Source organism: Paenibacillus sp. FSL R7-269, assembly GCF_000517865.1.
Taxonomy (GTDB): domain Bacteria; phylum Bacillota; class Bacilli; order Paenibacillales; family Paenibacillaceae; genus Paenibacillus_AQ.
Map to the genome: position 1 here is coordinate 1 of NZ_ASPS01000013.1, position 55,142 is coordinate 55,142.

A 55,142-nucleotide genomic window follows, 5' to 3' on the forward strand; every position below is an offset into this window, starting at 1 on the left:
GTACCCATCCCGAACACGACCGTTAAGCCCTCCAGCGCCGATGGTACTTGGACCGAAGGGTCCTGGGAGAGTAGGACGTTGCCAAGCGAATGAGCCATTGTTGAGCAATCGACAGTGGTTTTTTTGCGTGCAGGCAGGGCTGTGGAAAAGCTGTGGATAGATTTCAGTAAGTACAGAAAAGTTGCGCACATGTGGATACCTTTACAGGAACAGAATGATGCCCGGATTATGGGGACATCACGCATAATATTGTGGATGAGTCAAGCGAAAACATAAGTAATACACCGATTTTGTGGATAAAAAGTGAATATTGTGGATAGATAAAATGTAATCGTGGATAACTCTTTTAAGCCGGAAAGTAACTCTTTCCGGTTTTTTGCTTTGCTGTGCAAAAGCTGTGGATAACTATTATTTTTGCAGCTGATGGCTTGCCTTTATTAGCATCTGGCGGCTTGGCTTGTTATACTCTCTATTAAGCAAATATCTGGAGCTAATTTATGGAATGTAACGGGGGGAACAGAATGGAAATCAGGCAATTACGTGCCGGAGAATTTGAGGACAGCCTGAGCTTGTCCGAATATGCTTTTAAGTATAAGGTTTCTGCAGAAGATAGAGTACACGCCAAGGAGAATTTCAAACCGGAACAAACCTGGGCGATTTTTGAAGGGAACAGCATCGGTGCGAAGCTGACGCTTCTTCCGTTACAGGTATATATACAAGGCAAGCCCGTTTCTATGGGGGGCATCGCCGGTGTAGCTACTTGGCCGGAGAAGCGCCGGCAGGGGTATGTTGCCCATCTGCTGACCCATGCGCTCCAGACAATGAACGAAGCCGGTCAGACATTGTCCTTTTTGCATCCGTTCCTGATTCCCTTTTACCGTAAATTCGGCTGGGAGATCTATTGTGAATATAAGAAGTACACTCTTCCGGTAGGGAAGTTCCCGCATAAGACAGAGATTAAGGGCAGCGTGAAGCGCGATACCTCTGATCTTGCAGTATTCCGGCAGTTGTACGACCAATTCGCCATGAGGTATAACGGTACTCTCCAGCGCAGTGAGACCTGGTGGAAGGAAAGTGTGCTTGATGACGATACACATTCCTGTGTGTTTTATTCTGAGCAGGGTGACCCGGAAGGTTATGTGCTGTATAAGATAGTGCAGCAGGAGCTGGTCATAGATGAGTTCATCTATGGGAACGAGCTTGCCCGCCAGGGCTTGTGGACCTTCCTTGCCAATCATGATTCCATGATTACGGCTGCACAGCTGAAGCTGGTGCCTGCTGACGATATTCTGCCCTTTCTCCTTCCTGATCCGCGGATTGCGCAGGAGAATTATCCATACTTCATGGCGCGTATCGTCAATGCCAAGGCTTTTGTGGAGAACATGAGCTTCAATGTGCCGGAGGGTGAACGGGAGCGGGTGCTTTATATTGAAGATAAGCATGCGTCCTGGAACAACGGGTTGTGGCAGTGGACGGTGTCGGAGCAGGGGGAGGCGACGCTTACCCAAATTCAGGGCGAGCGGTCAGAGGCTGACCTGGAATGCAGTATCGGCACGCTTACTGTGCTGCTGATGGGGTATAAACGTCCGCTTCAGGCGGCAAAGTACGGACAATTATCCGGGACTGCTGAGGCGACAGCTTGGCTTGAAGCGCTGATTCCGCAGGCCGAGACGGCATTATTCGATTTTTTCTGACAGAGAAAAGCTCTTCCCCTTCCCTTGGAAGCGGAGGAGCTTTCCTATACATAACGCCTCAATTCATGGAACTAAGCAGGCAACCGGAATACAATACAGCCAAAAAGTAAAAAATAAGAGTAACCCCTTGGAATTCAGTGAGAATATGTTATAATATGAAAAAGTCAAAGAAAGTCAAAGTCAACGCAGGCCGGATATATCGTTCTCAGGAATGTAACATTTAGAGAAAAGCGCAGTGCAGAGGCTTTTGCAGCCGATTCTTATTGCATTGCCAGGGTTAAATTCTTAAGAGCATGTCTCTGACGGCAGGCGTTGGCGCAGCACAGATTTAACCAATGCTTACACACTGGAGGATGAGTGATGCGTAATATCTCCGATATTATTGAACAATATCTGAAGAATATTTTGCATGAAAGTCCCGAAGGTACGGTGGAAATTCAGCGCAATGATCTGGCGGACCAGTTCTCCTGTGTCCCGTCACAGATCAATTACGTCATCAGCACACGGTTCACATTGGAAAAGGGATATGTGGTGGAGAGCAAACGCGGAGGCGGCGGATATATCCGGATTCAGCGCTATGAGCTGCCACAGAATGTGGCCCTATACGCACATCTGAACTCCACGATAGGGAATGATATGGATCAGAATTCTGCCGAAGGGCTGATTTATCAGCTGGAGGAGGCCCGATTCCTCTCCAAACGTGAAGCGTGTCTAATGCGGTCTGCGGTTTCCCGGGAATGCCTGACGGTTAATCTGCCGTACCGGGATGAGATTCGTGCCAAGCTTATGAAGGCTATGCTAATCTCTTTATTGGGCAAATAATTTGTCAAATGGTAAGGAGGGACACCGCTCATGCTATGCCAGGAATGCGGCGTCAAACCGGCTACACTCCACTTCACGAAGATCGTGAACGGGGAGAAGACGGAATTTCATATTTGCGAAAGCTGTGCGCGGGAGAAGGGTGAACTGATTCCCGGAACTGCGGGAGGCTTCTCTATCCACAGCTTGCTTTCCGGTCTCCTGGACCTGGAGGGCTCGGGCAAGGGAAAATCAGCAGCAGCACAAAGTGTGCAAGGTCTGCATTGCGAAAACTGCGGTATGACCTATTCACAGTTCAGCAAGCTGGGACGGTTCGGCTGCAGCTCCTGCTATAAGTATTTCGACAGTACGCTTGACCCGCTCTTCAGACGGGTGCATGGCAGTACAGCACATGTCGGCAAGCTTCCCAAGCGGGCTGGAGCACAGATTATGTGCAAGCGCCAGATAGATGAGCTGAAGCAGGAATTACAGCAGAGTATTGTGCAGGAGGAGTTCGAAACCGCAGCTGAGCTGAGGGACAGAATCCGCAAGCTTGAAAAAGAAATTCCACAAGAGTAAAGTCTTTGATATATAGGGGGGATCAGGCATGTCAAGTCTCCGGTATACCGAACAAGCACTTAGTGAATGGATGCGCTGCGGCGGCAGTCATTCAGAGATTGTCATCAGCAGCCGTATGCGTATCGCCCGTAATCTGGAGCATCTTCCGTTCCCGCTACTTGCTTCGGCAGAGCAGTCGGAGGAGGTGCTGGAGCAGCTTGCCCCTGTATTTCAGGGCGATGCCTCTGCAGATTTCGGTAGCTTTGAACTGCTGAGACTGGATGAGCTGGGTGAGCTGGACAAAAAAGTGCTGGTGGAAAAGCACCTTATCAGTCCTAATCTGGCGGATGACTCCAAAGGCGGGGCAGTTATTCTTAATGAGGATGAGTCGGTCAGCATTATGATTAATGAGGAGGATCATCTCCGCATTCAATGCCTGTTCCCTGGGCTGCAGGTCAGAGAAGCATGGGTGAGGGCGACCGCCATCGATGATATTTTTGAGGCTGCTGTCAATTACGCCTTCGATGACCGCAGAGGATATTTAACAAGCTGTCCCACCAATGTGGGAACTGGGCTAAGAGCTTCGGTTATGGTCCATCTGCCGGCCTTGGTGATGACTCATCAGATCAACCGCATTTTATCTGCAGTCAATCAGGTGGGGCTTACCGTTAGAGGAATTTATGGTGAAGGCAGCGAAGCAGTAGGGAATATCTTTCAGATCTCGAACCAGATTACGCTGGGACAGACCGAAAGTGAGATTATTGAGAATCTTCACAGCGTAGTCACCCAGATTATAGAGCATGAGCGGAATGCGCGTGATCGCCTGCTGGCGGATTCCGCATTGCGGATTACTGACCGTATCAAGCGCTCCTACGGAATACTGGCCTATGCTGCTGTGATGGAACTGAAAGAATCGGCACAGCGGCTCTCCGATCTGCGGCTTGGTGTAGATCTGGGGATTCTGGAAGGGCCTTCGATTTCAGTGCTCAATGAGCTGAATGTCAAGACTCAGCCGGGCTTTCTGCAAAAGCTGTTCGGTGACGAGCTGTCGCCTACTGAACGCGATATGTACCGGGCAAAGCTGCTCCGGGAGACACTGGGATCACAACATTAATTATAGATATTTATTATCCGTGGAGGTGCAGGAGATATGATGTTTGGAAGATTTACGGAACGCGCACAAAAGGTGCTGGCGCTGGCGCAGGAAGAAGCCGTACGTTTGGGACACAACAACATTGGGACAGAGCATATTTTACTCGGACTGATTCGTGAAGGAGACGGCATTGCCGCTAAGGCATTGATCGGACTTGGTCTGGGTCTGGAGAAGATACAGGATGAAGTAGAAACGCTGATTGGCAGAGGTCAGGAACAACCGACCAACATCGCTTATACTCCTCGTGCCAAGAAGGTAATCGAGCTGTCTATGGACGAAGCCCGCAAGCTGGGTCATACGTATGTGGGAACAGAGCATATCCTGCTCGGTCTGATCCGCGAGGGAGAGGGCGTAGCAGCCCGTGTGCTGAACAATCTCGGCATTAGCCTGAACAAGGCCCGCCAGCAGGTATTGCAGCTCCTGGGGAGCAATGAAGCAACCTCCAGTCACAGCGGAGCTCCGGCTAACGTCAGCACGCCAACATTGGACGGCCTGGCCCGCGATCTGACAGCTTATGCCAAGGACGGTAACCTCGATCCTGTGATCGGCCGCAGCAAGGAAATTGAGCGTGTCATTCAAGTGCTGAGCCGCCGCACCAAGAATAATCCGGTATTGATCGGTGAGCCTGGGGTCGGTAAAACGGCGATTGCCGAAGGTCTGGCTCAAAAGATTATCAACAATGAAATTCCGGAGACGCTGCGCGACAAGCGTGTCATGACCCTCGATATGGGTTCTGTAGTGGCCGGTACGAAATATCGCGGTGAGTTCGAAGACCGCCTCAAAAAAATTATGGATGAGATTCGCCAAGCAGGCAATATCGTGCTCTTCATCGATGAATTGCATACGCTGATCGGAGCGGGTGGTGCAGAAGGCGCAATTGATGCTTCCAACATCCTGAAACCTGCCCTGGCCCGTGGTGAGCTGCAATGCATCGGTGCCACTACGCTTGATGAATATCGCAAATATATCGAGAAAGACGCTGCCCTGGAACGCCGCTTCCAGCCGATTACGGTGGATCAGCCTTCGCCTGCAGAAGCTGTTCAGATCCTCTTCGGCCTGCGTGACCGCTATGAAGCACATCACCGGGTGAAGATTACGGATGAAGCCATTGTGGAAGCTGTCAAGCTGTCGGACCGCTATATTCCAGACCGGTTCCTGCCGGACAAGGCCATTGACCTGATTGATGAAGCGGGCTCCAAGGTAAGACTGAATTCTTACACCATTCCGCCGAATCTGAAGGAACTCGAAATGCGTCTGGATGATATCCGCAAGGAGAAGGATTCCGCAGTTCAGAGCCAGGAGTTCGAGAAGGCTGCTGCACTGCGCGATACCGAGCAGAAGATTCGTGAAGAGCTGGATACTACGAAGAATCAGTGGAAAGAAAAGCAGGGCCGCACCGATTCCCAGGTTACACCTGAGGATATCGCACAGGTGGTTGCCAGCTGGACCGGCATTCCGGTCAGTAAGCTGAAGGAAGAAGAAACGGACCGTCTGCTGAATATGGAAGCTCTGCTGCATGAACGTGTAATCGGCCAGGATGAGGCCGTTAAGGCAGTCAGCCGGGCTCTACGCCGGGCGCGTGCGGGCCTGAAGGACCCGAAACGTCCGATGGGCTCCTTCATCTTCCTCGGACCTACCGGGGTTGGTAAGACAGAGCTGGCGCGTGCGCTTGCCGAAGCGATGTTCGGTGATGAGAATGCGGTCATCCGCATCGACATGTCGGAGTACATGGAGAAGCATTCCACCTCCCGTCTGGTCGGAGCGCCTCCAGGGTATGTTGGGTATGAAGAAGGCGGACAATTGACAGAGAAGGTGCGCCGCAAGCCTTATTCGGTTGTCCTGCTGGATGAGATCGAGAAGGCCCACCCTGAAGTGTTTAACATTCTGCTGCAGGTGCTGGAAGACGGCCGTCTGACCGATTCCAAAGGTCGCGTGGTCGATTTCCGCAATACCCTGATTATCCTGACCTCCAATGTCGGGGCACAGGCAATCAAGAAGAATTCGACGCTTGGATTCACGGCTGTTCAAGATGCAGGCGCCGATTATACCAATATGAAGGGCAAGGTTATGGAAGAGCTGAAGAAGAGCTTCCGGCCTGAGTTCCTGAACCGGATCGATGAGATCATCGTCTTCCACTCTCTGGAGGAGAAGCATATCGCAGAGATCGTTACATTGATGTCCGACGAATTGCGCAAGCGTCTGCGTGAGCATGATGTAGACTTCCTGCTTACCGACGGAGCCAAAGCGTTCCTGGCCAAAGAGGGTTATGATCCGGCCTTCGGTGCCCGTCCGCTCCGCCGGGCGATTCAGAAGCATATCGAAGACCGCCTCTCCGAAGAGCTGCTCAAAGGAAACATCAAGAAGGGCGATTCCCTGAACATTGATGAGGTGAACGGCGAACTGGTCGTAACCACCATTGAGGCGCCGGCCGAGGTCTCCCTGGAGAAAACAGTCGAAACTGAATAATTGTTCCAGAAAATGAAACAAAGCTCCCGCTCCTCCGTATAGAGGGGCGGGAGCTTTATTTGTTTCCGACCCTCAGGCATGCCTAAAAGAAGACGCAAATTAAAACTAGATCTTAAGTGTCCTTCCGTTCAGTGTGCAGAAATGGTAAACTTTGAATAAGAGTAAAATATCCGCAATTTTAGCAAGTTCGGACGGTAAGGAGTGCACATGGCTAAACCTAAAACAAAATTTTTCTGTACCGAATGCGGCTACGAATCACCAAAGTGGTTCGGGAAGTGCCCGGGGTGCCAGGAATGGAACTCGATGGTAGAGGAAACGGAAAGCGTCGTCAAAACACAAGGCATGAATGCACCTATTTTTCAGAGTAAAGAAAAGGCGCAATCGATCATAAATATAGAAAGTGACAAGGAGCCGCGTATTCTGACGGGCATCGGGGAGCTTAACCGCGTGCTTGGCGGCGGAATTGTACCCGGCTCGCTGGTGCTGGTTGGAGGCGACCCCGGAATCGGGAAATCGACACTGCTGCTGCAGACCTCGCATGCCTTGACTACACAAGGGCTGCGCGTGCTGTATATTTCGGGGGAAGAATCTGTGCGGCAGACCAAGCTGCGGGCCGACCGACTCGGAGCGCTCTCTGCGGAATTGTACGTTCTATGTGAGACGAACATGGAGAGCATTGAGGAAGCCATTGAGCAGATTCAGCCTCAATTTCTGGTCATTGACTCGATCCAGACTGTATTTATGCCGGAAGTAACCAGTGCGCCGGGCAGTGTAGCACAGGTGCGGGAATGTACGACAAGATTCATGCGGATTGCGAAGATCCGGGGAATCGCCACGGTGCTTGTAGGGCATGTAACCAAGGAAGGCGCTATTGCCGGCCCTCGTATGTTAGAGCATATGGTGGACTGTGTCCTTTATTTTGAAGGGGAACGCCATCATACGTACCGTCTGCTGCGTGCGGTGAAGAACCGCTTCGGCTCCACGAATGAGATCGGGATCTTTGAAATGGGTGAAATCGGGCTGACCGAGGTGGAGAACCCGTCGGAGCTGTTCCTGTCCGAGCGCCCGCTTGGAGTGGCCGGTTCTGCGGTGGTAGCCAGCATGGAGGGCACAAGACCTGTTCTTGTTGAACTGCAGGCGCTGGTAGCTTCGACACATTTCCCTTCGCCCCGCAGAATGTGCACAGGGATGGATCATCAACGGATGGCGCTGATCATTGCTGTACTGGAGAAGCGGATGGGCATGTTCCTGCAGAATCAGGACGCTTACCTCAACGTTGCGGGAGGGGTGAAGCTGGATGAGCCGGCGGTGGATTTGGCTGTCGCCATCAGCATTGCCTCCAGCTTCCGTGATTTTCCGACCAAGCCGTATGATGTGTTCTTCGGGGAGGTAGGGCTTACCGGTGAAGTGAGAGGGGTATCACGCGCAGAGATGCGGGTGAAAGAGGCGGCCAAGCTTGGCTTCCGGCGGGTCATTATGCCCGAGAAGAGTCTGAAGGGCTGGAAGCATCCGCAGGATATCCAGATTATAGGCGTCAGCACAGTAGCACAGGCACTAGCGGTTGCGTTAGATTAGGGGGCACAGGGACATGAAAGAATATAATCCATTAGATAATATGAATGATCTGCTTAGAATGGCTGCACCTGGAACACCCTTCCGGGAAGGACTGGAGAATGTGCTTCGCGCGAAGACCGGGGCACTGATTGTTGTCGGATATAGTCCGGAAGTCATGGAGGTTGTCGATGGCGGCTTCTCCATTAACTGCGATTTTTCACCAAACTATTTATACGAGCTGGCCAAAATGGACGGGGCGATTATTCTGAGCGAGGATCTGAAGCGGATTCTGTACGCCAATACGCAGCTGATCCCTGATTCCTCCATCTCTTCGATTGAGACAGGAATCCGGCACCGGACGGCTGAACGTGTAGCGAAGCAGACCGGCAAACTGGTCGTTTCCATTTCCCAGCGCCGGAATATTATTACGCTGTATCAGGGCTCCATCCGTTACGCGCTCAAGGAAATCGGTGCCATTCTGGCCAAGGCCAACCAGGCGATTCAGACTCTGGAGAAGTACAAAGCCGTTCTGACACAAGGGCTGACCAACCTGTCCGCTTCCGAATACGAGGGGATTGTGACGGTGGCCGAGGTTGTCGGTGTGATTCAGCGCGTAGAGATGGTGCTGAGAATCAAAATGGAAATTAAGCGATACATCAACGAGCTTGGCAATGAAGGCCGGCTGATCAGCATGCAGATGGAAGAATTGGTTGGAAATACTGAGGAAGAAGCATGGCTGCTGTACAGAGACTATGCCAGGGAAGAGCAGGAGGAGAAGATCCGTGAGATCATTGCCGGGCTGAAGCGCAGCAGCGATGATGAACTGATGGATGACAACCATATTGCCCGCCTGCTGGGCTATTCCTCAACAGCCATTTCCTCCGAAGAAGCTGTGACTCCGCGCGGTTACCGCCTGCTGAACAAGATCCCAAGGCTGCCGAATGTAATCATTCACAATTTGGTGGAACGCTTCGAAATGCTGCCTAACCTGATGACGGCAAGCATAGCTGAGCTTGATGAAGTAGATGGCATTGGCGAGGTCCGCGCACGCAATATTCAGGACGGGCTGAAGCGGCTCCAGAAACAAGTTCTTATTGACAGACAAATGTAAATACCATACAATCACGTAATGTTACAGTCCCATGCAGTGCAAGTAGGAAAATTGAGGTGAAGAAATGATACAAAAATCAATTCCAAGTCTTTTTACGATTGGTAATCTGATGCTTGGAATGTTTGGTATCATGATGGCGTTTGACGGCAAGCTGAGCATGGCCGCTATCATGGTGATTATCGCGATGCTGCTCGATGGGCTGGATGGCCGTATGGCCCGTGCGCTGAAATGTGAGAGTGAATTCGGCAAGGAGCTGGATTCTTTATCCGATGTAGTTTCGTTCGGAGTCGCACCGGCGCTGATTATGTATTTAACAAGTCTGCAGGAGCTGAATCCTGCAGTGGGATGGACAGTCACAGCGATTTTCCCTGTATTCGGAGCCTTACGTCTGGCCCGGTTCAATGTCCGCCCGGGGATTCCGGGATATTTCGTAGGATTGCCTATTCCTGCTGCGGGCGGGGTTCTGGCCACGCTTGCACTTTTCCATAAGGATGTATCTGCACCATTCATGATTGTGGCTACCCTGCTGCTGTCCTATCTGATGGTCAGCACAGTGAAGTATCCCAACTTCAAGAAGATCGGTTTTCCCAAAAAAGCGGTTATAGGCGCACCTGTAGTTATCGTGATCGCTGTAGCTGTTGCGGTGGTCTTCCCTGAACAGATTGCCAAGCTGATCTTTGGACTGCTGGCGCTGTATGCCTTGTATGGCTTCAGACAGAGCTTAGGACTATTTAAGGTTCGGCGGCAACGCCGCCGCAGAAGACGCGCGGAAGATAAGGTATATCATTCCAAGAACGGTTAGCCCTCCTTTTGAAGGACGGTACCGTTTCAGCGAGAAATATAAGGATAAGTTATTGCGTGAAACATATAAATTCTTATATTTGTACAAAAGGCATTGCCTTTCCTGATATCAGGAGAGTGCAATGCCTTTTTGCTGCTTGCGGGAAGGGAAGTATAAGGAATACGGTTCCCCCGGAGCTGGGGGAATGGATGAAGGAGAGCGCGGACGGTCTGCTCAGGACAAGTTGAACAACCCGAGTGTTGCGCATTTCTGCGATTCCTTGGCGACAACCTCGTCCATATTGATAGCAAGCAAATTGCAGAGTGCAGACATGTAGAACAACTCGCGGCCCAGCTCGGAGCCAATGACCTCCCGGCAGTTCTCACACAGCTCTCCTGCCAGATGAGTCCCTGCAAGCTCTTTGGCTTGCTCAAGGCCTAGAGTGGGCTCGAAGACCTGCTTGGTGGCGTGCAGCTGAATGCAGCCGCATTCGGTAATGGCTTTGACGACAGCCCGGTTGACGGAAGCACTGCTCTGTCCGTTCTTGGACATTACATCCAGAAGACTACGGTGACGGAGCAGCAGTTCGGAGACTTGATCCTGAAAGGCCTGTAAACTTGGTGCGCTCATTTTCCATTCACCCCTGGGTTCGAATTGAGTTCATTATATGCCAGGGTCTCCCTCATTTTCAACCAGAAATAGAGGTTTACGGCAAGAGAGCTGACCGGGAATTTCGGGCTTACAGAAAAAATAACGGCCCCCTGGATTATTGTCCTAAAAATTGGAACATACTGGTGAGGTATAGAGGATTGATGGATGAATAAAAGGAGGTGCGAGGTTATGTGGAAAAAGATGATTTTGATGCTTGCCGGGTTATGTGGAGCCTGGTCCGGTTATTCGCTATATCACGCGGCAGAAAGAGGGTTCCCGGTAGGCCTTGGGAAACTGGAGGATAGCTTGCCTATGGAAGGAAGCGTTTTGTGTGCGGTGCTGGGTGCCATTATTTTTCTGATTGCGGGGACTTTATGCGCGGATTGGGCAAGTTCAAAACTGCGGGAGGCGGTTGCGTATTGCTCGCGTATCCCGATGAATGAGCTTGCTGCAAGCGCAGCGGGGCTTACGGGAGGTCTGCTGCTGTCTCTGCTGCTGTATCCCGTTATGGCCTGGCTGGGCAAAGCAGGGGAGCTGCTGCAGGTAGCTGCTACGCTTGCCCTGGGTTATATGGGTCTGCGGATCGGACTGGAGAAGAAGGAGGAGCTCGCTTCGCTCTGGAATACCGGACGCTGGGCGCGCTCTGCGGAACCGGAGGAACGCGGAAATCAGGAGCATAAGATCCTCGATACCAGCGTGATTATTGACGGACGGATTGCTGACATCTGCAAAACGGGCTTCATCGAAGGTACCATTGTTATACCTGAGTTCGTACTGGAGGAGCTGCAGCATATTGCCGATTCATCCGATCTGCTGAAGCGTAACCGTGGACGCCGGGGGCTGGATATTCTGAATAAGATTCAGAAAGAGCTGGACGTCAAGGTGCTGATCTATGAAGGGGATTTCGAGGAGATCTCGGAAGTGGACAGCAAGCTGGTCAAGCTGGCGAAAGTGCTGCACGGCAAGGTCGTCACCAACGACTTCAACCTTAACAAGGTGTGCGAGCTGCAGGGAGTGTCAGTGCTGAATATTAATGACTTGGCGAATGCAGTGAAGCCGGTGGTTCTGCCGGGCGAAGAGATCATTGTACAGGTGATTAAGGACGGCAAAGAACATGGACAAGGCGTAGCCTATCTGGACGATGGCACGATGATTGTGGTGGAGGGCGGCCGGGATTATATCGGCACTACGATGGAGGTTCTGGTGACGAGCGTGCTGCAGACATCGGCAGGACGGATGATTTTTGCCAAACCGAAGCTTCTGGAAAAAGCACAATAAGTTCAGTCAAGGCTTCCGGCAGCACCTTTCGGGCTTGGAAATGCCAGCCAAACACGTTATGATGGGAGTATACGTGAAAGAAAGACAGGAGCCGAAAGCATGTCAAACAGTGTTGGCGTCGTTATCGTAGCGGCAGGCAGAGGAACCCGGATGAGGACGGCAGAGAGCAAGCAATATTTGCTGCTGCAGGGCAAGCCGATTATCGTGCATACCCTGGAGGTGTTCCAGCGGCATAAGCTGATCTCTGAGATTGTGCTTGTCACCGGGGAAGAGGATGTGCAGCGCTGTAAGCAATGGGTACAAGCCTTCAAGCTGGATAAGGTGGCTGCGGTCATTCCCGGGGGAACGGAGCGCCAGCATTCGGTTCGCCGCGGACTGGAGGAACTTAAGACTCATTGGGTCATGGTTCATGACGGGGTACGGCCATTCGTACAGGACAGCGAGATAGAGGCTTGCTACGAGCGGGCTCAGTCCGATGGAGCGTCGGTGCTTGCAGTACCGGTTAAGGATACGATTAAGCAGGTGGACAGTGAAGGCAAGGTGCTGTCAACGCCGGATCGGCGAAGTCTGTGGGTGATTCAGACCCCGCAGACTTTTCGTTTGTCCGATCTGCTGTCCGCCTATGAGGAGGCAGAGCGGGACGGTTTTCTCGGGACTGATGATTCCAGTCTGGCTGAACGCAGCGGCATTACCGTGTCAGTTGTAGAAGGAAGCTACATGAATATTAAGATCACGACGCCGGAAGACTTGGATTTCGCTGAATTCACAGTAAGAAGCAGGGGAGAGGAACACAGATGATTGCTGTAGGACAAGGATTTGACGTACACCAGCTGGTCGAGGGAAGACCGTGTATTATCGGCGGAGTGACGATTCCTTATGAGAAGGGGCTGCTGGGGCATTCGGATGCGGATGTGCTGCTGCATGCTGTAAGCGACGCTATACTGGGAGCGCTGGGACTGGGGGATATCGGCAGACATTTTCCGGATACGGACCCGGCGTTTAAGGATGCAGACAGCCTGAAGCTGCTGGAGCAGGTATGGGCACTTGCGCGTGAGCGCGGATACCGGCTGGGGAATATCGATTCAACCATCATTGCACAAAAACCGAAGATGGCGCCATATATTCCGCAGATGACGGAGATTATTGCCCGCACGTTGAACGCTGACGTATCGAAGGTGAATGTAAAAGCAACAACGACTGAGCAACTGGGCTTCGCGGGGCGCGGAGAGGGAATTGCCGCCCAATCTATTGTCTGTCTGCTGCAAGATGTGATATCATCGTGAGATGGCTTTAGCGTAAGTAAAGACCTAATTTTAACCAATATGAAGCGGAGGGAAACCCATGGCGGATCAAGTTCGGGTGCGTTACGCACCGAGCCCTACGGGACATTTACATATCGGAAATGCCAGAACAGCCTTGTTTAACTATCTGTTCGCCCGCAATCTGGGCGGCAAATTCATTATCCGGATTGAAGATACGGATCTCAAGCGCAACATTGCAGAAGGTGAAGAGAGCCAGCTGAAGTATTTGAAGTGGCTGGGAATTGACTGGGATGAAAGTGTGGATGTAGGGGGCGAATACGGGCCTTACCGCCAGACTGAGCGTCTGGATCTGTACCGTGTTTACTGGCAGGATATGCTGGACCGCGGCCTGGCTTACCGCTGCTATTGCACGGAGGAAGAGCTGGAGGCCGAACGCGAGGAGCAGACGGCACGCGGCGAAACCCCGCGTTATTCCGGCAAACACCGTAATCTGACCGAGGAGCAGCGCCTGGCCTTTGAGGCGGAGGGACGCGTGGCCAGCATCCGGTTCCTTGTTCCGGAAGACCGTACTTATACCTTCAATGATATCGTAAAAGGCAGCATTTCGTTCAATAGCAAAGAAATGGGCGACTTCGTCATCGTGAAGAAGGACGGTATTCCGACCTATAACTTCGCCGTAGCGGTAGACGACCATCTGATGGCTATCTCTCATGTGCTGCGCGGAGAGGATCATATCTCCAATACCCCGCGCCAGCTCATGATTTATGAGGCACTGGGCTGGGAAGCTCCGCTCTTTGGCCATATGACGCTGATTGTCGGCGATGATCATAAGAAGCTGAGCAAACGAAATGAATCGATCATTCAGTTTATTGAACAGTACGACCAGCTGGGCTACCTGCCGGAAGCCCTGTTCAACTTCATCACCCTGCTGGGCTGGTCGCCTGAGGGGGAAGAGGAAATCTTCACCAAGGAAGAGCTGATTTCGATCTTTACGGCGGACCGCCTGTCGAAGAGTCCGGCAGTGTTCGATACGAACAAGCTGGCGCATCTGAACAATCACTATATCAAGCATGCCGATCCTAAGCGGATTGCTGCACTTGCCATTCCTCATTTGCAGAAGGCAGGCCGTCTGCCTGAGGTACTCAGTCAGGAGCAGCAGAGCTGGGCGGAAAGCCTGGTTGCGCTGTACCAGGAACAAATGACCGCCGCGTCCGATATTGTCGCTCTCTCCGAGCTGTTCTTCCGCAGCCACCTGGAGCTGGAGACTGAAGCGGCTGGGGTGCTTGCCGAAGCCCAGGTTCCTGAAGTGCTGTCCGCATTTCTGGCTAAAGTGGAGGCTGCTGAAGATTTCAGCGCCCCGCATATGGCTGTTCTGATCAAGGAAGTGCAGAAGGAGACCGGGCACAAAGGCAAAGCGCTGTTTATGCCGATTCGTGTCGCTCTTACTGGACAGATGCATGGCCGGGACTTGAATGCAACGATTGCGCTGCTCGGCCGCAGCCGGGTGATCGAACGTCTGAAATCACAAATCAAAGGCGCTTAGGGCAGGACATACAAGGGGAGAAGACCCTTGTCAGTTTTGCGGCTTTTCGCTAAGATAGAAGAATATAAGAATAGCTGGGATCAGGAAAAGTAGGCGTATACAGACAATTACCAGAGAGAATAACCGCTTAAGGGCGAACGTCCTTGCAGGCTGGGAGTTATTCATTTGTCTGCCGCTGAAGATGCACCTGTGAGCTGCATGGTTGAACGTCCTTGTGCGGGGCTGTAGACTGTGCCGGGTTGTCGCCGTTACAGACACCAAGAGGAACACCGGATACGGGGCTGCAAGTTTACAGCTCTGACATATACCAATGTTCAAGCAGAGTGGGACCGCGGTTAAACGTCTCTGCAGCTATGATGCTGCAGGGGCGTTTTTTGTTGAAATATAAGAATGTGTAGGTTTCACGCTATCCATTATCCTTCTATTTCTCGCTGAAACGGTACCGTCCATCCAAAGGACGGCAAAGCCGTTTCTGCTTGAAATATAGCATCTCAAAGAAGAGGGGAACCGCGATGTTTAAGCATATCAAGTCGGATATTCGGGCAGTATTCGACAATGATCCCGCCGCCCGCAGCAGGTTCGAGGTAGTCTTCACCTACGCCGGGCTTCACGCGATCTGGGCACACCGGACGGCCCACTCTTTTTACAAACGCCGCTGGTTTACCTTGGCACGCATGGTTTCGCAGATCAGCCGGTTCATGACCGGAGTAGAGATTCATCCGGGAGCGGTCATCGGCAGCCGGTTGTTTATTGACCACGGAATGGGTATTGTCATTGGTGAGACCTGCGAGATTGGCGATGATGTCATTATCTATCAGGGCGTTACACTTGGGGGAACCGGCAAAGAGAAGGGCAAACGTCACCCTACCGTCGGCAACAATGTAGTTATCGGCTCTGGTGCCAAAGTACTGGGTTCCTTCCGAATCGGCGATAATTCTAATATCGGCTCTAACGCAGTCGTGCTGCGTGAAGTGCCTAACAACAGTACGGTAGTCGGCAATCCCGGGCGTGTGGTCAAGCGTAACGGGGAACGTGTATCCGACCGGCTGGATCATACCAAGATGCCAGACCCGCTGATTGATTCCCTCAAGTTCCTGCAGAAGGAGATCGAGGAGCTAAGAGAACAGATGGGTGCTGAAGATAAGCAGAAGAAGGAACAGCGGCGGCTCGAAAGCCAGCAATATATCGGCGATTACGAAATTTAAGAGCACCGGCATTTCACGAATCCGGGGACAATAGAAAGGGTTGGGACAAGAATGGCTTTGCATATTTACAACACAATGACGCGCACAAAGGAAGAATTTGTACCGCAGGAGACGGATAAGGTGAAGATGTATGTCTGCGGACCCACGGTCTACGGCTATATGCATATCGGGAATGCAAGACCGGTCATTGTTTTTGACATGGTGCGCAACTACCTGGAGGCGCTTGGGAATGAGGTCCGCTATCTGACAAATTTCACCGATGTGGATGATAAAATGATCCGCAAGGCGGAGGAGCTGAACATCACCGTAGCCGAGGTAGCCGAAATGTTCATCGCCGCCTACCAGGAGGATCTGGCCGGGCTTGGCGTGAAGCCGGCGACGATGAATCCGCGCGTTACGGAGAGCATGGACACGATTATCGAGTTCATTAAGGAGCTTGAAGACAAAGGCTACGCGTATGAGAACGGTGGCGATGTATATTATCGTACCGGCAAATTTGCCAATTATGGCAAGCTGTCCCGCCAGAATCTGGAAGAGCTGCGCTTCGGTATCCGTGTCGAGGTGGATTCGCGCAAGGAGAACCAGGAGGATTTCGTACTCTGGAAGGCAGCCAAGCCGGGCGAAGTGCACTGGTCCAGTCCATGGGGAGAAGGCCGTCCCGGCTGGCATATTGAGTGTTCGGCGATGGTGCGCGAATATTTAGGTACGACGATTGACATTCACGGCGGCGGTGAGGATTTGAAATTCCCGCATCATGAATGCGAATGTGCCCAGACCGAAGCGCTGACGGGGGAGCCGCTGTCGAATTACTGGATGCATAATGCTTTTCTGAATATCGGCGACGAGAAAATGTCAAAGTCGCTGGGAAATGGACTCCTTGTGAAGGATATCCGTGCCCGCTTTAAGCAGGGGGCTATACGTTACTTCATGCTTTCCAGCCATTACCGCAATCCGCTGAACTTCACCGAGGAAGCACTGCTGTCTGCTGAGAAAAGCGTAGAGCGGATCGCTCTGGCCGAAGGCAATGTGAAGCATCGCCTTGAATTGGCGGCGCAGGGGGCAGAAGGTGAGGCAAGTCCGCAGGTTACGGAGCGTCTGGCCGCTACCCTTAGCAACTTCCATGCCCGGATGCAGGATGATTTCAATACACCGGATGCCATTACTGCGGTATTTGACTGGGTGAGCCTGGCGAACCTTACGCTTGCTGATCATGAGGCGAATCCGGCTGACTTCGCCGCATTACTGAAGGCTTTTGCCGAGATGAACGCTGTACTACGCCTCACGGTAGAGGCTGAGGAAGAAGTGGCGAGCGAAGAGGTAGAACGCCTGATTGCGGAGCGTGCGGAAGCGCGCAAGAACAAGAACTGGAGCCGGTCGGATGAAATCCGCGATGAGCTGAATGCGCTGGGGATTCTGCTGGAAGATACTCCACAGGGAATGCGGTGGCGGCGTAAATGAACGGGCTGTTTGATCTGAACCGTGCCTGGTTCCCGTATGAACCCTCCAAGCCGGCCCACCTGCTGCCGCCTATTGTCCTTGCGTATGCAGGGGATGCTATTTACGAAGTTGCAGTCCGGCAGTATCTGATCTCGCTGCCCAATCTGCGGCCCCAGCATCTGCACCGGTCAGCGACCGGGCTGGTCTCCGCCAGAGCGCAGAGCACCATTCTTGCTTATCTGGATCCGGTGCTCACCGAGGAAGAGAAGGATGTGGTCAGACGGGGACGCAACGCCAAATCCGGGAGCATTCCCAAAAATGCGGATGTACTGGAATACCGCCACGCCACTGCTTTTGAATGCATGATCGGCTATTTATATTACACAGGACAACAGGCGAGAATCCAGGAGCTTGTTCACAGCAGTATCGAATATATGATGCACCGCCCCAAGTGAGTATACAGAACAGGAGATAAGAATATGGAAGAATTGAGAACTGAAGAGGAAATACTGGCAGGCAAGCATTCGGTGCTTGAAGCCCTTAGAGCGGGACGGACAATCAATAAAATATGGATCGCCGAAACTGCGCAAAAGCACCTGACCGCACCTATCGTTGCGGAAGCGCGCAAAGCAGGTATTGTCATTCAGCATGTGGACAAGCGCAAGCTGGATCAGCTCGCACCGGGCGTCCAGCATCAGGGAGTGGTGGCGCAGGCGGCGCCTTTTGCCTACACGGAGGTTGCTGATATTCTGGCAATTGCTGAAGCCAAGGGAGAACCGCCGTTTCTGCTCCTGCTGGACGAAATCGAAGATCCGCATAACCTCGGGTCTATCCTGCGTACGGCTGACTGCACAGGTGTGCACGGAGTCATTGTGCCGAAGCGCCGCTCCGCGCAGATTACTGCCACTGTATCCAAGACCTCGGCTGGTGCAGTCGAATATGTGCCCGTGGCCCGCGTAACGAATCTTGGACAGACCATTGACCGGCTGAAGGAGCTGGGAGTCTGGGTAGTCGGTACGGATGTGGATACCGATCAGAATTTGTTCGGATCGGATATTTTCACCGGACCGGTAGCCGTGGTGATCGGCAATGAGAATAAAGGGATGGGCCGCCTGATCCGTGAGAAATGCGATGTGCTGCTTAAGCTGCCGATGGCGGGGAAAATCAACTCTCTGAATGCTTCGGTGGCAGCGGGTGTAATCATGTACGAGGTAATCCGCCGCCGCCAAGAACAGGGATAACTATGGCAGACTGGCGCGATATCCTGCTCGTGGACGGATACAACATGATCGGCGGCTGGCCAGAGCTTGCGGCATTGTCGCAGACCGGTATGCAGGGGGCACGCGACCGGCTGCTCGATATGCTGGCCGATTATCAGGCATTCTCCGGGCTGCGCGTCATTGCTGTATTCGATGCTTACCGTGTGCCGGGACTGGGCAGATCGTTTGAACAAGGGAAGATCCAGGTCTTCTTCACCAAGGAGAAGGAAACAGCAGATGAATGCATCGAACGGCTGGTGGGGGAATTCACGCACCGCCGCAGACAAATCTCGGTAGCCACTAGCGATTTTGTGGAGCAGCATGTCGTTTTTGCCCAGGGGGCACTCCGGATTTCGGCTAGGGAACTGAGGCTTGAGATTGAGGAGAACCAGAAGCAGGTGAAGAAGGCCATCGAGCCGGGAAGCGTAAGCGGGACCCGTCACTCGCTGGAAGACAAGCTGCCACCAGAGACGCGTAAGCGGCTGGAGGACTGGCGCAGACAGTAGGACAGGAATAGCAGTTGCCCTTACAAGAAAATGACATAATATGTTATTGAAGATTGTTTTTGGACAAATCCGGTTGACGGTGTAAGGTAACATAATATATACTGTTCCTATATTTCGAGAAGTAACGATGTGTCTTGCGTTGCAGCCGGGGGGATTCTTGGTGAGTGTCGACCTCAAGGAATTAATGCTGTCCGAGTATGATTTCATAAGTGATGAAGAAATTGTCGAGATCTTCCGTGGTGGCGACAGTGGCGCATTGGAGCATTTAATTAACAAGTATCGTAATTTTGTGCGTGCCAAGGCTCGTTCCTATTTTTTGATCGGGGCAGATCGTGAAGATATTGTACAGGAAGGCATGATTGGCTTATACAAGGCCATCCGTGACTTCAAGGGTGACAAGCTGTCATCGTTCAAGGCCTTTGCCGAGCTGTGCATTACCCGTCAGATTATAACCGCCATTAAGACCGCTACCCGCCAGAAGCATATTCCGCTTAATTCATATGTCTCGTTAGACAAGCCCATCTATGATGAGGACTCCGACCGGACATTGATGGATGTGATATGCGGAAGTCAGGTGCTGGACCCGGAAGAGTTGATTATCAACCAGGAGGAGTTCATCGGACTGGAAGATAAGATGGCTGAGATTCTGAGTGATTTGGAACGCAAGGTTCTGATGCTCTATCTGGACGGACGGTCCTATCAGGAGATTGCCGAGGATTTGAAGCGGCATGTGAAGTCCATTGACAATGCTTTGCAGCGAGTGAAACGTAAATTGGAAAGATATCTGGAAGTGCGTGACAATTAATGATATAATGACTAGGAAGGCTCGGGACTCGAGTCTTTTTTTAGTGTCCGCTAGATTTGGATACAGCGAATTTACGACGGGTGAAGCGTTGGAGGATGGCAGGTTTATACACAAGCGAATTGCAGCATAATGATTATGGAAGACAGCTAGCGGTACAGGAAGAAGCAGGATCAAAGATGACTTATGGCATAAGGCTACAGCACCCGGAATTACCCAGTGCGATGGGGGAAACTTTCGTTGACACAGACATTGATATTATGCTAAAGTGTTTTAGGTAGGCCTAAATTCGCGGCTTTTTTTTGAATCAATATCTACGTCTTCTAATTTGATGATTAGAAGTACGTCTTCGGGAGGTGCACATCATGCGGGTAATTATCACTTTGGCTTGTACAAGTTGCAAACAAAGAAACTATGCAACAACCAAAAACAAGCGAAATCACCCCGACCGCTTGGAGATGAAGAAATTTTGCAAGTTCTGTAACGAGCAAACTCCTCATCGCGAAACCAGATAGTCTTTTGGAGGTGTAGTCGGCGTGAAACGTAGTTTCAAGTCTTTGTTTTCCTTTTTCACTGAGAGCTGGAGTGAACTCAAAAAGGTTCGCTGGCCTAGCCGTAAAGAACTGAAAAACTATACATTGATCGTTCTCGGTACAATTGTAGTTATTTCTCTTTACTTCTGGGTTCTGGACATCGGTATTTCCGCTGTGATTGAAGCGATTATTTAGAGAGGTCCCAGGTGGCTTGATATGGAAAAAAGATGGTACGTTGTTCATACCTATTCCGGGTATGAGAATAAGGTCAAGGCCAATTTGGAAAAACGCGTTGAGTCCATGGGCATGGAAGACAAAATATTCCGCGTTCTTGTTCCTATGGAAGAAGAGCTGGTGAACAAGGATGGCAAGAAAAAAACTGTCATGCGCAAAGTTTACCCTGGTTACGTTTTGGTCGAAATGGTTCAGACTGATGATTCATGGTATGTTGTCCGCAATACGCCGGGCGTTACCGGATTTGTCGGTTCAACTGGTTCGGGCTCTAAGCCTACCGCTCTGCTACCCGAAGAGGTTGAACAGATTCTGAAGCATATGGGCATGGTTGAACCTAAAGCGAAGATTGATTTCGAAATTAAGGAATCCGTACGTATTATGGTTGGTCCATTTGCGAATTTTGTGGGCTCCGTGGAAGAGATTTTGGCAGACAAAAGCAAGATCAAGGTGCATGTCAACATGTTTGGACGGGAAACCCCGCTGGAGTTGGATTTCACTCAAGTGGAGAAGATATAACAAGCACAAGGGTTTCTTGTGGGAGAATGCTGTTTAGCATTCGAATACCACTATTTACGCAAGGAGGTGTCACTCATGGCTAAAAAAGTTATTAAAATGGTGAAACTGCAGATTCCTGCAGGGAAAGCGAATCCAGCGCCTCCAGTAGGTCCGGCGTTAGGTCAAGCGGGTGTCAACATCATGGCATTCTGTAAGGAATTCAACGCTCGTACTGCCGACCAGGCTGGTCTGATTATCCCGGTTGAAATTACAGTATTTGAAGACCGTTCGTTTACCTTCATCACCAAAACTCCTCCGGCTGCTGTTCTGCTTCGCATCGCTGCAAAAGTAGAAAAAGGCTCCGGCGAACCAAACAAGAAAAAAGTAGCGAAGCTGGGCCGCGCAGCGGTTCGTGAAATCGCTGAAACCAAAATGCCCGATCTGAACGCTGCATCTGTTGAAGCTGCAATGCGTATGGTTGAAGGTACTGCCCGCAGTATGGGAATCACAATCGAAGACTAATATGTATTCGATGAACCGGTCGTTCATGACCGCAATATGTGGGAGGAATTTCCGCTAACACCACAAAGGAGGAACATTTCATGGCTAAACATGGTAAGAAGTACCAAGAATCCGCTAAGCTGATTAACAGCGAAGCGACTTACGAGCCTTCAGAAGCTGTAGAGCTTGTGAAAAAGGCGGCAACTGCCAAATTTGACGAAACCGTTGAAGCAGCAGTTCGTCTGGGTGTAGACCCGCGTAAACAAGACCAGGCAGTTCGTGGTGTTGTTGTCCTGCCTCACGGCACAGGTAAAACACAACGCGTGCTTGTATTTGCAAAAGGTGAAAAAGCTAAGGAAGCGGAAGCTGCTGGCGCTGATTTTGTTGGTGATGCTGATATGATCAACAAGATTCAACAGGGCTGGTTCGAATTCGACGTCTGCGTAGCTACACCTGACATGATGAGTGAAGTCGGTAAACTGGGTCGTCTGCTTGGTGGTAAAGGTCTAATGCCTAACCCTAAAGCAGGTACAGTTACTTTCGACGTTACCAAGGCTGTTCAAGAAATTAAAGCCGGTAAGATCGAATACCGTCTTGACAAAGCGGGCCAAATTCACGCGCCAATCGGCAAAGTGTCTTTCAACGCTGAACAATTGAACGAGAACCTTAAAGCTCTTATGGACGCTTTGAACCGTGCGAAACCGGCTGCTGCCAAAGGTGTATACCTTAAAGGCATCGCTATTTCGTCCACAATGGGACCTAGCGCTCGTGTGAACGCAGCTGCTTTCAGATAATTAAAGGTTGACTCCTAGAGTAATCTTTGATAGTCTATAACAGTTGTGAACATTAAGGTGATCAATCTTAAATGTGAATATGCTTACCGTAGACAGTAGGTGCCGTAGGGCTTAATTTCCTACCGAGGTGTTGTGATAGAAACAAAAAGTGCCAGGCTCGCCTGACTAACTTCCGTTTTATCAAGCCTTCGTGAATCTGCGGAGGCTTTTCTAATGCCTGCGTAGGAACGGCGCGGTTTCTCCGGAAGGATCGCCGTCACATAAATTTTCAGGAGGTGTATACAATTGGCAAATGCAAAAGTAATCCAAGCAAAACAGGATGCGGTTGATGTTGTTGCTAGCAAACTGCAGAACAGTGTCTCCACTGTTGTTGCAGACTACCGCGGATTGAACGTATCGCAAGTGACTGAACTGCGTAAGCAGCTTCGTGAAGCTGGCGTTGAGTTTCAAGTCCTGAAGAACACATTGCTTCGCCGTGCAACTGCGGCAGCTGAGCTGACTGATCTGGACGCTGTCCTGACTGGTCCTACAGCGATCGCATTCTGCGAGACTGATGCGGTAATAGCAGCTAAGATTCTAAATGACTTCGCTAAGAAGAACGACGCTTTGAAACTGAAAGGCGGCGTTGTAGAAGGTAAAGTTATCGATGCGGACCAACTGAAAGCACTGGCTGAACTGCCATCCCGCGATGGTTTGCTCTCCATGCTGCTTAGCGTGCTTCAAGCTCCAATGCGCAACTTCGCGCTTGCAGTTAAAGCTGTTGCTGAGAAAGAAGAACAAAGCGCGTAAGCCTTTGCTTCTAGCTTCATAATCAAGACCACAAACCAATTCAAATATAATGGAGGTTCAATCATGAGCAAAGAAACAATCTTAGAAGAAATTAAAGGCATGAGCGTACTGGAACTGAACGACCTGGTAAAAGCAATCGAAGAAGAATTTGGCGTAACTGCAGCAGCTCCAGTAGCTGCTGGCGGCGCTGTAGCTGCTGTTGAAGCAGAACAGTCCGAATTCGACGTAATTTTGACAAGCGCTGGCGCTTCCAAAATCAACGTTATCAAAATCGTTCGCGAAATCACAGGTCTTGGCTTGAAAGAAGCTAAAGAAGTTGTAGACAACGCTCCAAAAGCAATCAAAGAAAAAGTAAGCAAAGAAGAAGCCGAAGCTACCAAAGCGAAATTGGAAGAAGCAGGCGCAGTTGTAGAAGTAAAATAAGTTGATTCAATAGGTACTGCCCCGGAGCAGAAGTGATTCTCTCCGGTTCCTGCAACCCCCTTGAACTTGTTCAAGGGGGTTGCTCTATAAGGGAGCCTTGCAGGGATATGTAGTTCAACGTGAAAGGGAGGATGGTATGTCGCAGCATTATTACTCGCAGCAGCCTGAAGCGCGTCATGACAGACGCAGCATCGATACGGAGCTGAGAGGCAAAGGCCTCCGCTTTACCAGCGACGCCGGTGTTTTTTCTAAAGGAGATATTGATCATGGCAGTCGTGTTCTGATTGAGGCGATGGAGATTCCGGAAGGTGCGAAGGTACTGGACGTGGGCTGTGGTTACGGGCCTATAGGGATTAGTGCGGCGCATCTCGCTTCCAAGGGACATGTGACGATGATTGATATCAACAGCCGTGCGGTAGAGCTCGCCCGCGAGAATGCGCAGCATAATGGAATCCGCAATGTTACGGTGATGGAAAGTGATGTGCTATCGGCAGTGCAGGGGCAGACTTTCGATGTGATTCTAACCAACCCGCCGATTCGCGCCGGCAAGGCCGTAGTGCATGCGATTTTTGAACAGGCGTATGATCATTTGAATGAGGGCGGTTGTCTGTGGGTTGTCATTCAGAAGAAGCAGGGTGCGCCGTCGGCGGTTGCCAAGCTGGAGAGTATGTTCCCGGTAGTAGAAGAAGTAGGGAAAGACAAGGGCTATAGAATCTTAAAAGCTCAGAAATAAATAATAATACTCATTGACATGCGATGTCCGTAGTGGTATTATTATAAAATGTCAGTATTAAGCTAGGCTCCATGTCTTTAGTTTGCTGAAATGTCAAGTGATATATTGTCGCCCGGTAAGCGCATGCCGCACGGCAGGTTTTTGCGAATTCCGTTCTCTATGTTCCTGTCACGGCGAAGGTCGCCGGGGCAATAGATAATAGCGCATGATCTGTAGCCAGGTGACGTATAATACGCACGTTTTGGGCAAATCTACTGGATAAGGAGTATTTTGGCCGTGAATAGATGTGCTCTTTTTTCGAAAGATTTCGATAAGGGGCTTTTCTGTATTTATGGCTGAATCCTTCTGTTATGGTTCCATTATACGGGTCCAAACAAGGGTTCGCAATCAATTTTTAAGTGAGTAGACATGAGGGGTGAGTAAAGTTGGCAGGACATCTTGTTCAGTATGGTCGACGCACTCGGCGGAGCTATGCGAGAATTAACGAGGTACTCGAGGTCCCGAACCTGATCGAGATCCAACAAAAATCTTATGATTGGTTTTTGGAGGAAGGATTGCGGGAAATGTTCCAGGACATCTCGCCGATCCAGGATTTCACAGGGAATTTGGTACTAGAGTTCATTGATTACAGCCTGGGTGAACCGAAGTACACGGTTGACGACGCTAAAGAGCGGGACGTAACATATGCAGCTCCTCTGCGTGTGAAGGTGCGTCTCATCAATAAGGAGACCGGTGAGGTTAAAGAGCAGGAAGTGTTCATGGGAGATTTCCCTCTGATGACGGAAACCGGCACTTTTATTATCAATGGTGCAGAACGGGTTATTGTCAGCCAGTTGGTTCGCTCTCCAAGCGTCTATTTCAGCACAAAAGTGGATAAGAACGGCAAAAAAACTTACACCGCCACAGTAATTCCGAATCGCGGAGCCTGGCTGGAGCTTGAGACCGACGCTAAGGACATCATGTATGTCCGTATCGACCGGACTCGTAAGATCCCGGTAACAGTCCTCTTGCGTGCTCTGGGCTTCGGCAGTGATGCTGAAATCCTGGAACTGCTTGGCAATGATGAATATATTCGCAATACGCTGGATAAAGACAACACGGATTCAACGGAGAAGGCGCTTATTGAAATCTACGAGCGTCTGCGTCCGGGCGAACCACCTACACTTGATAATGCCAAGAGCTTACTGGTCGCGCGTTTCTTTGACCCGAAACGTTATGATTTGGCCAATGTAGGCCGATACAAAATCAATAAAAAGCTGCATATTAAGAATCGTCTGTTCAATCAGCGTCTGGCACAGCCTTTGGTTGATGAGTCTACTGGAGAAATCCTGGCAGAATCCGGCCAAATGGTGGACCGCCGCCTGCTTGATGAGCTGATTCCTTATTTCGAGAAGAGTATGGCTGCCAAAAACTACCGTGTAACCGGTGGGGTAATGGACAGCGAAGACATTCCGCTTCAGACGATTGATGTATTCTCACCAATCGAAGAGGGTCGTATCATTAAGCTGATTGCCAATGGCAACATTGATAAATCGGTTAAGCACATTACTCAGGCTGATATTATATCCTCAATCAGCTACTTTATTAATTTGCTGCATGGTATCGGCAACACGGATGATATTGACCACCTGGGTAACCGCCGTCTGCGTTCTGTGGGTGAGCTTCTGCAGAATCAGTTCCGTATCGGTCTATCCCGGATGGAGCGCGTAGTCCGCGAGAGAATGTCGATTCAGGATGCCAATGCGATTACACCGCAGGCACTGATCAACATCCGTCCGGTCATCGCGTCCATCAAAGAGTTCTTCGGCAGCTCGCAGCTGTCCCAGTTCATGGACCAGACGAACCCGCTTGCCGAGCTTACGCATAAGCGCCGTCTGTCTGCACTCGGACCCGGCGGTCTGACTCGTGAACGCGCAGGCTTTGAAGTCCGCGACGTCCATCACAGTCACTATGGCCGTATGTGTCCTATCGAGACTCCGGAAGGTCCGAATATCGGCCTGATCAACTCCTTGTCCACCTTCGCCCGCATCAATGAATACGGCTTTATTGAAGCTCCGTATCGTTGGGTGGATCCGAAGACCGGTAAGGTAACTGAGCAAATCGATTATCTGACTGCCGATGAAGAAGATAACTATGTAGTTGCACAGGCGAATGTACTGATCGATGAAGAGGGCTCCTTCAAGGAAGACCAGGTTATCGTTCGTTACAACAAGGATTCAGACAACATCACTACCATGCCTAGCAACCGCGTAGACTACATGGACGTTTCGCCAAAACAGGTCGTATCCGTCGCAACGGCGCTCATTCCGTTCCTTGAGAACGATGACTCCAACCGCGCACTGATGGGATCTAACATGCAGCGTCAGGCCGTTCCACTTCTTATTCCTAAGGCTCCGCTTGTAGGGACAGGGATGGAGCATAAGTCTGCTAAAGACTCCGGCGTATGTATTGTCTCCAAATATGACGGTATTATCGAACGCTCCTCTGCCAATGAAATCTGGCTGCGCCGTGTTGAGGCAGTTGAAGGCAAGGAAGTCAAAGGCGATATCGTTAAATATAAATTACACAAATTCATGCGTTCGAACCAGGGTACCTGTATTAATCAGCGTCCACTGGCCAAACGTGGGGATATCGTCAAAAAAGGTGACATCCTGGCAGACGGACCTTCCACAGAAATGGGCGAACTTGCGCTTGGCCGCAACGTAGTCGTTGCATTCATGACTTGGGAAGGCTACAACTACGAGGATGCGATCCTGCTGAGTGAGAAGCTGGTTAAGGAAGATGTATACACTTCGATTCATATCGAGGAATACGAATCCGAAGCTCGTGATACAAAGCTCGGACCTGAAGAGATCACGCGTGATATTCCTAACGTCGGTGAAGAGGCGCTCCGCAATTTGGATGAGCGCGGAATTATCCGTATCGGTGCGGAAATCAATGCCGGCGATATTCTGGTAGGTAAGGTTACTCCTAAGGGTGTAACTGAGTTGACTGCTGAAGAACGCCTGCTGCACGCGATCTTCGGTGAGAAAGCCCGTGAAGTTCGTGATACCTCTCTGCGCGTTCCACATGGTAGTGATGGTATTGTCGTTGACGTAAAAGTATTCACTCGCGAGAACGGCGATGAGTTGCCTCCTGGTGTGAATCAACTGGTTCGTGTCTATATTGCCCAGAAGCGTAAGATTTCTGAAGGTGATAAGATGGCCGGACGTCACGGTAACAAGGGTGTCGTTGCCCGTATTCTGCCAGAAGAAGACATGCCGTTCCTTCCGGATGGCACGCCGGTACAGGTTGTCCTGAATCCGCTGGGCGTTCCTTCCCGTATGAACATCGGACAGGTGCTGGAAGTCCATATTGGTATGGCTGCACTGCGTCTGGGTATCCACGTAGCTACTCCGGTATTCGACGGAGCCCGTGAGTATGACGTGTTCGATACGATGGAAGAAGCCGGTATGCAGCGTAATGGTAAGACCATACTGTATGACGGACGTACAGGTGAACGCTTCGAACGTGAGGTTACAGTCGGTGTCATGCATATGATCAAGCTGGCGCACATGGTTGATGATAAGATCCATGCCCGTTCTACAGGTCCTTACTCCCTAGTTACACAACAGCCACTGGGCGGTAAAGCTCAGTTCGGCGGACAGCGTTTCGGGGAAATGGAAGTATGGGCGCTTGAAGCTTACGGTGCGGCTTATACACTGCAAGAGATTTTGACTGTGAAGTCCGATGATGTGGTCGGTCGTGTGAAAACGTACGAATCCATTGTCAAAGGCGAAAACGTTCCAGAACCGGGTGTTCCGGAATCATTCAAAGTATTGATCAAGGAACTGCAGTCGCTTGGTATGGACGTCAAAATCCTTAGCGGTGACGAGCAGGAGATTGAGATGAGAGAACTGGATGATGAGGACGAGACGTCAGGCGACAAGCTGAGCCTCAATTTGGAAGGCACAGAAGTCGGCATAGAGTAGTTCACCAGCAAGCCACTAATTTCATTATACAAAAGGACCCGCCCTCTGTTGACTTAAGCGTCAAGAGAGGGCTGTGGTACTAAATCAGGATATAGGTTAAGGAGGGTTGCTCCTTGTTGGACGTTAACAATTTTGAATTTATGAAAATCGGGCTCGCTTCCCCGGAAAAAATTCGTTCTTGGTCCCGCGGAGAAGTTAAAAAACCGGAAACCATTAACTATCGTACATTGAAACCGGAAAAAGAGGGTCTCTTTTGCGAACGTATTTTTGGACCGCAAAAGGACTGGGAATGTCATTGTGGTAAATACAAACGCGTTCGTTATAAGGGCGTTGTGTGTGACCGCTGCGGCGTGGAGGTTACCCGTGCTAAAGTTCGTCGTGAACGTATGGGCCACATCGAATTGGCAGCTCCGGTATCTCATATCTGGTATTTCAAAGGTATTCCAAGTCGTATGGGTCTGGCACTGGATATGTCTCCTAGATCGCTCGAAGAGATTATCTACTTTGCATCTTATGTTGTAACCGATCCGGGGGAAACTCCACTGGAGAAGAAACAATTGCTGTCCGAGAAAGAATACCGCAGCTACCGTGAGAAATATGGCTACGGATTCCAGGCTGGCATGGGTGCGGAAGCCGTCAAAAAGCTGCTTCAGGATATCGATATCGATAAAGAGCTGGAATTCCTCAAAGAAGAGCTGCGTACTGCTCAAGGCCAGCGACGTAACCGGGCGATCAAACGTCTGGAAGTCATTGAAGCCTTCCGCAACTCCGGTAACAAGCCTGACTGGATGATCATGGATGTACTCCCGGTTATACCGCCGGAGCTTCGTCCCATGGTTCAGCTGGATGGCGGCCGGTTTGCTACGTCTGACCTTAATGACCTGTACCGGCGTGTAATTAACCGGAACAACCGTCTGAAAAGATTGCTGGATCTTGGTGCTCCTGACATTATCGTTCAGAATGAGAAACGGATGCTTCAGGAAGCAGTAGATGCCCTGATTGACAACGGCCGCCGCGGCCGTCCTGTAACGGGACCTGGTAACCGTCCGCTCAAATCGCTCAGCCATATGCTGAAAGGTAAACAGGGACGTTTCCGCCAGAACTTGCTCGGTAAGCGTGTCGACTATTCCGGCCGTTCGGTTATCGTAGTAGGTCCTTACCTGAAGATGTACCAATGCGGTCTTCCGAAGAAGATGGCACTGGAGCTGTTCAAACCGTTTGTAATGAAAGAATTGGTTAACAAAGGGCTTGCCCATAACATAAAGAGCGCGAAGCGTAAGGTAGAGCGCGTAAGTCCAGAAGTCTGGGATGTGCTTGAAGAAGTAATCAGAGAGCATCCGGTTCTGCTGAACCGTGCTCCCACGCTGCACAGACTGGGTATCCAGGCGTTTGAGCCGATTCTAGTAGAAGGCCACGCGATCCGTCTTCACCCGCTTGTATGTACGGCTTACAATGCCGACTTTGACGGTGACCAGATGGCGGTTCACGTTCCTCTGTCCGCTGAAGCTCAAGCTGAAGCCCGTATTCTCATGCTGGCATCTGGTAACATCTTGAACCCTAAGGATGGTAAGCCGGTTGTTACTCCTTCTCAGGATATGGTCCTTGGTACGTTCTATCTGACCATGGATAACAATGAAGAAAAAGGAACAGGTATGATTTTGCGTACTGTGAACGAAGCGGTCTCCGCTTATCAGCGTGGAACTGCCGGTCTGCATGCGCGTGTTGCTATTCCAGCTAAAGCTCTGGGCAAAACCTGCTTCACAGAAGCGCAGCAAAATGCTTTGCTGATCACTACGGTGGGAAAGATTATCTTCAACGAAATCTATCCTAGCAGCTTCCCGTATATCAACGAAGCGACCAAAACCAACCTGCTGCAGGGAACACCTGAAAAGTACTTTATCTATGAAAAGGGTGCGGATGTCCGCGAACTGATCATGGCTGCTCCGGAAGCCAGCGCTGTAGGTAAAGAATATCTGGGCCTCATTATCGCCCGCTGCTTTGAGACATATCACACTACCAAGACCTCAGTAATTCTGGATAAAATTAAGCAACTCGGCTTTACGTACTCTACTCGTTCCGGTGTTACGGTTGCCGTATCGGATGTTATCGTGCCTGAGGAAAAAGTCACCATTCTTAAAGAATCCGAAGCTAAGGTTGATGTAGTTGCAAACCAATACCGCCGCGGTCTGATCACCAATGATGAGCGGTATGACCGTGTTATCGAAATTTGGTCAAAGACTAAGGATGAGCTTACTAACGTGCTGCTCAAATCGATGGACCGTTTCAACTCTATCATGCTTATGGTGGATTCCAAGGCGCGTGGTAACAAATCGCAGATCACTCAGCTCGGTGGTATGCGTGGTCTGATGGCCACACCTTCGGGCCGAATCTTTGAATTGCCAATCAAAGCAAACTTCCGTGAAGGGCTGACCGTCCTCGAGTACTTTATCTCTACTCACGGAGCGCGTAAAGGTCTGGCCGATACAGCGCTGCGTACAGCGGATTCCGGGTACTTGACACGCCGTCTGGTTGATGTGGCGCAGGATGTTATTGTCCGCGAAGAAGATTGTGGTACCGATAAAGGCTTCACTGTCAGCCGGATTCAAGATGGTAAGGAAGTTATCGAGGATCTGTACGACCGTATTGAAGGCCGTTACTCCTTTGAGACTATCCGTCATCCGGAAACGAAGGAAATCATCGTTCATCGTAACGATCTGATTGATTCGGATAAGGCTGAAGAGATCGTGAACGCCGGCATTACCAAGCTGCAGATCCGCTCTGTACTGAGCTGCCGTGCCCGTCACGGTGTCTGCAAGAAGTGCTACGGGCGTAACCTGGCAACAGGTAAGTTCGTGGAAATCGGGGAAGCTGTCGGTATTATCGCGGCACAATCCATTGGTGAACCAGGAACACAGCTTACCATGCGTACGTTCCATACCGGTGGTGTTGCCGGAGACGATATCACGCAAGGTTTGCCGCGTATCCAGGAGCTGTTTGAAGCCCGTAACCCTAAAGGTCAGGCAACAATCAGTGAGATTGACGGGGTAGTTAAGGAAATCCGTGAAACCAAGGACCGCCGTGAAATTGAAGTCCAGGGGGAAGCAGAGTCCAAGACGTATTCCATCACTTACGGCTCCCGTCTGCGTGTCAGCGAAGGCCAGGAGATTGAGGCCGGCGATGAATTGACAGACGGTTCCATTGACCCTAAAGAAATGCTGCGTATCAAAGGGATTCGCGGGGTACAGAACTACATTCTGCAAGAAGTGCAGCGTGTATACCGTAACCAGGGCGTTGAAATTAATGATAAGCACATTGAAGTTATGATTAAGCAGATGCTGCGCAAAATCCGCATTATTGATGCCGGAGATACCAATCTCCTGCCGGGTGCGTTTGCTGATATCCATGAATATGAAGCAGCTAACAAGGAAGCCATTCTTGCCGGTAATGAACCTGCAGTTGCCAAGCCGGTACTGCTCGGGATTACCAAGGCTTCCCTGGAAACGGACTCCTTCCTGTCTGCGGCTTCCTTCCAGGAAACTACCCGCGTCTTAACGGATGCAGCTATCAAGGGTAAAGTGGATAAGCTCCTGGGTCTGAAAGAAAATGTTATCATCGGTAAGCTGATTCCTGCAGGTACTGGCATGAATCGTTATCGCAATGTGAAGCTCAGTGACCCAAATGCTGAAAGCAGTGAAGAAGCTTTAGAGCCGGTTCCGGCTGAATAATTAAATACTCATGGCAAGCAGTATTCGCGTCACGCAGAATTTTGCGTGACGCGGCTGTCTGCTGTGATTATTAATAAATTTATTGTCGATATTCTTGACATCATGTACTGTGGATGCTAAAATGTCTAAGGTGCGTGAGTAGTCTTGTCATTCTTATTCAGCGGAGGTAATGTTTTTTCATGACTGATGATAGAGGGTTACAGGATGCTCAGGTCAAGATCGGTTCCAAGCAAACCGTCAAGGCGGTGGAGTTGGGCCAAGCCGCAGAAGTCTATGTGGCAGAGGACGGAGATCAACGGCTTACTTCCAGAATTGTAATGCTTTGCAACAAACAAGGTGTGAAGGTCACATATGTGGACACGATGCTGAATTTGGGCAAGGCCTGCGGTATAGAAGTTGGTGCTGCGATGGCAGCCGTCTTAAAACAATAGCAGCAAGAGAACGTTTTTGTACCGGGGTACACTTCGGCAGCAAGGACTTTTCATTTGTCTTTTTATGAACCACCTGGGTCTGTGGACTTAGTGTTTGTAAATTGACTATCATTTCGGGAAGGGGGTGGCACAACATGCCAACTATTAATCAACTGGTTCGTAAAGGCCGTCAAGCCAAAATCGAAAAATCCAAATCTCCCGCTCTTCAAAAAGGGTACAACGCCCTCAAGCGTGAGGCTACAAATTTGAGCGCTCCGCAGAAACGCGGTGTATGCACTCGTGTAGGCACAATGACTCCACGTAAACCAAACTCAGCACTTCGTAAGTATGCCCGTGTTCGTCTGACGAACCGTCTTGAGGTGACTGCTTACATTCCGGGTATCGGACACAACCTTCAAGAGCACAGTGTAGTATTGCTGCGCGGAGGTAAAGTTAAGGACCTTGCAGGAGTTCGTTACCACATCGTTCGTGGTGCACTGGATACTGCAGGTGTTGCTAACCGGATGCAGGCTCGCTCCAAGTATGGTGCGAAACGTCCTAAAGTCAAGAAATAAGATGAGCTTATCAGAATAATAACCATATAAGAAAGGGGGATATCCATGCCACGCAAAGGTCCAGTTACTAAAAGAGATGTATTGCCAGATCCATTGTATAATAGCAAGTTGGTTACTCGTTTGATCAACCGTATTATGCTGGGTGGTAAAAGAGGTGTCGCTCAAAGCATTTTGTACAATTCGTTCAAGTTGATTCAAGAACGTACAGGTAAAGAGCCGATGGAGGTTTTCGAAGCAGCCATCAAGAATATCATGCCTGTATTGGAAGTTAAAGCTCGTCGTGTCGGCGGTGCTAACTACCAAGTACCTATTGAGGTTAAACCTGAAAGACGTACTGCTTTGGGATTACGTTGGCTTGTAAACTACTCACGCAACCGCGGTGAGAAGACTATGGAAGAGCGTTTGGCGGCTGAGATTATCGATGCTTCCAACAACACAGGCGCTTCCGTTAAGAAACGTGAAGATACACACAAAATGGCTGAAGCGAACAAAGCGTTTGCTCACTACCGCTGGTAGGATTGCAGTCGTTCAAATAACTTCTATTTTGAAAGGAGATCCATTTCATGGCAAGAGAGTTCTCCTTAAAAAATACACGTAATATCGGGATCATGGCACATATTGATGCTGGTAAGACTACTACCACAGAGCGGATTCTTTTCTACTCAGGCCGTACGCACAAAATCGGTGAAGTTCACGAAGGTGCTGCTACAATGGACTGGATGGAGCAAGAACAGGAGCGCGGAATTACGATTACTTCCGCTGCTACCACCGCTGCTTGGAAGGGTAACCGCGTTAATATCATTGATACCCCAGGACACGTTGACTTCACCGTTGAAGTTGAACGTTCCTTGCGTGTATTGGATGGGGCAGTAGGCGTGTTTAGCGCCAAAGAGGGTGTTGAACCTCAGTCCGAAACTGTTTGGAGACAAGCTGACCGTTATAGTGTTCCGCGGATCGCCTATGTTAACAAAATGGATATTATCGGTGCTGATTTCCTTAATGTAATTGATTCTATGCGTGATCGTTTGATGGCGAATGCAGTTGCTATTCAATTGCCGATCGGCGCAGAGAATGACTTCATTGGTATTATTGACCTGATCGAGCAAAAAGCTCACATGTTTAAGGATGATCTGGGTCAAAACATTGAAGTTACGGATATTCCGGCTGAGTACCTTCCGAAGGTTGAGGAACTTCGTCTTGAGTTGATCGAGAAAGTTGCTGAACTTGACGAAGAACTTACTATGAAGTACCTTGAAGGCGAAGAACTAACAATCCCAGAAATCAAAGCTGCATTGCGCAAAGGCGTATGTGAAGTTAAGATTTTCCCTGTAATTGTTGGGTCCTCTTATCGTAACAAAGGGGTTCAACTTATGTTGGACGCTGTTGTAGATTACTTGCCATCGCCTCTTGATGTACCAGCTATTGTTGGTCATCATGATGATGGAACTGAAGGGGTTCGCCATTCTTCGGATGAAGAGCCTTTCTCAGCTTTGGCATTTAAAATCATGACAGACCCTTATGTGGGCAAACTTACGTTCTTCCGTGTTTACTCTGGTGTTCTGGAGTCCGGATCATACGTAGTCAATGCTACTAAGAACAAACGTGAGCGTATCGGCCGTATTCTACAAATGCATGCGAACAGCCGCCAAGAGATTTCCATCGTGTACTCTGGTGACATTGCTGCTGCAGTAGGATTGAAAGATACTAGCACGGGCGATACTCTGTGTGATGAGAAGAATCCAATTATCTTGGAATCCATGAACTTCCCTGATCCGGTTATCGAAATTGCTGTTGAACCAAAAACCAAAGCCGACCAAGATAAATTGGGCGTTGCTCTCGGTAAGCTGACCGAAGAAGATCCAACTCTTCGTGCTCATACTGATGAAGAAACTGGCCAAACTATCCTGGCAGGTATGGGCGAACTTCACTTGGATATTATCATTGATCGTATGCGCCGTGAATTCCACGTTGAAACTAACGTTGGTAAACCACAGGTTGCTTATCGTGAAACATTCAATGCGCCTGCTCGCGTCGAAGGTAAATTCGTTCGTCAATCCGGCGGACGTGGTCAATACGGTCATGTATGGGTTGAATTCGAACCTCTCGAGGCTGGTACTGGCAACCAATTCGAAAGTAAAGTAGTCGGCGGTTCTGTACCTAGAGAATATGTCGCTCCTGCACTTGCGGGTATTGAAGAAGCTATGAAAAATGGTGTTATCGCAGGCTTCCCGCTTGTTGATGTTAAAGCCACTATCGTAGATGGTTCTTATCATGATGTTGACTCCAATGAAATGGCGTTTAAAGTTGCCGGATCATTGGCACTTAAGGCTGCAAAAGACAAGTGTAAACCTGTCCTGCTTGAGCCAATCATGAAAGTGGAAGTAACTGTTCCTGAGGAGTATATGGGCGATGTTATGGGGATGCTTAGTTCCCGTCGCGGTAAGATCGAAGGTATGGACTCCCGTGGTGGAGCTCAGATTATCCGGTCTAAGGTGCCTCTCTCCGAAATGTTCGGTTACTCTACAACACTTCGTTCCGGTACTCAAGGACGCGGCGTATTCTCAATGGAGCTTTCTCACTATGAAGAAGTTCCAAGAAGTATTGCAGAAGAAATCGCAGCCAAGAATAAAGGCGGAGAATAATTTAGAGTTTTTAACTTGCCGTCCGAGTATACCACTTAAGTCATCTTAGAATTGAAAATAGGCGGACGGCTCAAATATATGGACCCCACAATAAGGAGGAACTGTTCAAATGGCAAAGGCAAAGTTTGAACGTAACAAACCGCACGTTAACATTGGTACTATTGGTCACGTCGACCATGGTAAAACAACTCTTACTGCTGCAATCACAACTGTATTGTCCAAAAAATACGGTGGTGCTGCTGTAGCATTCGACCAAATTGATAAGGCTCCTGAAGAACGCGAACGCGGTATCACTATCTCCACGGCTCACGTTGAATATGAAACTCCTAACCGTCACTACGCTCACGTAGACTGCCCTGGACACGCCGACTATGTTAAAAACATGATCACTGGCGCAGCGCAAATGGACGGAGCAATCCTGGTTGTATCCGCAGCTGATGGCCCTATGCCACAGACTCGTGAACACATCCTGCTGTCCCGTCAAGTAGGCGTTCCTTACATCGTTGTATTCCTGAACAAATGCGACATGGTTGAGGACGAAGAGTTGCTTGAATTGGTTGAAATGGAAGTTCGCGATCTGCTTAGCGAATACGACTTCCCAGGCGATGATACTCCAATCGTCCGTGGATCTGCTCGTGAAGCTCTGCAGAACCCTGATGGCGAGTATGCACAGAAGATCGTTGAAATGTTCGAAACGATCGACACATATATCCCACTTCCTGAACGTCAGACTGACAAGCCTTTCTTGATGCCTGTAGAAGATGTATTCTCCATCACTGGCCGCGGTACTGTGGCAACTGGTCGCGTAGAACGCGGAACAGTTAAAGTCGGAGAAGAAATCGAAATCGTTGGTATTCACGAAGAAACTAAGAAGTCTGTAGTTACTGGCGTGGAAATGTTCCGTAAATTGCTTGATTCTGCTCAAGCTGGCGACAACATCGGCGCATTGTTGCGTGGTGTTGACCGTAACATGATCGAGCGCGGCCAAGTATTGGCTAAGCCGAACTCCGTTAAGCCACACACTGAGTTCACTGCTCAGATCTACGTTCTGACTAAAGAAGAAGGCGGACGTCACAAACCATTCTTCACTGGTTACCGTCCACAGTTCTACTTCCGTACAACTGACGTAACTGGTATCATCAACCTGCCAGAAGGTACTGAAATGGTTATGCCTGGTGACAACATCACTGTAACTGTTTCCCTGATCTCCCCAATCGCTATTGAAGAAGGTACTAAATTCTCCATTCGCGAAGGCGGACGTACAGTTGGTGCCGGTTCCGTAGCTTCCATCCAGAAATAATTCAGGCTCTATCCGTTAGGATAGACTGAATATAAGTCAGGCCCCCTTCATTTGAAGGGGGCCTGTTTTATTTTTATAGCATGGCCGATGAATTAGATTTCCTTCGCGTATTCCGCACTTGGCAGCTTGGATAGAACGACATGCAGGCTGGACGGGGATGAAGTATTATTCGTATAAGCGAATGACTCGTCACCGGCAATGTAGATGGTCTCTCCTTGGATGAAGGGGAACTCTTCCTCATTAACATGAATGGCACCATCACCGTGTAAGGCGAGGATATAGACATCTGCTCCGGGGTGCTTGTGAATGGGCAGCTTTTGCCCAGGCATGAAGTTTAGCACGAATACAACACTATCCCCTTTTTGGAAAATGATTTTTTTGGTAAAGCGCTCCTCTTGATACTGTACTGCCTCAGCTAATGTTTTCTTTTCCATTATAAATCCCTGCTTTCATTAAAATGTATTGTTTAAAGCTTAACTTCATACTCGCAGTGTTCATGACCGGTGACATTACATTTGATCTCCTTCACTGAAACCTTACGGCCGAGAATTCTGCATAGAGCACCTTCAATGATAGCTCCCTCTAGATCACAGACCATTCTTTCATCTTCAAGCGAAGGTAATCCTTTGCAGAAGCAATCGTCAACAACAATATTAATCCTGCGCTCATCAGAATGAACAATCCGGGGAATTCCGATTTTGAGCTCTTCAAAGATCTGCAGCAGCTCTTCCACGGAATGGACAGGCAGGCTCTCACCAATCTTTCTGCCTATGGTAACAGTCGTTCCCTTTCCGCCTAACGGCAATCCCTGGTTCATTCCAATTAGACGGATGGTCCGGAATAGTTCAAGGGGGACCATATTACCCAGAGTTGTTCTATTCATCTGGCGCATATCCTCAAAAGTGTATTGCAGCAAGCCCATCAACTCCTTTTCTCTCTATGTACCTATTGTATAGATAGCAGGCACCTTAATCCTTGATATAGGTCAAGTTTTATGAAAATCTGTGCGTCCAGTCACCTGGCAGCGCTTTGATCATTGATATGGTGGGATAAGCGACAGTAGAGGAGGAAGGATGTATGGATTGTAATACGTGCAGCTCTCATGCCTGTGTGCGCCAGGTTCCGGTATTCAGGAGCTTATCCGATGAAGAATTGGTTATCATAGAATCAATCACAGAATCCCATTCATATAAAAAGGGCAGCCAGGTCTGCAGAGAAGGAGAGCCGTCTGAAGCCTTATATGTGGTGAAGAGCGGTCTTATCAAACTGACGAAGAACAGTAAAGAAGGTAAGCAGCATATTGTCCGCTTTCTTTTTCCAGGGGATTATTTCGGACAGTTTGCCCTTCTTCATAATAAAAATAATGATGTAACGGCGGAGATTATTGAGAGCGGAGTGGTCTGCCGGATGCACCGGAAGGATTTCATTCCCCTCTTGGAGCAAAATGCGAGCCTGGCGTTCAGTTTTCTAATGTCTGTTAGTGAGCAATTGCATTTGGCGGAAGAAGCGGCAGGGGCACTTCATATGTTTGAAGTGGAAAAACGGTTAGCCCGACTTCTGGTCTACTTGTACACAAAGAATCTACCAGATCCAGCTCTGACCATGCAAGCCTTGAGACATTCCGTGGATCTCCCGTCGGCACAAAAAGAAGTGGCGGCGATGCTCGGCACTACTGCCGAGACCCTAAGCCGTAAGCTGAACAAGCTGGAAGCGCTGAAGATCATCACTATGCATAAAAGAACCGTGAATATTCTGGAGATGGAGGCTCTAATTCAACTCGCAGAAATCAGTAATTAACAATTTTCAGATAAAAACGTTTTTTTAAAACTTTTTTTCTGGAAAAGGTGATTTGTTTTGCAATGGCTCTTGCAATATAGCCGCCTATTAGATATAATAATAAATGTTGTTCTGAGACGTTGCGATGATGTGAGAGGTTACTGACACACCCGGCCCCTTTGCCATGAGGTCGACGTCAGAAAATTTTCACGGAGTATGTCCGATAATAAATTGGGCGATAGAAGGAGGGACTAAAATGGCAAAGCAAAAAATTCGTATTCGCTTGAAAGCATACGACCACAGAATTCTTGATCAATCCGCAGAGAAAATCGTTGAAACAGCAAAACGTTCGGGTGCTGGTGTATCCGGGCCGATTCCGCTGCCAACTGAGAAGCAAATCATTACCATTCTCCGTGCGGTACACAAGTACAAGGATTCCCGTGAACAGTTTGAACAGCGGACTCACAAACGTTTGATCGATATTGTGAACCCGACACCACAAACTGTGGATGCCTTGATGCGCTTGGATCTACCGTCCGGTGTAGATATCGAAATCAAATTGTAATTCATTAAGTAACTAGGAAAAGAAAAGAGGTGTCAACATTGAAAGGTATCTTAGGAAAAAAACTCGGTATGACTCAAGTGTTTACTCCAGAAGGTAACGTAATCGCGGTTTCTGTTATCGAAGCTGGACCTTGTGTGGTACTGCAAAAGAAAGACCTGAATATCGACGGATATGAAGCAGTGCAGTTGGGCTTTTCCGATAAAAAGGAAAGTCGCTCCAACAAGCCTGAACAGGGTCACGCCAAAAAGGCAAATGCAACACCTAAGCGCTACGTTCGCGAAATTCGCGGTGTTGACCTCGGGTCACTCGAGGTTGGACAAGAGCTTAAGGCTGACATTTTCGCTGAAGGCGAGTTTGTTGACGTAACAGGTACTTCGAAGGGTAAAGGCTTCCAGGGTAACATCAAACGCTGGGGACAAAGCCGCGGACCAATGGCACACGGATCGCGTTACCACAGAAGACCGGGCTCGATGGGTTCCATCCAGGCTAACCGTGTTCCTAAGGGCAAACGCCTCCCAGGACATATGGGTCACACTACCATAACGGTACAAAAGCTTGAAATCATCCGAGTTGACGTAGAACGTAATGTACTGCTGGTTAAAGGCGCTATTCCGGGCCCGAAAAACAGCTTCGTGAAAGTTAAACAAACCGTTAAGAAATAATTACTGAAGAAAGGAGGAACATGAAATGCCAAAAGTAACACTTTTCAATACTAGTGGTAACGAAGTTGGCGAAGTTGAACTGAGTGATTCAGTTTTCGGTATCGAACCGAATGTACATGTGCTGCATGAAGCTGCACTTATGCAAAGAGCTTCCCTTCGTCGCGGTACACACAAAGTAAAAGGACGCTCTGAAGTGCGTGGCGGCGGACGTAAACCTTGGAAACAAAAAGGTACAGGTCGTGCTCGTCAAGGCTCCATTCGTTCTCCACAATGGAAAGGCGGCGGCGTAGTCTTCGGACCAACACCACGCAGCTATTCCTGGAAATTGCCTAAGAAGGTTCGCCGGTTGGCCATCAAATCCGCGTTGTCCTCGAAAGTACTTGAGAATGACATTATCGTATTGGATAGCTTGACTCTGAATGCTCCGAAGACGAAAGAATTCGCGGCGATTCTGAACAACCTTAAAGTGGGCGGCAAAGCCCTGATCGTAGCTCCTGGCTATGATGACAATGTAGCACTTTCCGCTCGTAACATCCCTGGGGTGAAATTCGTAGCGGCTGACGGCATCAATGTTCTTGACGTACTGACGTACGACAAACTGATCATCACTAAAGAAGCAGTTCTGAAGGTAGAGGAGGTGTTCGCGTAATGAAAGATCCTCGTGATATAATTAAGCGTCCAGTGATTACGGAACGCACATCCGAATACATGAGCGAACTGAAGTACGCTTTTGAAGTGGATATCCGTGCTAACAAGACCGAAATCAAAAAAGCTGTCGAGGCTATTTTTAAAGTTAAAGTCGTTAGTGTGAACACAATGCGCGTGCCTGGTAAACTGAAACGTTATGGCAAATATTCCGGTTATACTCCGGAGTGGAAAAAAGCCATCGTGAAGCTTAGCCCAGACAGCAAGCCGCTTGAATTCTTTGAAGCGGTAGAATAATACTCTTAAAGTAAGGAGGAAACTATAGTGCCAATCAAAAAGTACAAACCGACCTCTCCGGCAAGACGTAACATGTCTGTGTCTACGTTTGAAGAAATCACAACAAACCAGCCAGAGAAATCGTTGCTGTCCCCGCTGTTCAAGCATGCCGGACGTAACAACCAAGGTAAGATTACGGTTCGTCACCATGGCGGCGGACACAAACGTAAATACCGTATCATTGACTTTAAACGGACTAAAGACGGCATACCAGGTAGCGTTGCTACAATCGAGTATGACCCGAACCGTACTTCCAATATTGCTTTGATCCACTATGCTGATGGAGAGAAACGTTATATCATCGCTCCTAAAGGCCTTAAAGTTGGGGATAAAGTTGAGTCCGGCCCTGCTGCGGATATCAAAATTGGTAACAGCCTTCCGCTGATCAATATCCCTGTAGGTACAGTTATCCACAATATCGAGTTGAAACCAGGTAAAGGCGGACAATTGGTTCGTGCTGCCGGTACTGAAGCTCAGTTGCTGGGTAAAGAAGATAAATACGTATCTGTTCGTTTGAACTCGGGTGAGGTTCGCAGAATCCTCAGCGTTTGCCGTGCGACTATCGGAGCCGTAGGTAACGGAGATCACGAACTGATCAAGATTGGTAAAGCCGGACGCAGCCGCTGGCTCGGACGTCGTCCTGAAGTACGCGGTGTTGTCATGAACCCTAACGATCACCCACACGGTGGTGGTGAAGGCCGCGCTCCAATCGGACGGAAATCGCCAATGTCACCTTGGGGCAAACCAACCCTCGGCTACAAAACGCGTAAGAAAAACAAAGCATCTGATAAATACATCGTTCGTCGCCGCACAAAATAAGACGCTTCAGGCAAGTTAGTTAAGCGCGAAGCGTCGATTCGCGGTTTTGAAGAACCGGATGAAGGGAGGATTCACACATGGGTCGCAGTTTAAAGAAGGGGCCGTTCATCGATGGCTACCTGCTGAAAAAAGTTGAGGATTTGAACGAGACAGACAAGAAAGTCGTAGTAAAAACCTGGTCCCGTCGCTCAACCATTTTCCCTCAGTTTATCGGACATACGTTTGGTGTATATGACGGCCGCAAACACGTGCCTGTATACGTAACGGAAGATATGGTAGGTCACAAGTTGGGCGAGTTCGCGCCAACACGTACTTACAAAGGCCACGCGGGTGACGATAAGAAAACCAGAAGATAATTAACGTCTTCGTTTGAGAGGAGGGAAAACAATGGAAGCAAAAGCACATGCAAGATCGGTGCGGATTTCCGCTCGTAAAGCGAAACTGGTTGTTGACTTGATTCGCGGCAAGCAAGTGGGGGAAGCAATTGCAATTCTTCGCCACACTCCGAAGTCCGCTTCTCCGGTTGTTGAGAAGCTACTGAACTCGGCGATAGCGAATGCTGAGCATAACTACTCTATGGACGTTAACAGCTTATTCGTAAGCGAAGTTTTCGTTAACCAGGGTCCTACAATGAAACGTTTCCGTCCGCGCGCCATGGGCCGCGCAAGCCGGATCAATAAACGTACCAGCCACATTACTTTGGTGGTATCTGAGAAATAAGGAGGGATAACACGTGGGTCAAAAGGTAAATCCAGTCGGACTCCGAGTCGGTATTATTCGCGACTGGGAATCAAAATGGTATGCAGGCAAAGATTTCGGTACTCTTTTAATGGAAGACGTTAAAATCCGGGAATACCTTAAAGGCAAGCTGAAAGATTCCTCTGTTTCCCGCATCGAGATCGAAAGAGCGGCAAACCGAGTGAACGTTACAATTCACACTGCCAAGCCAGGTATGGTAATTGGTAAAGGCGGAGCAGAAGTAGAAGTACTTCGCAGCGCAGTTACAGCTATCGCCGGCGGTAAGAAAGTACACATCAACATCAATGAAATCAAACACCCTGAACTGGATGCTATTCTTGTTGCTGAAAGCATTGCACAACAGCTGGAACGTCGCGTATCGTTCCGTCGTGCTCTGAAACAAGCGATTCAAAGAACAATGCGTTCCGGCGCAAAGGGAATTAAAACTCAGGTTGGCGGACGTCTTGGCGGCGCTGAGATTGCCCGTTCAGAAGGCTATAGCGAAGGAACAGTTCCACTTCATACGCTTCGTGCTGACATCGATTACGGAACAGCTGAAGCACATACAACTTACGGCCTTATCGGCGTAAAGGTATGGATTTATCGTGGAGAAGTTCTTCCCCCAGCTAAGAAACAAGCTGCTCAGGAAGGAGGCAACTAATCATGTTGGTACCAAAGCGCGTTAAACACCGCAAGCAACAACGCGGTCACATGAAGGGTATGGCAAAAGGCGGAACCGAACTCAACTTCGGCGAATTCGGTTTGCAGGCTCTGGAGCCATCTTGGATCACTAACCGTCAGATCGAAGCTGCTCGTATCGCAATGACACGTTACATCAAACGTGGCGGTCAGGTTTGGATCAAGATTTTCCCGGATAAGCCAATCACTCAGAAGCCTCTCGAGGTTCGTATGGGTAGTGGTAAAGGTAACGTTGAGAAGTGGGTAGCTGTAGTTAAACCGGGTAAGATTATGTTCGAACTCGGAGGCGTGTCGGAAGAAATCGCTCGCGAAGCGATGCGTCTTGCCGCTCACAAGCTGCCTGTAAAGACTAAGTTTGTGAAACGTGAAGAATTGGGTGGTGAAGCAAATGAAAGCTAATGAACTTCGCAACTTAACCACTGCTGAGATTGAACAGAAAATCGCCGGATTCAAGGAAGAACTTTTCAATCTCCGTTTCCAATTGGCAACAGGCCAACTGGACAACCCGACTCGGATTCGTGATGTGCGTAAGGAAATAGCTCGTGCTAAAACCGTTATCCATCAAAGAGTACTTGGGATTAGTTAAGTGACGGCGGATGCATAATCCGTAATCAGGAAGGAGGCTAATTATGAGCGAAGAGCGTAATGCACGTAAAGTGCTGATCGGTAAAGTAGTCAGCGACAAAATGGATAAAACCATCGTAATTGCTGTTGAAACCTATAAAAAGCACAATCTGTATCACAAACGCATCAAGTCCACGAAGAAATTCAAGGCACATGATGAAGAGAATGTAGCTAAAATTGGTGATGTCGTGAAAGTCATGGAAACTCGTCCATTGTCGAAGGACAAACGGTGGAGACTGGTTGAAGTGGTAGAAAAAGCGGTAATCATCTAAGACATGAAACACATCCCTTTCCGGAAGGAGGAAAATAATAATGATTCAACCATTTACACGTTTGCATGTGGCTGACAACTCTGGTGCGAAGGAACTGATGTGTATCCGCGTACTGGGTGGTACTGGACGCCGTACAGCAGCAATCGGCGATCTGATCGTTTGTTCCGTTAAACAAGCAACACCAGGCGGCGTTGTCAAAAAGGGTGATGTTGTTAGAGCGGTGGTTGTTCGTACAAAACGTTCGGTACGCCGTAAAGATGGATCTTACATCGCATTTGACGAAAATGCAGCTGTTGTTGTCAAAGACGACAGAAGCCCGCGCGGAACACGTATCTTCGGACCAGTTGCTCGCGAACTTCGCGACAAGGACTACATGAAGATCGTTTCCTTGGCACCGGAAGTAATCTAAAAAACTGAGTGATGCTCGGTTGTACTTGATAAGGTCAGTTATAGGAGGTGTAATCAATGCCTAGAGTTAAAAAAGTTCTGGAATCCCATAACAATAAACTGCACGTGAAAAAAGATGATGTGGTGCTTGTGATCAGCGGGAAAGACAAAGGTAAAAAAGGCCGTGTCATCGCTGCTTATCCTCGTGAAAACCGCGTCCTGGTAGAAGGCGTGAACATGGTGAAAAAACACCAAAAGCCTAACCAGTTGAATCCGCAAGGCGGAATCATCGAGCAGGAAGCTTCGATCCATGTGTCCAACGTAATGCACATTGATCCGAAGAGCGGGAAAGTTACGCGCATCGGCTATAAAGTACTAGATAACGGTAAGAAGGTTCGGGTAGCAAAAAGATCCGGAGAGATTATCGACTAATACAGTCCTAATGAAAGGAGGTAAATCTTCATGGCAGCAAGAATGAAAGAACGTTATCTGAATGAAATCACACCATCTTTGATGCAGAAATTTAACTACACAACAGTTATGCAAGTGCCTAAGATCGAGAAGATCGTCATCAACATGGGTGTGGGTGACGCTGTTCAAAACTCCAAAGTACTTGACGCTGCAGTTAATGACATGCAGTTGATCACTGGTCAAAAGCCAGTTATCACTAAAGCAAAGAAATCCATCGCCGGTTTCAAACTGCGCGAGAATATGCCGATTGGGGTTAAAGTAACACTGCGCGGCGAGCGTATGTATTACTTCCTGGATAAATTGATCAACGTAACGCTTCCCCGCGTTCGTGACTTCCGTGGTATTTCCAGCAAAGCCTTTGATGGCCGCGGTAACTACACACTGGGTCTTAAAGAACAATTGATCTTCCCGGAAATCGAGTATGACAAAGTGGATAAGGTTCGCGGTATGGACATCGTTATTGTAACGACTGCTAAGACGGACGAGGAATCCCGTGAGCTGCTGAATCAGCTGGGAATGCCTTTCACAAAATAAGAATCATCCATTTCTCCGAAAATGTTTAGGAGGTGTCAGTCTAAGTGGCAAAGACTTCAATGAAAGTTAAACAACAACGCGAGCCTAAGTTCAAAGTACGTGCATATACACGTTGCGAGCGTTGCGGTCGTCCACATTCGGTACTGCAAAAGTTCAAAATTTGCAGAATTTGTTTCCGTGAATTAGCTTATAAAGGCCAGATTCCTGGCGTGAAAAAAGCAAGTTGGTAAGAAGTTTATAAACGGGAAGGAGGTTTACACACATGACTATGTCTGATCCTATTGCAGATATGCTTACTCGTATTCGTAACGCCAACACTGTGCGTCACGAGACAGTAGAAATGCCTGCTTCTACTATGAAAAAACAAATCGCGGACATCTTGAAGCGTGAGGGCTTCATCCGTGATGCTGAATTCGTTGAAGATAGCAAACAAGGGATTATCCGTATTTTCCTGAAGTACGGCCCAAGCCAGGAGCGCGTTATCACTGGTCTGAAAAGAATCAGTAAACCAGGTCTTCGCGTATACACGAAGAGCAATGAAGTGCCTCGTGTACTCGGTGGCCTTGGAATCGCGATTATCTCCACATCTAAGGGAGTTATGACCGACAAAGAAGCTCGTCAATCTAAATCCGGCGGAGAAGTTGTCTGCTACATTTGGTAATAAACGTCACAAGATAAGGAGGTGCAACACATGTCTCGTATTGGTCGCAAACCAATCGCAGTACCTAGCGGTGTAGATGTCACTTTGGACAACACCGTTATTACAGTAAAAGGTCCTAAAGGCACTTTAACTCGTGAGCTTCATAAAGACATGAAGATTACAGTTGAAAATAACGAAATCACTGTTGTTCGCCCGTCGGACAACAAATTGCATCGTTCACTTCACGGCACAACCCGCTCCGTTGTCAACAACATGGTGAGTGGTGTGACTGAAGGTTTCTCGAAATCTCTGGAACTGGTTGGGGTCGGATATCGTGCAAGCAAATCCGGAGATAAAATCGTATTGAACGTTGGTTACTCCCACCCGGTTGAAATCACACCGGAAGCGGGTATCGAGTTCGATGTTCCTGCGAACACGAAGATCATCGTTAGAGGGATTGACAAAGAACGCGTTGGCGCTTATGCTGCCAAAATCCGTTCCGTACGTGAACCTGAACCATATAAAGGTAAAGGTATCAAATATGAAGGCGAGCGTATCATCCGCAAGGAAGGTAAAGCTGGTAAGAAGAAATAACCAGCTCTACCTTAATTGTAAGATACCCCGTGCATCTTAAAGTGAAGCTGTTTACGGCAAACTGAAGGGAGTGAAAGGGAAGTCATGATTACAAAAGAGGATAAAAACAAGGCTCGTCTCAAAAGACACCTGCGTGTTCGTAAGAAGATCCAGGGTACAACTGAGCGTCCACGTTTGAATGTGTTCCGTTCTTCGAAACACATCTACGCTCAACTGATCGATGATGTGACAGGCGTTACTATCGTATCTGCCTCCACACTTGATAAGGAATTGAGTGCTACAATCGGAAATGGCGGCAGCGTTGAAGCTGCAAGCAAAGTGGGTCAATTGATCGCTGAGCGCGCTAAAGAAAAGGGTTATGCAGTGGTTGTATTTGACCGCGGTGGATACTTGTACCATGGACGGATTCAGGCTCTGGCTAGCGCAGCTCGCGAAGCTGGTCTTGAATTCTAGAATATTTCTAAAAGGAGGTTAACGACTTGCGTGTAGATCCGAACAGTTTAGAACTGACAGAAAGAGTTGTACACATCAACCGTGTTGCAAAAGTTGTAAAAGGCGGACGCCGTTTCAGCTTTAGTGCACTTGTTGTTGTGGGCGACGGCAACGGCTACGTTGGTGCTGGTATCGGTAAAGCCGGCGAAGTTCCGGATGCCATCCGTAAAGGCATTGAAGACGCCAAGAAAAACCTGATCCACATTCCAATCGTAGGAACTTCGATTCCTCACCTGGTTACTGGACATTTCGGCGCAGGACGCGTTCTGCTGAAACCAGCATCCGAAGGTACCGGCGTTATCGCTGGTGGACCGGTTCGTGCGGTGCTTGAATTGGCAGGCGTTGGCGATATCTTGACAAAATCTTTGGGTTCTTCGAATTCCATGAATATGGTCAATGCTACTTTAGAGGGTCTTTCCCGTCTGAAGCGCATTGAAGAGGTCGCGAAGCTTCGCGGCAAATCTGTCGAAGAATTACGCGGTTAAGGAGGGAACGTCAATGGCTAAATTGCAAATTACCCTCGTACGCAGTGTAATTGGACGTCCAGAAACACAACGTGTTACTGTTAAGACGCTCGGCCTGCGCAAAACCAACTCGTCCGTGGTTCACAACGACACTCCTGCAATTCGCGGAATGATCAACAAAGTGAGCCACTTGCTGTCCGTTACTGAAATTGAAGGCTAAAAAGCCTCGCATAAATTAACAAACATAAGGAGGTGCAAACGATGAAGTTACATGAACTTGCTCCAGCTCCTGGATCACGGAAAGAACGCAACCGCGTTGGTCGTGGACCAAGTAGCGGTAACGGTAAAACTTCGGGCCGTGGTCACAAAGGTCAAAACTCCCGTTCCGGCGGTGGTGTACGTCCAGGCTTCGAGGGTGGACAAAACCCACTCTATCGTCGTCTGCCTAAACGTGGTTTCGTCAATCCTACCCGTAAAGAGTACGCGATTGTGAACCTGGAAGATCTGAATAGCTTTGCAGAAGGAACAGAAGTAACTCCTGAGCTTTTGCTTGAAACTGGTGTTGTCAGCAACACTAAGAGCGGCATCAAGATTCTCGGCAACGGTGAACTGGCTGTTAAATTGACTGTCAAAGCAAATAAGTTCTCTCAATCTGCGGTAGAGAAAATCGAAGCTGCCGGCGGTAAAACCGAGGTGATCTAATGTTCAAGACGCTTAAGAATATATGGCATGTTGAAGATTTGCGCAAAAAGATCCTGTTCACCCTGTTCGTTCTGATCATTTACCGCATCGGTTCGTTTGTACCGGTTCCCGGTGTGAACAAAGAAGTACTGGAATCAGCAAATCAGGGCGGAGACGCTTTGATGGGTCTTTTGAACACCTTCTCGGGCGGAGCGCTCAAAAACTTCTCGATTTTTGCGATCAGCATTTACCCGTATATCACAGCATCCATCATAGTACAATTGCTTTCGATGGATGTTGTTCCTAAGTTTGCCGAATGGGCTAAGCAAGGGGAACACGGGAAAAAGCAGCTGGCGCAAATTACGCGTTACGGCACAGTTGTGCTAGGTTTGATTCAAGCGTTTGCCACATCTATCGGGTTTAACCGGATTTATGGCACTGAGATGATTCCAAATGCAACCTTTGCGGATTACCTGCTTATTGCGATCATATTGACGGCAGGTACATCATTCTTGATGTGGTTAGGTGAGCAGATCACTGAAAAGGGTATAGGAAACGGGATTTCGATCCTGATTTTTGCGGGAATCGTCGCCGCCTTTCCGGGATATATCACCACTACGGCGCAATCAAGCTTCATCCAGCCGGGTCAGATGTTCCTGAATATTCTTAAAGTCGTTATTGTAATGATCGTGGTTGTAGCGATTATTGTCGGGGTGATCTTTGTTCAACAAGGTATCCGTAAAATCCCTGTACAATATGCCAAGCGCGTAGTCGGTAACAAAATGTACGGTGGACAGAATACGCACATTCCGCTTAAAATTAATGCGGCTGGTGTAATTCCTGTTATCTTCGCCGTTTCGCTGCTTCAATTCCCGGTCGTTTTATCGAGCTTCTGGTCCACCCACACTTGGGCTAAATGGGTCTCGGCCAATCTGGATCATACCAAGCCGCTCGGCATGCTGCTGTATGTAGTCATGATCATCGGATTCACGTTCTTCTATACGTTTGTTCAGATGAACCCGCAGCAAATGGCTGACAATATGAAAAAGAATGGCGGATACATTCCAGGTATACGTCCAGGTAAGGCTACTGAGAAATATCTGACTAGAGTAATGTCGCGTCTGACCATGTCCGGTGCGCTGTTCCTGTCATTAATCTCTGTACTGCCAGTATTATTTGGATCGTTGTCCGGGTTACCGAAGCAAGTACAGATTGGTGGTACGGCACTGCTGATCGTTATCGGTGTTGCACTGGATACCATGAAGCAGATCGAGAGCCAATTGATCAAACGCCATTACAAAGGCTTCATCAATAAATAGGCGATAGGTTCCGGAGAAGTACCTAAGGTTCTAAACTTCCCGGTACCTATTGTGCTGTTTCTTGCTTGGTGGCGAACTTTTGGGGGGAGAAGAGAATCGTGAACATTTTATTCATGGGCCCTCCTGGGGCAGGCAAGGGAACACAAGCCGCAGTTGTTGTTAAAGAACTTGGTATTCCGCATATTTCGACCGGTGATGCTTTTCGCTTGGCAATCAAGCAGGGAACACCGATCGGGCTGAAGGCTAAATCTTACATCGATGAAGGTTTGCTTGTACCTGATGATGTGACTATTGGAATCGTCGAAGAACGGCTGCAGCAGTCCGATTGCGAAAAAGGTTTTTTATTGGATGGCTTTCCAAGAACCCTTTCGCAAGCGGAAGCGCTGGGAGAAATCCTCAGCCGGCTTGGAACTTCACTGGATCACGTTGTTAACTTGAATGTGGACCGCGGACTGCTGATGGCGCGTCTTACCGGACGCCGGATCTGCTCAGTATGCGGAACATCCTACCATTTGATTTTCAACCCGCCGAAGCAAGAAGGCGTCTGCGACATTGATGGCGGAGAATTGTATCAGCGTCCGGATGACAACGAAGAAAGTGTAGGCAAGCGTCTGGATGAGTATGATAACAAGACAGCGCCGCTGCTTGCATTTTATGACGATAAAGGTCTTGTGCGTCAGGTAAACGGAGAAAACGAAATCAATGTCGTTTCTTCTGAAATCGTATCTATGCTGCGGGGTTAATGTAATGATCATTTGCAAATCCGAACAGGAACTTGTCTTTATGAGGGAAGCTGGTCGAATTGTTGCCGAGAGTCACCGTCTTATTGCTGAAGCTATCCAGCCAGGCATTACTACCGGTGAGCTCGACAGAATCGCCGATGGGTACATTCGCAGTCAGGGTGCTGTGCCGTCTTTCAAAGGCTACAACGGTTTTCCTGCCAGCATTTGCGCTTCAGTCAACGAACAATTGGTGCATGGATTTCCAGGGAAACGCAAACTGGTAGAAGGCGACATCGTTACGCTGGATATCGGTGCAGAGTACCGTGGTTATCACGGTGATTCCGCCTGGACTTACGGGGTGGGCAGCATTTCCGAAGAGGCTCAGCATCTGCTGGATGTCACGGAAGGCTCCCTGTACGCTGGACTGGCGTTAGTCAAACCGGATGTGCGCTTGTTTACAATCTCCCATGCAATTCAAGCATACATTGAAGACGCCGGGTTCTCCGTTGTCCGCGAGTATGTTGGTCATGGCATTGGGGCAGAACTGCATGAAGAACCGCAAATTCCGAACTATGGCATAGCGGACCGTGGACCACGTCTAAAGCCGGGTATGGTACTCGCCATTGAGCCGATGGTTAACGCGGGAGAACGTTATGTCAGAACGCTGGATGATAACTGGACGGTCGTTACGGTAGACGGTTCACTGTGTGCTCATTTCGAGCATACAGTAGCAGTTACACCGGACGGCATGGAGATTTTCACAAAACTGAATGCGTAGGTGATCTTCACGTGAATACTGGGAGCAGCCCGCAGATTGGTCAAATTGTGAGGATTCTCAAAGGCAAGGATGCCGGAGAGGCTGCCGTTGTTATCGCAGTTGTGGATAGCAGATTTGTATATATTGCTGATGGGGACAAACGTAAGTTTGACAGCCCAAAGAAGAAGAATATTCAGCACCTGGAGCTCATACCCTTCATCAGCAGTGAGATTGTAGACAGTTTGGAAGAAACCGGCCGGGTCACCAACGGAAAGCTGCGGTTTGCAGTGATGAAGTATGGCGAGCCCCCTGGACAAAGTGCTAATGAGAAAGGAGACTAACTGTGGCTAAGGAAGACGTCATTGAGGTAGAAGGAACGGTTATTGAGCCGTTGCCTAACGCAACTTTTAAGGTTGAGCTTGAGAACGGTCATCAAATACTTGCCCATGTGTCCGGGAAATTGCGGATGCACTTTATCCGTATTCTAACCGGAGACAAAGTGGTCGTGCAGTTATCGCCTTATGATCTATCAAAAGGCCGTATAACTTACCGGAAATAGATGGGAACTACAACAAAAGTTTTGCTTCGCAAAACTTTGAGGAGGTAATTAACATGAAGGTAAGACCTTCTGTAAAGCCCATGTGCGAAAAATGCAAAGTCATCCGCCGCAAAGGGACTGTTATGGTAATTTGCGAAAATCCGAAACACAAACAAAAACAAGGTTAAGAAGGGGGTGTAGCGTAAAATGGCTCGTATAGCTGGAGTGGATTTGCCACGTGATAAGCGCGTTGAGATCGCCTTGACTTATATTTTCGGAATCGGTAAAACGACTTCCCAGAAAATTCTTAATGGAACAGGCATTGACGTTAACACACGTGTCCGTGATTTGACGGAAGATGAAGTCAGCAAACTGCGTGAAACGATCGACAAAGAGGTTAAGGTTGAAGGTGACCTTCGTCGTGAAATTTCCTTGAATATTAAGCGTCTTACTGAGATCGGCTGTTACCGCGGTGTTCGTCACCGTCGTGGATTGCCTGTTCGCGGTCAACGTACCAAAACCAATGCTCGTACCCGTAAAGGCCCGCGTCGTACTGTAGCAAACAAAAAGAAATAAGAAGAGGTGATAAGAGACAATGGCTAAACCGAAAAAAGTCGTACGTACGAAACGTCGCGACCGGAAAAATATCGAGTCTGGCGTGGCACATATCCGTTCCACGTTCAATAACACTATCGTTACGATCACGGATCCCCACGGAAATGCAATTTCCTGGGCAAGCTCCGGTGGTCAAGGATTCAAAGGTTCCCGTAAATCGACTCCATTTGCAGCGCAAATGGCAGCCGAAACAGCTGCTAAGGCAGCTATGGAACACGGCATGAAGTCCGTTGAAGTTATGGTTAAAGGACCGGGCGCGGGCCGCGAAGCAGCCATCCGTTCCCTTCAGGCCGCTGGTCTTGAAGTAAACCTCATTAAAGACGTTACTCCAGTTCCTCACAATGGATGCCGTCCGCCGAAGCGTCGCCGCGTTTAGTACAATCAGAATTGTGATTGTGGTATAATTCTGACGCATCTGCTAATAATAGGTGTTTAGGCATACTACATGATACACCTGATGGGGTGACTGTTTCATATAGGAGCGACGTTTGAAGGAGGGGTACACTCGTGATAGAAATCGAAAAGCCGAAGATTGAGACCGTAGAAGCCAATGATGATGGGACCTATGGGAAATTCGTAGTTGAACCGCTGGAACGTGGATATGGCACGACTCTGGGGAACTCGCTTCGCCGGATTCTGCTTTCCTCCCTTCCGGGAGCCGCAGTGACTTCGGTCCAAATTGACGGCGTTCTGCATGAGTTCTCGACCGTTCCCGGCGTAATGGAAGATGTGACGGAAATCATCCTGAACCTTAAAGCTCTTTCTCTGAAGATTCATTCGGATGAAGAGAAAGTGTTCGAGATTGATGCTGAAGGAGAAGGCATCGTTACCGCAGGTGATATCCGTGCGGACAGCGATGTTGAGATCCTGAACCCGGATCTTCATATTGCAACGCTGGGACCTGGCGCGAGACTGCACATGCGCATTTTTGCAGGCCGTGGTCGCGGCTACGTCCAAGCGGACCGGAACAAACGCGACGATCAGCCAATTGGTGTAATTCCAGTTGACTCTATCTACACTCCTATTTCACGTGTGAATTACGGTATTGATAATACCCGTGTTGGTCAAGTGACTAACTACGACAAGTTGACGCTGGAAATTTGGACAGATGGCAGTATCCGACCGGAAGAAGCCGTTAGCCTTGGAGCCAAAATTTTGAACGAGCACCTCGTTCTGTTCGTAGGACTTACGGATGAAGCGAAAGACGCCGAAATTATGGTTGAAAAAGAAGAAGACAAAAAAGAAAAAGTACTTGAGATGACTATCGAGGAGCTTGATCTTTCTGTCCGTTCCTATAACTGCCTCAAACGTGCCGGTATTAATACCGTGCAAGAGCTGACTACGAAAACTGAAGAAGATATGATGAAGGTTCGTAACTTGGGCCGCAAATCTTTGGAAGAGGTTCAAGAGAAGCTTGAGGAACTTGGTTTAGGACTTCGTACAGAAGAATAGGACCCCGGAGTTCTTGAGACTTGAGTGAAGGAGGGAAAACAAATGGCATACCAAAAATTGGGCCGTGATTCCAGCGCGCGTAAAGCTTTGTTCCGCGATATGGTAACGGATCTGTTCCTATACGAACGTATTCAGACAACAGAAGCCAAAGCGAAGGAAGTTCGTTCCATCGCTGAGAAACTGATCACTAAAGCGAAAAAGGGCGATCTTCATGCTCGCCGTCAAGTAGCTGCATTTGTTCGTCGTGAGACTGTAGATGGTGAACAAGATGCAATCCAAAAATTATTCTCTGATATTGCTCCTCGTTACACAGAGCGTCCAGGCGGATACACTCGTATCCTGAAGCTGGGACCTCGCCGTGGCGATGCTGCGCCTATGGTTTATCTTGAACTGGTAGACCGCGCGTAGTTTCACAAGCCATGATTTCCGGATGTACGCTTTACGTATTTAACGTTATTGTACTGCAGGGCATATTACCCTGCCGTGCAAATAACCGCGGGAATCACCTTGTATAGAGTAGAAGGAGCTCCCGCCGGGGCTCTTTTTTTTGAGAATAAATTAAGTATATGGACCAACAGGAGAATGAAATGCGCAATCTATTGATGAAAGTCAATTATGACGGTACCCATTATGATGGCTTTCAGACCCAGCCTCAGGGCAATACGATTCAGGACAAGCTGGAGCATGCTATTCAGCATCTGACCGGTGAGACGCTCAAAATCACGGGCTCAGGACGGACTGATGCGGGGGTGCACGCTTATGGCCAACCTTTTAACTTCATAACCTCCTCCCAGATTCCACTGGAGCGCTGGTGTCTGGCTCTGAATGCCAGGCTGCCGCAGGACATCGTGGTTACAGAGGCCGCTGAAGTTCCGCTCTCGTTCCACTCCCGTAGAGGGGCGAAGCGTAAAACCTACCGGTACACGATTAACGGCAACCGATTCCCGGACCCGTTCCAGCGGCGCTGGCAGCATCATCATCCGATGAAGCTGAACGTTCCTGCGATGGAGATGGGGCTAAGCTCGCTGCTGGGTACCCATGATTACACCTCGTTTGCCTCCAGGAAGTCCACCAAGACTTCTCATGTGCGGACTATTTACGAGGCTTATCTTGAGGTAGACCGCAGCATGTGCCGCCCGGGCTCTCCTGACCAGGGA

The 55,142-nt window shown here is 49.1% G+C and carries 69 protein-coding genes, 1 rRNA gene and 1 other annotated feature (1 of these 71 running past the window's edge); of the genes, 67 read left to right on the forward strand and 3 right to left on the reverse strand.

Going from position 1 to position 55,142, the window contains the following annotated elements; genetic code table 11:
* From rrf to pssA, 9 genes are all read left to right on the forward strand, one after another.
* Window positions 1-87, forward strand: a 5S ribosomal RNA gene (gene rrf / locus C162_RS34160); the annotation flags it as partial.
* 434 nt (window positions 88-521) lie between these two features.
* Window positions 522-1,694 carry a GNAT family N-acetyltransferase gene (locus C162_RS05720; protein ID WP_036692310.1) on the forward strand — a complete coding sequence of 391 codons (1,173 nt, stop codon included), beginning with the start codon at window positions 522-524 and terminating at the stop codon, window positions 1,692-1,694.
* A 360-nt stretch (window positions 1,695-2,054) separates the two neighbouring features.
* Entirely contained in the window at window positions 2,055-2,516 is a 462-nt protein-coding gene (locus tag C162_RS05725; RefSeq protein ID WP_036692312.1) for a CtsR family transcriptional regulator, read from the forward strand.
* Window positions 2,517-2,546: 30 nt separating this feature from the next.
* Window positions 2,547-3,071, forward strand: coding sequence for a UvrB/UvrC motif-containing protein (locus C162_RS05730; protein ID WP_036692314.1), 525 nt, complete (start codon window positions 2,547-2,549; stop codon window positions 3,069-3,071).
* Between the two features lie 28 nt (window positions 3,072-3,099).
* On the forward strand, window positions 3,100-4,164 hold the full coding sequence (locus C162_RS05735; protein WP_036692315.1) for a protein arginine kinase: 1,065 nt from the start codon (window positions 3,100-3,102) through the stop codon (window positions 4,162-4,164).
* Between the two features lie 36 nt (window positions 4,165-4,200).
* Entirely contained in the window at window positions 4,201-6,669 is a 2,469-nt protein-coding gene (gene clpC, locus C162_RS05740) for an ATP-dependent protease ATP-binding subunit ClpC (protein WP_036692316.1), read from the forward strand.
* Between the two features lie 207 nt (window positions 6,670-6,876).
* Window positions 6,877-8,244 carry a DNA repair protein RadA gene (radA, locus tag C162_RS05745; RefSeq protein ID WP_036692317.1) on the forward strand — a complete coding sequence of 456 codons (1,368 nt, stop codon included), beginning with the start codon at window positions 6,877-6,879 and terminating at the stop codon, window positions 8,242-8,244.
* A 13-nt stretch (window positions 8,245-8,257) separates the two neighbouring features.
* The gene (gene disA / locus C162_RS05750; protein ID WP_036692318.1) at window positions 8,258-9,334 is read left to right on the forward strand and encodes a DNA integrity scanning diadenylate cyclase DisA; all 1,077 of its coding nucleotides are present in this window, start codon (window positions 8,258-8,260) and stop codon (window positions 9,332-9,334) included.
* Between the two features lie 64 nt (window positions 9,335-9,398).
* Window positions 9,399-10,136, forward strand: a complete 738-nt coding sequence (gene pssA, locus C162_RS05755; RefSeq protein WP_036692319.1) for a CDP-diacylglycerol--serine O-phosphatidyltransferase — start codon at window positions 9,399-9,401, stop codon at window positions 10,134-10,136.
* Window positions 10,137-10,349: 213 nt separating this feature from the next.
* On the opposite strand, the gene C162_RS05760 is transcribed toward pssA, so the two are convergent.
* Window positions 10,350-10,745, reverse strand: coding sequence for a hypothetical protein (locus tag C162_RS05760; RefSeq protein WP_036692322.1), 396 nt, complete (start codon window positions 10,743-10,745; stop codon window positions 10,350-10,352).
* A 210-nt stretch (window positions 10,746-10,955) separates the two neighbouring features.
* Between C162_RS05760 and C162_RS05765 the strand changes: the two genes are divergently transcribed.
* From C162_RS05765 to tuf, 25 genes are all read left to right on the forward strand, one after another.
* Window positions 10,956-12,044: a PIN/TRAM domain-containing protein gene (locus C162_RS05765; RefSeq protein WP_036692324.1), complete on the forward strand. Its 1,089-nt coding sequence runs from the start codon at window positions 10,956-10,958 to the stop codon at window positions 12,042-12,044.
* Between the two features lie 99 nt (window positions 12,045-12,143).
* Window positions 12,144-12,842, forward strand: coding sequence for a 2-C-methyl-D-erythritol 4-phosphate cytidylyltransferase (gene ispD / locus C162_RS05770; protein WP_036692328.1), 699 nt, complete (start codon window positions 12,144-12,146; stop codon window positions 12,840-12,842).
* Entirely contained in the window at window positions 12,839-13,327 is a 489-nt protein-coding gene (gene ispF, locus C162_RS05775; protein ID WP_036692332.1) for a 2-C-methyl-D-erythritol 2,4-cyclodiphosphate synthase, read from the forward strand. Before ispD ends, ispF begins: the two co-directional genes overlap by 4 nt.
* 58 nt (window positions 13,328-13,385) lie before the next feature.
* Window positions 13,386-14,849 (forward strand): glutamate--tRNA ligase, encoded by a 1,464-nt coding sequence (gltX, locus tag C162_RS05780; protein ID WP_036692333.1) that lies wholly within the window; start codon window positions 13,386-13,388, stop codon window positions 14,847-14,849.
* A gap of 512 nt (window positions 14,850-15,361) precedes the next feature.
* On the forward strand, window positions 15,362-16,054 hold the full coding sequence (gene cysE / locus C162_RS05785) for a serine O-acetyltransferase (protein ID WP_036692335.1): 693 nt from the start codon (window positions 15,362-15,364) through the stop codon (window positions 16,052-16,054).
* A gap of 51 nt (window positions 16,055-16,105) precedes the next feature.
* Window positions 16,106-17,512, forward strand: coding sequence for a cysteine--tRNA ligase (gene cysS, locus C162_RS05790; RefSeq protein ID WP_036692338.1), 1,407 nt, complete (start codon window positions 16,106-16,108; stop codon window positions 17,510-17,512).
* A complete protein-coding gene (locus C162_RS05795; protein WP_036692340.1) occupies window positions 17,509-17,946 on the forward strand; it encodes a Mini-ribonuclease 3 in 438 nt (145 codons plus the stop codon). Before cysS ends, C162_RS05795 begins: the two co-directional genes overlap by 4 nt.
* 24 nt (window positions 17,947-17,970) lie before the next feature.
* The gene (gene rlmB / locus C162_RS05800; protein WP_036692343.1) at window positions 17,971-18,732 is read left to right on the forward strand and encodes a 23S rRNA (guanosine(2251)-2'-O)-methyltransferase RlmB; all 762 of its coding nucleotides are present in this window, start codon (window positions 17,971-17,973) and stop codon (window positions 18,730-18,732) included.
* Between the two features lie 2 nt (window positions 18,733-18,734).
* Window positions 18,735-19,256 carry an NYN domain-containing protein gene (locus C162_RS05805; RefSeq protein ID WP_036692346.1) on the forward strand — a complete coding sequence of 174 codons (522 nt, stop codon included), beginning with the start codon at window positions 18,735-18,737 and terminating at the stop codon, window positions 19,254-19,256.
* 160 nt (window positions 19,257-19,416) lie between these two features.
* Complete coding sequence (gene sigH / locus C162_RS05810) at window positions 19,417-20,061, forward strand: RNA polymerase sporulation sigma factor SigH (RefSeq protein WP_036692348.1); 645 nt, start codon at window positions 19,417-19,419, stop codon at window positions 20,059-20,061.
* A 362-nt stretch (window positions 20,062-20,423) separates the two neighbouring features.
* Entirely contained in the window at window positions 20,424-20,573 is a 150-nt protein-coding gene (gene rpmG, locus C162_RS35250; protein WP_074086515.1) for a 50S ribosomal protein L33, read from the forward strand.
* Window positions 20,574-20,594: 21 nt separating this feature from the next.
* On the forward strand, window positions 20,595-20,786 hold the full coding sequence (gene secE / locus C162_RS05820; protein ID WP_036692354.1) for a preprotein translocase subunit SecE: 192 nt from the start codon (window positions 20,595-20,597) through the stop codon (window positions 20,784-20,786).
* A 21-nt stretch (window positions 20,787-20,807) separates the two neighbouring features.
* Window positions 20,808-21,341: a transcription termination/antitermination protein NusG gene (nusG, locus tag C162_RS05825; protein ID WP_020427084.1), complete on the forward strand. Its 534-nt coding sequence runs from the start codon at window positions 20,808-20,810 to the stop codon at window positions 21,339-21,341.
* A 75-nt stretch (window positions 21,342-21,416) separates the two neighbouring features.
* Entirely contained in the window at window positions 21,417-21,842 is a 426-nt protein-coding gene (gene rplK, locus C162_RS05830) for a 50S ribosomal protein L11 (protein ID WP_019908208.1), read from the forward strand.
* An 80-nt stretch (window positions 21,843-21,922) separates the two neighbouring features.
* Window positions 21,923-22,615, forward strand: a complete 693-nt coding sequence (gene rplA / locus C162_RS05835; protein ID WP_036692357.1) for a 50S ribosomal protein L1 — start codon at window positions 21,923-21,925, stop codon at window positions 22,613-22,615.
* A gap of 68 nt (window positions 22,616-22,683) precedes the next feature.
* Window positions 22,684-22,836: a sequence feature (ribosomal protein L10 leader region), on the forward strand.
* Window positions 22,837-22,900: 64 nt separating this feature from the next.
* Window positions 22,901-23,404 (forward strand): 50S ribosomal protein L10, encoded by a 504-nt coding sequence (gene rplJ, locus C162_RS05840; RefSeq protein ID WP_036692359.1) that lies wholly within the window; start codon window positions 22,901-22,903, stop codon window positions 23,402-23,404.
* A gap of 63 nt (window positions 23,405-23,467) precedes the next feature.
* Complete coding sequence (gene rplL / locus C162_RS05845; protein WP_036692360.1) at window positions 23,468-23,827, forward strand: 50S ribosomal protein L7/L12; 360 nt, start codon at window positions 23,468-23,470, stop codon at window positions 23,825-23,827.
* A 136-nt stretch (window positions 23,828-23,963) separates the two neighbouring features.
* Window positions 23,964-24,560 carry a class I SAM-dependent methyltransferase gene (locus tag C162_RS05850; RefSeq protein ID WP_036692362.1) on the forward strand — a complete coding sequence of 199 codons (597 nt, stop codon included), beginning with the start codon at window positions 23,964-23,966 and terminating at the stop codon, window positions 24,558-24,560.
* Window positions 24,561-24,985: 425 nt separating this feature from the next.
* Window positions 24,986-28,531 (forward strand): DNA-directed RNA polymerase subunit beta, encoded by a 3,546-nt coding sequence (rpoB, locus tag C162_RS05855; protein WP_036692364.1) that lies wholly within the window; start codon window positions 24,986-24,988, stop codon window positions 28,529-28,531.
* A 113-nt stretch (window positions 28,532-28,644) separates the two neighbouring features.
* Window positions 28,645-32,256, forward strand: a complete 3,612-nt coding sequence (gene rpoC / locus C162_RS05860; RefSeq protein ID WP_036692365.1) for a DNA-directed RNA polymerase subunit beta' — start codon at window positions 28,645-28,647, stop codon at window positions 32,254-32,256.
* Window positions 32,257-32,435: 179 nt separating this feature from the next.
* A complete protein-coding gene (locus C162_RS05865; RefSeq protein ID WP_036692367.1) occupies window positions 32,436-32,687 on the forward strand; it encodes a ribosomal L7Ae/L30e/S12e/Gadd45 family protein in 252 nt (83 codons plus the stop codon).
* A 134-nt stretch (window positions 32,688-32,821) separates the two neighbouring features.
* Window positions 32,822-33,241, forward strand: a complete 420-nt coding sequence (rpsL, locus tag C162_RS05870; protein WP_036692370.1) for a 30S ribosomal protein S12 — start codon at window positions 32,822-32,824, stop codon at window positions 33,239-33,241.
* 45 nt (window positions 33,242-33,286) lie between these two features.
* Window positions 33,287-33,757 (forward strand): 30S ribosomal protein S7, encoded by a 471-nt coding sequence (gene rpsG / locus C162_RS05875; protein ID WP_020427074.1) that lies wholly within the window; start codon window positions 33,287-33,289, stop codon window positions 33,755-33,757.
* A 47-nt stretch (window positions 33,758-33,804) separates the two neighbouring features.
* Window positions 33,805-35,883, forward strand: a complete 2,079-nt coding sequence (fusA, locus tag C162_RS05880; RefSeq protein ID WP_036692374.1) for an elongation factor G — start codon at window positions 33,805-33,807, stop codon at window positions 35,881-35,883.
* Window positions 35,884-35,992: 109 nt separating this feature from the next.
* Window positions 35,993-37,183 (forward strand): elongation factor Tu, encoded by a 1,191-nt coding sequence (gene tuf, locus C162_RS05885; RefSeq protein ID WP_036692377.1) that lies wholly within the window; start codon window positions 35,993-35,995, stop codon window positions 37,181-37,183.
* A gap of 92 nt (window positions 37,184-37,275) precedes the next feature.
* Here tuf and C162_RS05890 read toward each other — a convergent pair whose 3' ends face one another.
* Complete coding sequence (locus tag C162_RS05890; protein WP_036692379.1) at window positions 37,276-37,617, reverse strand: cupin domain-containing protein; 342 nt, start codon at window positions 37,615-37,617, stop codon at window positions 37,276-37,278.
* Between the two features lie 32 nt (window positions 37,618-37,649).
* Window positions 37,650-38,066 carry a V4R domain-containing protein gene (locus tag C162_RS05895; protein ID WP_235218362.1) on the reverse strand — a complete coding sequence of 139 codons (417 nt, stop codon included), beginning with the start codon at window positions 38,064-38,066 and terminating at the stop codon, window positions 37,650-37,652.
* A gap of 194 nt (window positions 38,067-38,260) precedes the next feature.
* Here C162_RS05895 and C162_RS05900 point away from each other — a divergent pair, with 194 nt between their 5' ends.
* From C162_RS05900 to truA, 33 genes are all read left to right on the forward strand, one after another.
* Complete coding sequence (locus tag C162_RS05900; RefSeq protein ID WP_036692383.1) at window positions 38,261-38,980, forward strand: Crp/Fnr family transcriptional regulator; 720 nt, start codon at window positions 38,261-38,263, stop codon at window positions 38,978-38,980.
* Window positions 38,981-39,215: 235 nt separating this feature from the next.
* Window positions 39,216-39,524 carry a 30S ribosomal protein S10 gene (rpsJ, locus tag C162_RS05905; RefSeq protein WP_017692074.1) on the forward strand — a complete coding sequence of 103 codons (309 nt, stop codon included), beginning with the start codon at window positions 39,216-39,218 and terminating at the stop codon, window positions 39,522-39,524.
* 38 nt (window positions 39,525-39,562) lie between these two features.
* Complete coding sequence (rplC, locus tag C162_RS05910) at window positions 39,563-40,186, forward strand: 50S ribosomal protein L3 (RefSeq protein WP_036692386.1); 624 nt, start codon at window positions 39,563-39,565, stop codon at window positions 40,184-40,186.
* 25 nt (window positions 40,187-40,211) lie between these two features.
* Window positions 40,212-40,835 carry a 50S ribosomal protein L4 gene (gene rplD / locus C162_RS05915; RefSeq protein ID WP_036692389.1) on the forward strand — a complete coding sequence of 208 codons (624 nt, stop codon included), beginning with the start codon at window positions 40,212-40,214 and terminating at the stop codon, window positions 40,833-40,835.
* Window positions 40,835-41,128, forward strand: a complete 294-nt coding sequence (gene rplW, locus C162_RS05920; protein ID WP_019908225.1) for a 50S ribosomal protein L23 — start codon at window positions 40,835-40,837, stop codon at window positions 41,126-41,128. The genes rplD and rplW overlap by 1 nt, the downstream gene beginning before the upstream one ends.
* Window positions 41,129-41,155: 27 nt before the next feature.
* Window positions 41,156-41,986: a 50S ribosomal protein L2 gene (gene rplB / locus C162_RS05925; RefSeq protein WP_036692392.1), complete on the forward strand. Its 831-nt coding sequence runs from the start codon at window positions 41,156-41,158 to the stop codon at window positions 41,984-41,986.
* 77 nt (window positions 41,987-42,063) lie between these two features.
* Entirely contained in the window at window positions 42,064-42,342 is a 279-nt protein-coding gene (gene rpsS, locus C162_RS05930; RefSeq protein ID WP_036692395.1) for a 30S ribosomal protein S19, read from the forward strand.
* Window positions 42,343-42,373: 31 nt separating this feature from the next.
* Entirely contained in the window at window positions 42,374-42,706 is a 333-nt protein-coding gene (rplV, locus tag C162_RS05935) for a 50S ribosomal protein L22 (RefSeq protein ID WP_019908228.1), read from the forward strand.
* 13 nt (window positions 42,707-42,719) lie between these two features.
* Window positions 42,720-43,385, forward strand: coding sequence for a 30S ribosomal protein S3 (gene rpsC / locus C162_RS05940; protein WP_036692398.1), 666 nt, complete (start codon window positions 42,720-42,722; stop codon window positions 43,383-43,385).
* A gap of 2 nt (window positions 43,386-43,387) precedes the next feature.
* Window positions 43,388-43,822, forward strand: a complete 435-nt coding sequence (rplP, locus tag C162_RS05945; protein ID WP_020427064.1) for a 50S ribosomal protein L16 — start codon at window positions 43,388-43,390, stop codon at window positions 43,820-43,822.
* Window positions 43,812-44,009 (forward strand): 50S ribosomal protein L29, encoded by a 198-nt coding sequence (gene rpmC, locus C162_RS05950; protein WP_019908232.1) that lies wholly within the window; start codon window positions 43,812-43,814, stop codon window positions 44,007-44,009. The genes rplP and rpmC overlap by 11 nt, the downstream gene beginning before the upstream one ends.
* Window positions 44,010-44,052: 43 nt before the next feature.
* Window positions 44,053-44,319, forward strand: coding sequence for a 30S ribosomal protein S17 (gene rpsQ / locus C162_RS05955; RefSeq protein WP_036692400.1), 267 nt, complete (start codon window positions 44,053-44,055; stop codon window positions 44,317-44,319).
* A 40-nt stretch (window positions 44,320-44,359) separates the two neighbouring features.
* Window positions 44,360-44,728 (forward strand): 50S ribosomal protein L14, encoded by a 369-nt coding sequence (gene rplN / locus C162_RS05960; RefSeq protein ID WP_036680556.1) that lies wholly within the window; start codon window positions 44,360-44,362, stop codon window positions 44,726-44,728.
* A gap of 56 nt (window positions 44,729-44,784) precedes the next feature.
* On the forward strand, window positions 44,785-45,138 hold the full coding sequence (gene rplX, locus C162_RS05965; RefSeq protein ID WP_019908235.1) for a 50S ribosomal protein L24: 354 nt from the start codon (window positions 44,785-44,787) through the stop codon (window positions 45,136-45,138).
* A 30-nt stretch (window positions 45,139-45,168) separates the two neighbouring features.
* Window positions 45,169-45,711, forward strand: coding sequence for a 50S ribosomal protein L5 (gene rplE / locus C162_RS05970; protein ID WP_036692402.1), 543 nt, complete (start codon window positions 45,169-45,171; stop codon window positions 45,709-45,711).
* Window positions 45,712-45,755: 44 nt separating this feature from the next.
* Window positions 45,756-45,941 carry a type Z 30S ribosomal protein S14 gene (locus C162_RS35255; protein WP_036589425.1) on the forward strand — a complete coding sequence of 62 codons (186 nt, stop codon included), beginning with the start codon at window positions 45,756-45,758 and terminating at the stop codon, window positions 45,939-45,941.
* A gap of 32 nt (window positions 45,942-45,973) precedes the next feature.
* Window positions 45,974-46,372 (forward strand): 30S ribosomal protein S8, encoded by a 399-nt coding sequence (gene rpsH, locus C162_RS05975; RefSeq protein WP_036692403.1) that lies wholly within the window; start codon window positions 45,974-45,976, stop codon window positions 46,370-46,372.
* Window positions 46,373-46,402: 30 nt separating this feature from the next.
* Window positions 46,403-46,945 (forward strand): 50S ribosomal protein L6, encoded by a 543-nt coding sequence (gene rplF / locus C162_RS05980; RefSeq protein ID WP_036692405.1) that lies wholly within the window; start codon window positions 46,403-46,405, stop codon window positions 46,943-46,945.
* Window positions 46,946-47,029: 84 nt separating this feature from the next.
* The gene (rplR, locus tag C162_RS05985) at window positions 47,030-47,398 is read left to right on the forward strand and encodes a 50S ribosomal protein L18 (protein WP_036692407.1); all 369 of its coding nucleotides are present in this window, start codon (window positions 47,030-47,032) and stop codon (window positions 47,396-47,398) included.
* A gap of 26 nt (window positions 47,399-47,424) precedes the next feature.
* Complete coding sequence (rpsE, locus tag C162_RS05990) at window positions 47,425-47,922, forward strand: 30S ribosomal protein S5 (RefSeq protein ID WP_036652980.1); 498 nt, start codon at window positions 47,425-47,427, stop codon at window positions 47,920-47,922.
* Window positions 47,923-47,935: 13 nt separating this feature from the next.
* Window positions 47,936-48,121, forward strand: coding sequence for a 50S ribosomal protein L30 (gene rpmD, locus C162_RS05995; RefSeq protein WP_019908243.1), 186 nt, complete (start codon window positions 47,936-47,938; stop codon window positions 48,119-48,121).
* 41 nt (window positions 48,122-48,162) lie between these two features.
* On the forward strand, window positions 48,163-48,603 hold the full coding sequence (rplO, locus tag C162_RS06000) for a 50S ribosomal protein L15 (protein ID WP_036692409.1): 441 nt from the start codon (window positions 48,163-48,165) through the stop codon (window positions 48,601-48,603).
* Window positions 48,603-49,901 carry a preprotein translocase subunit SecY gene (secY, locus tag C162_RS06005; RefSeq protein WP_036692411.1) on the forward strand — a complete coding sequence of 433 codons (1,299 nt, stop codon included), beginning with the start codon at window positions 48,603-48,605 and terminating at the stop codon, window positions 49,899-49,901. The genes rplO and secY overlap by 1 nt, the downstream gene beginning before the upstream one ends.
* A gap of 98 nt (window positions 49,902-49,999) precedes the next feature.
* Complete coding sequence (locus tag C162_RS06010; protein WP_036692413.1) at window positions 50,000-50,644, forward strand: adenylate kinase; 645 nt, start codon at window positions 50,000-50,002, stop codon at window positions 50,642-50,644.
* 4 nt (window positions 50,645-50,648) lie between these two features.
* Window positions 50,649-51,401 (forward strand): type I methionyl aminopeptidase, encoded by a 753-nt coding sequence (gene map, locus C162_RS06015; protein ID WP_036692416.1) that lies wholly within the window; start codon window positions 50,649-50,651, stop codon window positions 51,399-51,401.
* 11 nt (window positions 51,402-51,412) lie between these two features.
* Window positions 51,413-51,721, forward strand: a complete 309-nt coding sequence (locus C162_RS06020; RefSeq protein WP_036692417.1) for a KOW domain-containing RNA-binding protein — start codon at window positions 51,413-51,415, stop codon at window positions 51,719-51,721.
* A gap of 2 nt (window positions 51,722-51,723) precedes the next feature.
* A complete protein-coding gene (gene infA, locus C162_RS06025) occupies window positions 51,724-51,939 on the forward strand; it encodes a translation initiation factor IF-1 (protein WP_018753971.1) in 216 nt (71 codons plus the stop codon).
* Window positions 51,940-51,992: 53 nt separating this feature from the next.
* Window positions 51,993-52,106, forward strand: coding sequence for a 50S ribosomal protein L36 (gene rpmJ / locus C162_RS06030; RefSeq protein WP_026688601.1), 114 nt, complete (start codon window positions 51,993-51,995; stop codon window positions 52,104-52,106).
* Between the two features lie 19 nt (window positions 52,107-52,125).
* Entirely contained in the window at window positions 52,126-52,494 is a 369-nt protein-coding gene (gene rpsM / locus C162_RS06035) for a 30S ribosomal protein S13 (protein ID WP_036692419.1), read from the forward strand.
* 19 nt (window positions 52,495-52,513) lie between these two features.
* The gene (rpsK, locus tag C162_RS06040) at window positions 52,514-52,909 is read left to right on the forward strand and encodes a 30S ribosomal protein S11 (RefSeq protein WP_020427052.1); all 396 of its coding nucleotides are present in this window, start codon (window positions 52,514-52,516) and stop codon (window positions 52,907-52,909) included.
* 131 nt (window positions 52,910-53,040) lie between these two features.
* Window positions 53,041-53,985 carry a DNA-directed RNA polymerase subunit alpha gene (locus C162_RS06045; RefSeq protein WP_036692422.1) on the forward strand — a complete coding sequence of 315 codons (945 nt, stop codon included), beginning with the start codon at window positions 53,041-53,043 and terminating at the stop codon, window positions 53,983-53,985.
* 42 nt (window positions 53,986-54,027) lie between these two features.
* Entirely contained in the window at window positions 54,028-54,393 is a 366-nt protein-coding gene (rplQ, locus tag C162_RS06050; protein WP_019908254.1) for a 50S ribosomal protein L17, read from the forward strand.
* A 179-nt stretch (window positions 54,394-54,572) separates the two neighbouring features.
* A protein-coding gene (truA, locus tag C162_RS06055; RefSeq protein ID WP_036692427.1) for a tRNA pseudouridine(38-40) synthase TruA crosses the window boundary here: on the forward strand, window positions 54,573-55,142 show its 5' portion. It continues 204 nt past the right edge of the window; the window shows 570 of its 774 coding nt (coding positions 1-570); it begins with the start codon at window positions 54,573-54,575; its stop codon lies beyond the right edge, outside the window.

Excerpts from the sequence above, each read along its gene's own strand:
- rplQ (WP_019908254.1), top strand. The coding sequence starts at position 54,028 with ATGGCATACCAAAAATTGGGCCGTGATTCCAGCGCGCGTAAAGCTTTG.
- secY (WP_036692411.1), top strand. The coding sequence starts at position 48,603 with ATGTTCAAGACGCTTAAGAATATATGGCATGTTGAAGATTTGCGCAAA.
- rpsG (WP_020427074.1), top strand. The coding sequence starts at position 33,287 with ATGCCACGCAAAGGTCCAGTTACTAAAAGAGATGTATTGCCAGATCCA.
- clpC (WP_036692316.1), top strand. The coding sequence starts at position 4,201 with ATGATGTTTGGAAGATTTACGGAACGCGCACAAAAGGTGCTGGCGCTG.
- ispF (WP_036692332.1), top strand. The coding sequence starts at position 12,839 with ATGATTGCTGTAGGACAAGGATTTGACGTACACCAGCTGGTCGAGGGA.
- C162_RS05795 (WP_036692340.1), top strand. The coding sequence starts at position 17,509 with ATGAACGGGCTGTTTGATCTGAACCGTGCCTGGTTCCCGTATGAACCC.
- rplX (WP_019908235.1), top strand. The coding sequence starts at position 44,785 with ATGCCTAGAGTTAAAAAAGTTCTGGAATCCCATAACAATAAACTGCAC.
- rplP (WP_020427064.1), top strand. The coding sequence starts at position 43,388 with ATGTTGGTACCAAAGCGCGTTAAACACCGCAAGCAACAACGCGGTCAC.
- fusA (WP_036692374.1), top strand. The coding sequence starts at position 33,805 with ATGGCAAGAGAGTTCTCCTTAAAAAATACACGTAATATCGGGATCATG.
- C162_RS05900 (WP_036692383.1), top strand. The coding sequence starts at position 38,261 with ATGGATTGTAATACGTGCAGCTCTCATGCCTGTGTGCGCCAGGTTCCG.
- C162_RS05890 (WP_036692379.1), bottom strand. The coding sequence starts at position 37,617 with ATGGAAAAGAAAACATTAGCTGAGGCAGTACAGTATCAAGAGGAGCGC.
- rpsK (WP_020427052.1), top strand. The coding sequence starts at position 52,514 with ATGGCTAAACCGAAAAAAGTCGTACGTACGAAACGTCGCGACCGGAAA.
- C162_RS05895 (WP_235218362.1), bottom strand. The coding sequence starts at position 38,066 with ATGAATAGAACAACTCTGGGTAATATGGTCCCCCTTGAACTATTCCGG.
- rpsH (WP_036692403.1), top strand. The coding sequence starts at position 45,974 with ATGACTATGTCTGATCCTATTGCAGATATGCTTACTCGTATTCGTAAC.
- radA (WP_036692317.1), top strand. The coding sequence starts at position 6,877 with ATGGCTAAACCTAAAACAAAATTTTTCTGTACCGAATGCGGCTACGAA.
- nusG (WP_020427084.1), top strand. The coding sequence starts at position 20,808 with ATGGAAAAAAGATGGTACGTTGTTCATACCTATTCCGGGTATGAGAAT.
- rpsQ (WP_036692400.1), top strand. The coding sequence starts at position 44,053 with ATGAGCGAAGAGCGTAATGCACGTAAAGTGCTGATCGGTAAAGTAGTC.
- rpsS (WP_036692395.1), top strand. The coding sequence starts at position 42,064 with ATGGGTCGCAGTTTAAAGAAGGGGCCGTTCATCGATGGCTACCTGCTG.
- map (WP_036692416.1), top strand. The coding sequence starts at position 50,649 with ATGATCATTTGCAAATCCGAACAGGAACTTGTCTTTATGAGGGAAGCT.
- C162_RS05735 (WP_036692315.1), top strand. The coding sequence starts at position 3,100 with ATGTCAAGTCTCCGGTATACCGAACAAGCACTTAGTGAATGGATGCGC.
- rplK (WP_019908208.1), top strand. The coding sequence starts at position 21,417 with ATGGCTAAAAAAGTTATTAAAATGGTGAAACTGCAGATTCCTGCAGGG.
- rpsL (WP_036692370.1), top strand. The coding sequence starts at position 32,822 with ATGCCAACTATTAATCAACTGGTTCGTAAAGGCCGTCAAGCCAAAATC.
- rpmJ (WP_026688601.1), top strand. The coding sequence starts at position 51,993 with ATGAAGGTAAGACCTTCTGTAAAGCCCATGTGCGAAAAATGCAAAGTC.
- rplR (WP_036692407.1), top strand. The coding sequence starts at position 47,030 with ATGATTACAAAAGAGGATAAAAACAAGGCTCGTCTCAAAAGACACCTG.
- rpsJ (WP_017692074.1), top strand. The coding sequence starts at position 39,216 with ATGGCAAAGCAAAAAATTCGTATTCGCTTGAAAGCATACGACCACAGA.
- rpsM (WP_036692419.1), top strand. The coding sequence starts at position 52,126 with ATGGCTCGTATAGCTGGAGTGGATTTGCCACGTGATAAGCGCGTTGAG.
- rlmB (WP_036692343.1), top strand. The coding sequence starts at position 17,971 with ATGGAAGAATTGAGAACTGAAGAGGAAATACTGGCAGGCAAGCATTCG.
- C162_RS05805 (WP_036692346.1), top strand. The coding sequence starts at position 18,735 with ATGGCAGACTGGCGCGATATCCTGCTCGTGGACGGATACAACATGATC.
- rplW (WP_019908225.1), top strand. The coding sequence starts at position 40,835 with ATGAAAGATCCTCGTGATATAATTAAGCGTCCAGTGATTACGGAACGC.
- rplF (WP_036692405.1), top strand. The coding sequence starts at position 46,403 with ATGTCTCGTATTGGTCGCAAACCAATCGCAGTACCTAGCGGTGTAGAT.
- C162_RS05865 (WP_036692367.1), top strand. The coding sequence starts at position 32,436 with ATGACTGATGATAGAGGGTTACAGGATGCTCAGGTCAAGATCGGTTCC.
- rpmG (WP_074086515.1), top strand. The coding sequence starts at position 20,424 with ATGCGGGTAATTATCACTTTGGCTTGTACAAGTTGCAAACAAAGAAAC.
- tuf (WP_036692377.1), top strand. The coding sequence starts at position 35,993 with ATGGCAAAGGCAAAGTTTGAACGTAACAAACCGCACGTTAACATTGGT.
- ispD (WP_036692328.1), top strand. The coding sequence starts at position 12,144 with ATGTCAAACAGTGTTGGCGTCGTTATCGTAGCGGCAGGCAGAGGAACC.
- cysS (WP_036692338.1), top strand. The coding sequence starts at position 16,106 with ATGGCTTTGCATATTTACAACACAATGACGCGCACAAAGGAAGAATTT.
- C162_RS05850 (WP_036692362.1), top strand. The coding sequence starts at position 23,964 with ATGTCGCAGCATTATTACTCGCAGCAGCCTGAAGCGCGTCATGACAGA.
- rpmC (WP_019908232.1), top strand. The coding sequence starts at position 43,812 with ATGAAAGCTAATGAACTTCGCAACTTAACCACTGCTGAGATTGAACAG.
- C162_RS05730 (WP_036692314.1), top strand. The coding sequence starts at position 2,547 with ATGCTATGCCAGGAATGCGGCGTCAAACCGGCTACACTCCACTTCACG.
- rpmD (WP_019908243.1), top strand. The coding sequence starts at position 47,936 with ATGGCTAAATTGCAAATTACCCTCGTACGCAGTGTAATTGGACGTCCA.
- C162_RS05725 (WP_036692312.1), top strand. The coding sequence starts at position 2,055 with ATGCGTAATATCTCCGATATTATTGAACAATATCTGAAGAATATTTTG.
- disA (WP_036692318.1), top strand. The coding sequence starts at position 8,258 with ATGAAAGAATATAATCCATTAGATAATATGAATGATCTGCTTAGAATG.
- pssA (WP_036692319.1), top strand. The coding sequence starts at position 9,399 with ATGATACAAAAATCAATTCCAAGTCTTTTTACGATTGGTAATCTGATG.
- rplE (WP_036692402.1), top strand. The coding sequence starts at position 45,169 with ATGGCAGCAAGAATGAAAGAACGTTATCTGAATGAAATCACACCATCT.
- C162_RS05720 (WP_036692310.1), top strand. The coding sequence starts at position 522 with ATGGAAATCAGGCAATTACGTGCCGGAGAATTTGAGGACAGCCTGAGC.
- cysE (WP_036692335.1), top strand. The coding sequence starts at position 15,362 with ATGTTTAAGCATATCAAGTCGGATATTCGGGCAGTATTCGACAATGAT.
- C162_RS05760 (WP_036692322.1), bottom strand. The coding sequence starts at position 10,745 with ATGAGCGCACCAAGTTTACAGGCCTTTCAGGATCAAGTCTCCGAACTG.
- gltX (WP_036692333.1), top strand. The coding sequence starts at position 13,386 with ATGGCGGATCAAGTTCGGGTGCGTTACGCACCGAGCCCTACGGGACAT.
- rplN (WP_036680556.1), top strand. The coding sequence starts at position 44,360 with ATGATTCAACCATTTACACGTTTGCATGTGGCTGACAACTCTGGTGCG.
- rplO (WP_036692409.1), top strand. The coding sequence starts at position 48,163 with ATGAAGTTACATGAACTTGCTCCAGCTCCTGGATCACGGAAAGAACGC.
- rplV (WP_019908228.1), top strand. The coding sequence starts at position 42,374 with ATGGAAGCAAAAGCACATGCAAGATCGGTGCGGATTTCCGCTCGTAAA.
- rplD (WP_036692389.1), top strand. The coding sequence starts at position 40,212 with ATGCCAAAAGTAACACTTTTCAATACTAGTGGTAACGAAGTTGGCGAA.
- rplL (WP_036692360.1), top strand. The coding sequence starts at position 23,468 with ATGAGCAAAGAAACAATCTTAGAAGAAATTAAAGGCATGAGCGTACTG.
- C162_RS05765 (WP_036692324.1), top strand. The coding sequence starts at position 10,956 with ATGTGGAAAAAGATGATTTTGATGCTTGCCGGGTTATGTGGAGCCTGG.
- rplA (WP_036692357.1), top strand. The coding sequence starts at position 21,923 with ATGGCTAAACATGGTAAGAAGTACCAAGAATCCGCTAAGCTGATTAAC.